Annotated in this window: 45 protein-coding genes and 1 CRISPR repeat array (1 of these 46 running past the window's edge); of the genes, 22 read left to right on the top strand and 23 right to left on the bottom strand. The window is 54.2% G+C overall.

The window, feature by feature from the left end:
* Window positions 1-90 precede the first annotated feature (90 nt).
* Both gcvA and ptsP read right to left on the bottom strand, forming a co-directional pair.
* Complete coding sequence (gene gcvA / locus QKW35_RS03360; protein ID WP_282350757.1) at window positions 91-996, bottom strand: transcriptional regulator GcvA; 906 nt, start codon at window positions 994-996, stop codon at window positions 91-93.
* A gap of 220 nt (window positions 997-1,216) precedes the next feature.
* Complete coding sequence (gene ptsP / locus QKW35_RS03365; protein WP_282350758.1) at window positions 1,217-3,454, bottom strand: phosphoenolpyruvate--protein phosphotransferase; 2,238 nt, start codon at window positions 3,452-3,454, stop codon at window positions 1,217-1,219.
* Between the two features lie 300 nt (window positions 3,455-3,754).
* Here ptsP and QKW35_RS03370 point away from each other — a divergent pair, with 300 nt between their 5' ends.
* Window positions 3,755-4,624 (top strand): ATP adenylyltransferase family protein, encoded by an 870-nt coding sequence (locus QKW35_RS03370; protein ID WP_282350759.1) that lies wholly within the window; start codon window positions 3,755-3,757, stop codon window positions 4,622-4,624.
* A 233-nt stretch (window positions 4,625-4,857) separates the two neighbouring features.
* Here QKW35_RS03370 and QKW35_RS03375 read toward each other — a convergent pair whose 3' ends face one another.
* The 3 genes from QKW35_RS03375 to lhpI form a co-directional block, all read right to left on the bottom strand.
* Window positions 4,858-6,129 (bottom strand): NAD(P)/FAD-dependent oxidoreductase, encoded by a 1,272-nt coding sequence (locus QKW35_RS03375; RefSeq protein ID WP_282350760.1) that lies wholly within the window; start codon window positions 6,127-6,129, stop codon window positions 4,858-4,860.
* Complete coding sequence (nhaC, locus tag QKW35_RS03380) at window positions 6,126-7,604, bottom strand: Na+/H+ antiporter NhaC (RefSeq protein WP_282350761.1); 1,479 nt, start codon at window positions 7,602-7,604, stop codon at window positions 6,126-6,128. Before nhaC ends, QKW35_RS03375 begins: the two co-directional genes overlap by 4 nt.
* An 82-nt stretch (window positions 7,605-7,686) precedes the next feature.
* Window positions 7,687-8,649: a bifunctional Delta(1)-pyrroline-2-carboxylate/Delta(1)-piperideine-2-carboxylate reductase gene (lhpI, locus tag QKW35_RS03385; RefSeq protein ID WP_282350762.1), complete on the bottom strand. Its 963-nt coding sequence runs from the start codon at window positions 8,647-8,649 to the stop codon at window positions 7,687-7,689.
* A gap of 166 nt (window positions 8,650-8,815) precedes the next feature.
* Between lhpI and QKW35_RS03390 the strand changes: the two genes are divergently transcribed.
* On the top strand, window positions 8,816-9,598 hold the full coding sequence (locus tag QKW35_RS03390) for an AraC family transcriptional regulator (RefSeq protein ID WP_282350763.1): 783 nt from the start codon (window positions 8,816-8,818) through the stop codon (window positions 9,596-9,598).
* A 223-nt stretch (window positions 9,599-9,821) separates the two neighbouring features.
* Here QKW35_RS03390 and QKW35_RS03395 read toward each other — a convergent pair whose 3' ends face one another.
* The gene (locus tag QKW35_RS03395; RefSeq protein WP_282350764.1) at window positions 9,822-10,514 is read right to left on the bottom strand and encodes a CBS domain-containing protein; all 693 of its coding nucleotides are present in this window, start codon (window positions 10,512-10,514) and stop codon (window positions 9,822-9,824) included.
* 496 nt (window positions 10,515-11,010) lie between these two features.
* Between QKW35_RS03395 and dctP the strand changes: the two genes are divergently transcribed.
* The 3 genes from dctP (at window position 11,011) to QKW35_RS03410 (ending at window position 13,947) form a co-directional block, all read left to right on the top strand.
* Window positions 11,011-12,027, top strand: coding sequence for a TRAP transporter substrate-binding protein DctP (dctP, locus tag QKW35_RS03400; RefSeq protein WP_282350765.1), 1,017 nt, complete (start codon window positions 11,011-11,013; stop codon window positions 12,025-12,027).
* Window positions 12,027-12,560: a TRAP transporter small permease subunit gene (locus tag QKW35_RS03405; RefSeq protein WP_282350766.1), complete on the top strand. Its 534-nt coding sequence runs from the start codon at window positions 12,027-12,029 to the stop codon at window positions 12,558-12,560. Before dctP ends, QKW35_RS03405 begins: the two co-directional genes overlap by 1 nt.
* A 61-nt stretch (window positions 12,561-12,621) precedes the next feature.
* A complete protein-coding gene (locus QKW35_RS03410; protein WP_282350768.1) occupies window positions 12,622-13,947 on the top strand; it encodes a TRAP transporter large permease in 1,326 nt (441 codons plus the stop codon).
* A gap of 654 nt (window positions 13,948-14,601) precedes the next feature.
* Here the strand turns inward: QKW35_RS03410 and QKW35_RS03415 are convergent.
* Together QKW35_RS03415 and QKW35_RS03420 are read right to left on the bottom strand one after the other, a co-directional pair.
* On the bottom strand, window positions 14,602-15,255 hold the full coding sequence (locus QKW35_RS03415; protein WP_282350770.1) for a glutathione S-transferase family protein: 654 nt from the start codon (window positions 15,253-15,255) through the stop codon (window positions 14,602-14,604).
* A gap of 122 nt (window positions 15,256-15,377) precedes the next feature.
* Window positions 15,378-16,427, bottom strand: a complete 1,050-nt coding sequence (locus QKW35_RS03420; protein WP_282350772.1) for a methyltransferase domain-containing protein — start codon at window positions 16,425-16,427, stop codon at window positions 15,378-15,380.
* Between the two features lie 324 nt (window positions 16,428-16,751).
* Here QKW35_RS03420 and QKW35_RS03425 point away from each other — a divergent pair, with 324 nt between their 5' ends.
* Together QKW35_RS03425 and ald are read left to right on the top strand one after the other, a co-directional pair.
* Window positions 16,752-17,585: a LysR family transcriptional regulator gene (locus QKW35_RS03425; protein WP_282350774.1), complete on the top strand. Its 834-nt coding sequence runs from the start codon at window positions 16,752-16,754 to the stop codon at window positions 17,583-17,585.
* A 322-nt stretch (window positions 17,586-17,907) separates the two neighbouring features.
* Entirely contained in the window at window positions 17,908-19,023 is a 1,116-nt protein-coding gene (gene ald, locus QKW35_RS03430; protein WP_282350776.1) for an alanine dehydrogenase, read from the top strand.
* Window positions 19,024-19,136: 113 nt separating this feature from the next.
* Here ald and QKW35_RS03435 read toward each other — a convergent pair whose 3' ends face one another.
* Window positions 19,137-19,370: a thioredoxin family protein gene (locus QKW35_RS03435; RefSeq protein WP_282350777.1), complete on the bottom strand. Its 234-nt coding sequence runs from the start codon at window positions 19,368-19,370 to the stop codon at window positions 19,137-19,139.
* 121 nt (window positions 19,371-19,491) lie between these two features.
* Between QKW35_RS03435 and QKW35_RS03440 the strand changes: the two genes are divergently transcribed.
* Window positions 19,492-20,013 carry a hypothetical protein gene (locus tag QKW35_RS03440; protein WP_282350779.1) on the top strand — a complete coding sequence of 174 codons (522 nt, stop codon included), beginning with the start codon at window positions 19,492-19,494 and terminating at the stop codon, window positions 20,011-20,013.
* 210 nt (window positions 20,014-20,223) lie between these two features.
* Here QKW35_RS03440 and QKW35_RS03445 read toward each other — a convergent pair whose 3' ends face one another.
* On the bottom strand, window positions 20,224-20,436 hold the full coding sequence (locus QKW35_RS03445) for a hypothetical protein (protein WP_282350780.1): 213 nt from the start codon (window positions 20,434-20,436) through the stop codon (window positions 20,224-20,226).
* A 219-nt stretch (window positions 20,437-20,655) separates the two neighbouring features.
* On the opposite strand from QKW35_RS03445, the gene cas1f reads away from it, so the two are divergent.
* The 6 genes from cas1f to cas6f all read left to right on the top strand — a co-directional run bounded on the left by cas1f (window position 20,656) and on the right by cas6f (window position 29,151).
* Window positions 20,656-21,633 (top strand): type I-F CRISPR-associated endonuclease Cas1f, encoded by a 978-nt coding sequence (cas1f, locus tag QKW35_RS03450; RefSeq protein ID WP_282350781.1) that lies wholly within the window; start codon window positions 20,656-20,658, stop codon window positions 21,631-21,633.
* Complete coding sequence (gene cas3f, locus QKW35_RS03455; RefSeq protein WP_282350782.1) at window positions 21,630-25,004, top strand: type I-F CRISPR-associated helicase Cas3f; 3,375 nt, start codon at window positions 21,630-21,632, stop codon at window positions 25,002-25,004. The genes cas1f and cas3f overlap by 4 nt, the downstream gene beginning before the upstream one ends.
* 253 nt (window positions 25,005-25,257) lie before the next feature.
* Window positions 25,258-26,553 (top strand): type I-F CRISPR-associated protein Csy1, encoded by a 1,296-nt coding sequence (gene csy1 / locus QKW35_RS03460; RefSeq protein ID WP_282350783.1) that lies wholly within the window; start codon window positions 25,258-25,260, stop codon window positions 26,551-26,553.
* Window positions 26,546-27,526 carry a type I-F CRISPR-associated protein Csy2 gene (gene csy2 / locus QKW35_RS03465; RefSeq protein WP_282350784.1) on the top strand — a complete coding sequence of 327 codons (981 nt, stop codon included), beginning with the start codon at window positions 26,546-26,548 and terminating at the stop codon, window positions 27,524-27,526. Before csy1 ends, csy2 begins: the two co-directional genes overlap by 8 nt.
* Window positions 27,527-27,544: 18 nt before the next feature.
* Window positions 27,545-28,585, top strand: coding sequence for a type I-F CRISPR-associated protein Csy3 (gene csy3, locus QKW35_RS03470; RefSeq protein ID WP_282350785.1), 1,041 nt, complete (start codon window positions 27,545-27,547; stop codon window positions 28,583-28,585).
* Window positions 28,585-29,151 (top strand): type I-F CRISPR-associated endoribonuclease Cas6/Csy4, encoded by a 567-nt coding sequence (cas6f, locus tag QKW35_RS03475; RefSeq protein ID WP_282350786.1) that lies wholly within the window; start codon window positions 28,585-28,587, stop codon window positions 29,149-29,151. The genes csy3 and cas6f overlap by 1 nt, the downstream gene beginning before the upstream one ends.
* Window positions 29,152-29,279: 128 nt before the next feature.
* A CRISPR array of direct repeats spans window positions 29,280-32,428; the repeat unit is 28 nt; unit sequence GCTCACTGCCGTATAGGCAGCTCAGAAA.
* 346 nt (window positions 32,429-32,774) lie between these two features.
* Here the strand turns inward: cas6f and QKW35_RS03480 are convergent.
* From QKW35_RS03480 to QKW35_RS03490, 3 genes are all read right to left on the bottom strand, one after another.
* Window positions 32,775-34,064, bottom strand: a complete 1,290-nt coding sequence (locus QKW35_RS03480) for a TRAP transporter large permease (RefSeq protein WP_282350787.1) — start codon at window positions 34,062-34,064, stop codon at window positions 32,775-32,777.
* A gap of 12 nt (window positions 34,065-34,076) precedes the next feature.
* Window positions 34,077-34,613, bottom strand: coding sequence for a TRAP transporter small permease subunit (locus QKW35_RS03485; RefSeq protein WP_282350788.1), 537 nt, complete (start codon window positions 34,611-34,613; stop codon window positions 34,077-34,079).
* A gap of 67 nt (window positions 34,614-34,680) precedes the next feature.
* Complete coding sequence (locus QKW35_RS03490; protein WP_282350789.1) at window positions 34,681-35,760, bottom strand: TRAP transporter substrate-binding protein; 1,080 nt, start codon at window positions 35,758-35,760, stop codon at window positions 34,681-34,683.
* Window positions 35,761-36,109: 349 nt separating this feature from the next.
* Here QKW35_RS03490 and minC point away from each other — a divergent pair, with 349 nt between their 5' ends.
* Genes minC through minE form a run of 3 tightly spaced genes read left to right on the top strand, consistent with a single transcriptional unit; the run spans window position 36,110 to window position 37,946 of the window.
* A complete protein-coding gene (gene minC / locus QKW35_RS03495; RefSeq protein ID WP_282350790.1) occupies window positions 36,110-36,844 on the top strand; it encodes a septum site-determining protein MinC in 735 nt (244 codons plus the stop codon).
* A gap of 41 nt (window positions 36,845-36,885) precedes the next feature.
* Complete coding sequence (gene minD / locus QKW35_RS03500) at window positions 36,886-37,695, top strand: septum site-determining protein MinD (protein WP_282350791.1); 810 nt, start codon at window positions 36,886-36,888, stop codon at window positions 37,693-37,695.
* Window positions 37,695-37,946: a cell division topological specificity factor MinE gene (gene minE, locus QKW35_RS03505; RefSeq protein ID WP_282350792.1), complete on the top strand. Its 252-nt coding sequence runs from the start codon at window positions 37,695-37,697 to the stop codon at window positions 37,944-37,946. Before minD ends, minE begins: the two co-directional genes overlap by 1 nt.
* A gap of 386 nt (window positions 37,947-38,332) precedes the next feature.
* Here minE and QKW35_RS03510 read toward each other — a convergent pair whose 3' ends face one another.
* The 3 genes from QKW35_RS03510 to QKW35_RS03520 form a co-directional block, all read right to left on the bottom strand.
* Window positions 38,333-40,543: a CHASE2 domain-containing protein gene (locus QKW35_RS03510; protein WP_282350793.1), complete on the bottom strand. Its 2,211-nt coding sequence runs from the start codon at window positions 40,541-40,543 to the stop codon at window positions 38,333-38,335.
* Between the two features lie 30 nt (window positions 40,544-40,573).
* Window positions 40,574-42,820: a GspE/PulE family protein gene (locus QKW35_RS03515; protein WP_282350794.1), complete on the bottom strand. Its 2,247-nt coding sequence runs from the start codon at window positions 42,818-42,820 to the stop codon at window positions 40,574-40,576.
* A gap of 133 nt (window positions 42,821-42,953) precedes the next feature.
* On the bottom strand, window positions 42,954-43,820 hold the full coding sequence (locus QKW35_RS03520; protein WP_282350795.1) for a TraB/GumN family protein: 867 nt from the start codon (window positions 43,818-43,820) through the stop codon (window positions 42,954-42,956).
* A 174-nt stretch (window positions 43,821-43,994) separates the two neighbouring features.
* On the opposite strand from QKW35_RS03520, the gene QKW35_RS03525 reads away from it, so the two are divergent.
* The gene (locus tag QKW35_RS03525) at window positions 43,995-44,792 is read left to right on the top strand and encodes a response regulator transcription factor (RefSeq protein WP_282350796.1); all 798 of its coding nucleotides are present in this window, start codon (window positions 43,995-43,997) and stop codon (window positions 44,790-44,792) included.
* A gap of 80 nt (window positions 44,793-44,872) precedes the next feature.
* On the opposite strand, the gene QKW35_RS03530 is transcribed toward QKW35_RS03525, so the two are convergent.
* Window positions 44,873-45,994: a tRNA-queuosine alpha-mannosyltransferase domain-containing protein gene (locus QKW35_RS03530; protein ID WP_282350797.1), complete on the bottom strand. Its 1,122-nt coding sequence runs from the start codon at window positions 45,992-45,994 to the stop codon at window positions 44,873-44,875.
* A 231-nt stretch (window positions 45,995-46,225) separates the two neighbouring features.
* On the opposite strand from QKW35_RS03530, the gene QKW35_RS03535 reads away from it, so the two are divergent.
* Window positions 46,226-48,001 carry a DEAD/DEAH box helicase gene (locus tag QKW35_RS03535; protein ID WP_282350798.1) on the top strand — a complete coding sequence of 592 codons (1,776 nt, stop codon included), beginning with the start codon at window positions 46,226-46,228 and terminating at the stop codon, window positions 47,999-48,001.
* 63 nt (window positions 48,002-48,064) lie between these two features.
* On the opposite strand, the gene QKW35_RS03540 is transcribed toward QKW35_RS03535, so the two are convergent.
* The 6 genes from QKW35_RS03540 to QKW35_RS03565 form a co-directional block, all read right to left on the bottom strand.
* Complete coding sequence (locus QKW35_RS03540; RefSeq protein ID WP_282350799.1) at window positions 48,065-48,688, bottom strand: tetratricopeptide repeat protein; 624 nt, start codon at window positions 48,686-48,688, stop codon at window positions 48,065-48,067.
* On the bottom strand, window positions 48,685-49,485 hold the full coding sequence (locus tag QKW35_RS03545; RefSeq protein ID WP_282350800.1) for an SDR family oxidoreductase: 801 nt from the start codon (window positions 49,483-49,485) through the stop codon (window positions 48,685-48,687). The genes QKW35_RS03540 and QKW35_RS03545 overlap by 4 nt, the downstream gene beginning before the upstream one ends.
* Window positions 49,475-50,158, bottom strand: a complete 684-nt coding sequence (locus QKW35_RS03550) for an iron-containing redox enzyme family protein (RefSeq protein ID WP_282350801.1) — start codon at window positions 50,156-50,158, stop codon at window positions 49,475-49,477. The genes QKW35_RS03545 and QKW35_RS03550 overlap by 11 nt, the downstream gene beginning before the upstream one ends.
* The gene (locus QKW35_RS03555; RefSeq protein WP_282350802.1) at window positions 50,145-51,611 is read right to left on the bottom strand and encodes an AMP-dependent synthetase/ligase; all 1,467 of its coding nucleotides are present in this window, start codon (window positions 51,609-51,611) and stop codon (window positions 50,145-50,147) included. The genes QKW35_RS03550 and QKW35_RS03555 overlap by 14 nt, the downstream gene beginning before the upstream one ends.
* Window positions 51,608-52,225: a thermostable hemolysin gene (locus tag QKW35_RS03560; RefSeq protein ID WP_282350803.1), complete on the bottom strand. Its 618-nt coding sequence runs from the start codon at window positions 52,223-52,225 to the stop codon at window positions 51,608-51,610. The genes QKW35_RS03555 and QKW35_RS03560 overlap by 4 nt, the downstream gene beginning before the upstream one ends.
* Before the next feature lie 149 nt (window positions 52,226-52,374).
* Window positions 52,375-53,445, bottom strand: coding sequence for an AraC family transcriptional regulator (locus QKW35_RS03565; protein ID WP_282350804.1), 1,071 nt, complete (start codon window positions 53,443-53,445; stop codon window positions 52,375-52,377).
* 326 nt (window positions 53,446-53,771) lie between these two features.
* Here QKW35_RS03565 and QKW35_RS03570 point away from each other — a divergent pair, with 326 nt between their 5' ends.
* The 3 genes from QKW35_RS03570 to QKW35_RS03580 form a co-directional block, all read left to right on the top strand.
* A complete protein-coding gene (locus tag QKW35_RS03570) occupies window positions 53,772-55,652 on the top strand; it encodes a DUF1302 domain-containing protein (protein ID WP_282350805.1) in 1,881 nt (626 codons plus the stop codon).
* A 27-nt stretch (window positions 55,653-55,679) separates the two neighbouring features.
* On the top strand, window positions 55,680-57,023 hold the full coding sequence (locus tag QKW35_RS03575; RefSeq protein WP_282350806.1) for a DUF1329 domain-containing protein: 1,344 nt from the start codon (window positions 55,680-55,682) through the stop codon (window positions 57,021-57,023).
* Between the two features lie 232 nt (window positions 57,024-57,255).
* Window positions 57,256-57,671 carry the 5' portion of an EAL domain-containing protein gene (locus tag QKW35_RS03580; protein WP_282350807.1) on the top strand. It continues 2,692 nt past the right edge of the window, so only the first 416 of its 3,108 coding nucleotides appear in the window; the start codon lies at window positions 57,256-57,258; its stop codon lies beyond the right edge, outside the window.

Here is a 57,671-nt window from a genome sequence, read left to right on the forward strand (position 1 = left end):
AATCACCAAAGGCCTCATCAGCACAACAAGGGATTGGCTCCTGCGCGAGCCGAAGAACAGCTTAATTTACTGTCCGGAATTAGTTGACCACTACATATCGAGGTAACGCTGGACCCACTGGATAAACGCCTGCGCTTCGGGCGAAATCTTGCGGTCCTTGTGCCAAATCAGGTAATAACCGTGATCGGTTTCCACACTCTGCCCCAATGGGTTGATCAGTTGGGTATCATCTAACTCCGGACTGATCAGGTGCTTCCAGCCCAAGGCGATGCCCTGCCCGTTCTTGGCCGCATCGATCACCAGAGGGTAGTTATTGAGTGACAACCCCAGCCTCTCCATGGGCAGGTCCACGTTCTTGGCATTCAACCAGCGGCGCCAGTTAAGCGAGTTCCAGTTAACGTCTTCCAGTTCGATCAAGTTGTGGTGCAGCAGGTCTTCAACGTCCTTGATCTTGCCATGTTGCTTCAGATAATCCCGGCTGCAGATCGGATATACGCTCTCCTGGAAGAGGCGGACTGATTCGTAACCGCGCCAATGACCATCCCCAAAGAATAACGCCACATCGACGTTTTTATTGAAGCAGTCATCCACCAAGTCAGAGGAGACCAGCCGCAATTTCACCTCGGGATGCTGCTTTCGAAACTCGTGAAGTTTGGGCATCAGCCAGAGTGTAGCGATCGATTGATCCGCTGCCACAGTCAGGGTGTTATCCCGGTCCACTACGCGGATGTCCAACGTGGCGTTGGCCAACTGGGTCAGCGCCGCCACCACCGTATGTTGGTAATCACGTCCCTGCTGGGTGAGGGACACCGAACGGTGCTCGCGGGTAAACAACTGTACGCCCAGGTAATCCTCCAGCGAACGGATCTGCTGGCTCACCGCGGCCTGTGTCAGATGCAGCTCTTTCGCCGCCTGGGTAAAACTCAGGTAACGGGCGGCTGCTTCAAAAGCGATCAGGGTATCGAGGGGCGGCAGTTTTTGCCGAAAATTACGCATTGTACGGCTCCGTCATCGCGGATTTTTATTCTTGTTGTTGGATAGCGCTGATGCTTCAGGAAGCACCGATCCGGGCTTTTACTGGCAGGTCATAATTTCACCAGCTAATACACCATTGTTACCTCTGCCCGGAATCGAAAGAGACCTGAAACCGACAAAGTTTTGCCCTCTGCTCTGTCCATCGGTCGCATGTGGGTATTTTGTAGGGTGTCAGCGCTAACTATTTGTCGTATTCGATCCCGGCATCGCGCAGCGCCTGCGACGCCAGCTCGCGGATCGCCTTGGAGCTGTCCACACAAAGTGCAGCCTGCAGCAGCTTCTCCAGATCTTTGACCGACAGCGCACGAATCAGCCACTTGATACGCGGCAGCTTTGCCGAACTCATACTGAGTTTGCGCACGCCCATACCCAACAGCAGAATTACGGACACAGGATCGGAGGCCATCTCCCCACATATCGACACCGGCAGCTCACATTGCTCGGCGGTACGGATGATACGCACCAGTTCATGCACGACTGCCGGGTGCAGGGAATCGTAGTACTTGGATACCTTGGCGTTATTGCGATCCACCGCCAGCAGGTACTGGGACAAGTCATTCGTGCCCACCGAAATGAAATCGATCTTCTCCTTCCAGAACGGCAGTAATGAAATCGCCGCCGGAACTTCGATCATCACACCCAACTTGGGACGGCATACGCTGATACCCTCTTCGTGCAACTGCTCAACAACCTCATCCAGCAACTCGATACAGGTATCCAGCTCTTGGGTAGAGCTGACCATCGGCAACAACAGATGCACTTGTTCACCACCGTTTGCAGCGCGCAAGATAGCCCGGAACTGGTGCATCAACAGCTGCAAGTTATCAAGGGTGAAGCGCATGCCACGCATACCCAGTGCGGGGTTTTCCTCTTCATACTGGGGCAGGTAAGGCAGCTGTTTATCCGAGCCCACATCGAGGGTGCGGAAGTAAACCGGTTTATCGCCGTAAGCACTGACTACGTGGCGGTACACCTCTGTCTGCTCATCTTCGGAAGGCAAACTGTCGCGTACCATAAAGGGCACTTCCGTGCGATAAAGCCCGACGCCATCAGCACCATTGCGGATGCCCGGCATAATGTCCGACTGCAAACCGGAGTTGGCCATTACCGCTACACGCACACCGTCTTGGGTAATCGCAGGGTTGGCGCTCTCGGCCAGCAGTTCTCGGTCAAAACTCTGCCGGGCCGTCAGGATTTTCTTGAACTCTTTCAGCAGGGTGCGGGAAGGTTTGAGGATCACCTTGGCACTGTCACCATCCACGATCACCTGCTCACCATCATTGACCTTTAACTCTCCAACACCCATGACAGCGGGGATACCGAGTGCGTTGGCAAAGATCGCAATATGAGAGAGTGCAGCACCGGCGAAGCATACAATGCCGCCAAGTTGATCGGTTGGCAGGCTCACAATGTCGGATACACTGACGTGGTGCCCCATCAATATCAGCGGCCCCTCGTCAGGGGATGGCAAGTCAGTCAGGTGCTGACCTCGCCAGATTTGATAGAGCTTATCACCCAATTGCTCGATATCTTCGTGGCGCGCCTGCAGGTACGGGTCGTCCATCGCCTTAAACTGATCGGAGAAGAAACGCACCGCCTGGCGAATCGCCCACGGCAGCGCCTTACCGGCTTCTATCTCCTGGGTGATCAGCGTCGTGAAATAGGGATCTTCCAGCAGCATTCGATACGCATCCAGCACCGCCGCCAAGCTGTCACCGAGCGCGGCTTGCACCGACTCGCGTTCCTGTACCAGATCCTCCAGCGTCGCCTGCTTCAAGGTCTGCCACTCTTCCAACTCAAAGGCAGGATCATCACAGCTGGATTCGCCGACGGTGGACAATCCGTCTTTATCCAGCAGATGCACCTTACCGATCGCGAGGCCCGGTGCGCCACTGATGCCCACTGAACGTTCGTTGCTTGGTCCGCGAGGCAGCTGAGGTTCAGGCAGGGCAATAATCAGCAGCGCCAGATGCGCGGCCAGGGTGGTGAGCAGTGCTTCCTGTTCTGCTTTCAACAGTTCGGGGCGGCGGCTCTGCACCACCAGTACACCGATAATGTCACCGTGATACACCAGCGGCACGCCGCAAAAGCTGTGATACATCTCCTCGGCGGAACCGGGAACGTAATAGAAATCGGGATGCTCTGTCGGTTCGGTTATATTCACGCTGCGACGCATACGCACTACACGTCCCACCAAACCGCGATCAGAAGGAATCACGACCTTCTCAGCTGCAACCAGACCGTGACTGGCAATCAGCACCATGTCGCCATTACCGCTTTGCCGGTAAAGGCTGCATACATCTAAAGCGATCACATCACTGATCGCATCTACAATCATCTGAACCTGATCTTCCGGTGACGTGGCCAAAACCACGTTCTGGATAATCCGAGTCAGTTCCAGCATGGCGTTGCTGCCCATTCAACACCTCTCCACCCGTAGCGCTATTTTTTATTCTCAGGTCGTCACTGACCTGCGCTCTGTACATACCTTCACGCCATGCGTGATACCCATCCCTGCAGTCAAGGTAATACAAAATCCTTATTACCGTATCGCGTATTAACAAGGATTTACAGAGAGGTATTCCCGTATAGCCGCGTTACGCGAAGATCCGGGCCTGTTTACAGGAACAATTGTTCCAACGAGCCAAAAAATACGCTGACATTAAACATTTTGCGCTTATGATGATGAATCGCCCAACAGGGAAATAAAGGCAGACCGATGACCGAGAAGACGTACACGCTGTTGCAGGACGTAGAACGAGTAACCCGCAGTGCGCTGGAATCAGGCGCACTGCAATCGATCGATACCCGTTACGAACAGATCACGGAGAACGGTATACCGTTTCTGCTGCGTACACTCGACAATCTGACGCGTAAAAATGAAGCAAGCCAACGCCTGAAGAAAGCTGGCGACACCCATCACAACCCGTTCAAACCCTATGACGAAGCCTTGTATGTAGCAGACCTGGGTGAGCATCACGTCTGTCTGCTGAACAAGTTTAATGTTGTGGATAAGCATCTGCTGGTTGTAACCCGCGAACTGGAATCCCAGCAGGACAAGATCAACAGGAAGGACTTCAATGCCCTGGCAAGGGTAATGCAGGACATTGATGCGCTGGCCTTTTATAACGGTGGCAAGATCGCCGGTGCGAGCCAGCCGCACAAACACCTGCAGTTGATCCCAATGCCGATGGAACCGTTTTCCGAACTGCCGTTTTCCGAAGCTCTGAATCAGTTGAAACCCGGCCACCCAAACCGCAGCCCCGACCTCAAGTTCCGCCACGCAGGTATGCAACTGCCGGCGGGTACGTTTGATAATGTGGATCGTGCTAGCGAGGTGCTGCTCACCCTCTACAACCAGTTGCGTGAAGAGCTGGCAATTACCGACGACGGCATCCAGACCACCGCGCCGTACAACCTGCTGATCACCCGCAAGTGGATGCTGATGGTGCCGCGCAGTGAAGAGTCGTTTGAGGGGATCTCATTTAACTCGCTGGCGTTTGTGGGGGCCTTGTTGGTACGCAGCGATGAGGATGGCGAAAAGCTGAAAGCCAATGGTTTGATGAACACGTTGGTGGGTGTTTGCTAACTTCATAACCCAACATCTGTAGCCGCCCGCTCTGAGGGCGACCTTCTACACCATAGTGGTATGTCGCGGTCGGCACCCATAGGGCATAAAAGCCCTCTGCTATAAGCACACATACCCCGTAGGTTAGCCATCGTTACGCGATGCCTAACATGTTGGGCACCGCTTCGCGGTGTCCAACCTACAGGACTATAGCAACGGGCTTTACAGGCACATCCGCGCACGCCCAGACACACTCAAAATCGAGTAACACGATACGGTGCCATATCCACCGGCGCTTTCTCACCGTCCAACGCACACCACAACAGTTCTGAGCTGATAGCTGCCTGAGTCAGACCCAGGTGCTGGTTACCAAAAGCAAACCCTATCTGTGGGTGTTCAGGATGGCGATCGAGCACCGGCAGTGAGTCGGGCAAGGTTGGTCGATGTCCCATCCAGGTTTCACAACGCTCTGAATGAGCTTTCAGGCTCGGAATCAAAGCGCTCGCGTGCTTTTTCAATACCTCGTAGCGTCGCTTGAAAGGCGATAAACTGAGTCCGCCCAGCTCACTCATACCCACCACACGTAAGCCGCTGGCAAGCGGTGTCATCACCAAACGGCGTTCCGCCGACCCCATAGGGTAATTAAGCACGGCTTTCTGTTCCGGGTAGGTAAGATGATAGCCACGTTCTGCTTCCAGAGGTACAGACAAGCCCAGAGGTTTGAGCAATGATCGGCTCCAGGCACCCGCACATATTATCGCCCGATCAAACACCTCAGAACCGTCTTCCGACCGGACCTCAGCCTGTCCGTTACCTGTTGGCAGCACCTTCTCCACAGCTGATTCAAAAAAGCGACCACCCTCCCGAAGAAACGCTGCATACAGAGCTTCAACCAACATATAGGGTTCTTGTACACGCCAGGCATTTGGGAAAAATAAACCGTGACTGAGTTGTGCTCCCATCTCAGGCTCCATCGTCACAAGGTCCGCCTTATCAAGCCACTGGGTTTGAATGTTAAAGCGTGCCAGATAATCAGCATGGGTCTTTGCTTGCTCCTGCTTTGCATCAGATTCCCACACCAGCATGTAACCGGACTTAACCAAATGCTGAGTCAGCCCCAAAGGCTCCAACAGTCTTGTCCAGGCAGGTACCGCATCTTCATTCAATGCCCTGAGCGCCTTTTGAGATTCAGCTAAAGCCTTAGGTCGGGCACTGGCAACAAAGCGCAACAACCATGGAACTAATGCAGGAAGGTGTCGTAGCGGTAACGCCAGTGGGCCATCGGGATCAAGCCAAAGCTTGGGTGCCTGACGCAGGGTTTCCGGCGTCGCGAGCGGATCAATAAGTTCACACGCGAGGTACCCCGCATTGCCGTAAGAGGCCCCCTTTCCAGGTGGCTGTCGATCATACAACGTTACCCGATAACCTTTGCGTTGCGCCTGAATCGCCGAGCATAAACCCAAAACGCCTGCGCCGATAACGGCGCAGGCAGGCATGCCCTTTGACGAGGCATGTCTGTTTTTCATCCTTTTACACCCTCTGCTACAACAGTGTTATTCACTGCAGTTTCTTCCGGCTCCTGATCAGCTTCTGCCGTTTTCGAAAACACCCCTAGCTGGGCATACAGAATACCGATCGCTGGCGACAACCAACAAGCAAATGCCAACGGAGCATACAGCAGTACAGAGTAGTCACCATCCACGACTGTCAACCCCAGCGCGCCGATAACAAATGCCCCACCCGCATTCCACGGAATCAGCGGAGACACTAAGGTCCCCCCCTCCTCAATTGCACGGGACAGATTCAATCGGCTGTACCCCAGCTTACCGTACTCAGGACCGTACATACGGCCTGGCAGAGCAATTGACAGATACACATCACCGGAGACCACGTTGGTTGTCACAGAGGTCAGAATGGCGGAGGTCTGCAGGCCACGGAACCCTTTTGTCAATCGCATCACGGCAGCCACAAGTGCTTCCAGACAACGGGTGCGCTCCAACGCACCACCGAAGGCCAGCGCGAACATCATTAACGTCACCACCCAAGTCATGGAGGTCACACCACCACGGTTCAACAAGCTATCGAGCGCAGCATTTTCTGTACTGATAGAAAAACCACTGTGGGCAAAGGTGAGCGCCTGATTAAAGCTGTAGCCGTACTGGATCATCGCGACACCAGCACCGAGCACGAAACCGGTGAACAATGCCGGAATCGGTGAGACCTTGAAAAACGCCAGCGCCATCACAATCACCAGCGGCAACAGCGGCAGCACGCCCATATCGAAATTAGCAGCCAGACCCGCCTTAAACGTATCGATTTGAGCCAGCTGTTCAATGCCCGCATTATCCTGGCCACCCACAAACAGGTAGATCATGAACGCAATCAGCATCGCAGGTACGGTGGTTGGCATCATGTTCTTGATGTGATCAAACACATTAGTTTCAGTCACTGCCGCCGCCAGATTTGTGGTATCAGACAACGGCGACACCTTATCACCGAAGAAAGAACCGGATACCACCGCACCTGCCGTCCAGTACAGCGGAATCCCAAATGCCGTACCAATCCCCACCAGAGCCAGACCCACAGTGCCTACAGTAGTCCAGCTACTGCCAATACAGAGAGATACAACAGAACAGAGCAGCATTGCCGCCGCCAGGAACCAAGATGGATCGATCAGCTCAAGACCATAGTAGATCAGCATCGGCACAGTACCACTGGATATCCAGGTACTTACCAACATTCCCACCACAATCAGTGTAGCGATAGAGGGCATTGCCACATGGAGTACGTGAAAAGCACCGGATTCAATATCTTTCCAGCGATACCCCTGAGTCCAGCCAACCAGTGCGGTTATAGCAAAACCAATCGCGAGTGGGATATGGGGGGTAAAGTCGTCGTAATGGAATATCTGCAAACCCAGCAGCCCAACCGTCAGCACAATGGGGATCAATGCCAACGATAAGGGTGGGACAGCGATCTGTTTTGCTGTTGTGTTTTGCATAACATCTCCTAAACCGATCAACGCCGGTATTATTTTTATTGTGAATAAAAAAAGCCCAGGATCGCTGGGCTGAAGCAGAGCATTAGCTGCCCTGATAGGTTTTTTGGTACGCCAGTACTGCCGCAGCCAGATCCTCTCGGGAATCGCCTACGGACTTAAAGACGGTAATCGCCTGATCAGGCTGAGGAAGCGCGACACGGCCCTTGTGCTGGCCCGAACACAGCTCACTGAATTCAGCAAGGATGTCGCTCTCGGTAATTGCGCCCTGCTCTATCGGCAGAATGATGTCGCCGGTTTCCACCAGAGTTCCGGCACGGGTATCCACGAAGATGGCCCCACGCTGCATCGCTACGTTGTCGGTTTCGCGCATGTCTGGCACAAAGCTTCCTACCAGATCCAGATGGGTTCCTGGGGCGAGCCATTCACCCAGGATGACCGGTTCCTTAGCCATCGTGGCACAGCTGATAAGGTCAGCATTGCCTGCCACATCAGGAAGCTGGTCGGTGGTGCAGACAACCGCGTCGATATCCTCAGCACGCAGCTCTTCCACCAGTGCTTCACTAGCAGATTCATTGCGGTCCCATACGGAAATCTTTGAAAGTGGACGCACACTCCGGTGTGCAGGAATCAGTCTGCGTCCCATACGACCTGCTCCCACCATCAACATCCGCTGACTGTCAGGACGGGAAAGATAGGATGACGCCAAGGCAGACGCTGCTGCAGTCCGGCGGGCTGTCAGCTCGTTGCCATCAACTTGCAGTAACGGCTGACCGCTTTTACCGCAGCTCAGTATATAGTGGCTACTCAGCCCCGGCAGTTTCCGTGCACTGTTCCCTGGGAATACGTTCACCAGCTTAACGCCGACAAATTCACCCTCCAGCCATGCAGGCATAAGCAATAAGGTGGCATCGGGTTCGCCAGGCACCTGCATCGTGTGATGATGACGGATCGGCGCGTTCACCTCTTTGGTGAAGATAGCGCGCAGAGATTCTATGACATCAGCCCAAGGCAATGCGGCTTGCAGTTGAGAAGCGTTCAATTGCATGGAAAATTCTCTTCTTGTTAATCTTTACTTCATACTAAAGAGAACCAACCCAGCATTTTTGACCGAGACTACGCTGATATTGACCGAGACTATCGAAGTTCACATTCACGCACATCCCAATGTTCGGAAACAGGTAAGCTAAAGCACTACAAATGAGGACAGTTCATTGACCAAAAGCCACGCGCGCAGCAACCGTATTGCATTGCAGAGCGGCACTCACCACCATAGCTTTAGCCAGATACTGCTGGGACGTAAGGGTGCGATGAACTGTGATTTTGATAAGACCGGCGGCCAGATCGGTCGTGGTGTCATGGCCTGGGTACCCCAGGCAAATCAACATGATTTTGAAGGCCTTAATCCCGAGTGCGAACTGCTGGTACTGGATCTGGCCAACAATGATCCCTACTTGAATGCGTTGCTGGACACCTGGTCGGTCTCTTTGAATGATGTTCGCTACCAAAGCCCGGATTTTTGCCGCCTACCGAACCAGATGGTGCCGATGATCGATTTCATCGCGGAAGAACTGGCACAAGACACCAGTCCCACCCGCGCACAGCGTTTATCCACAATGTTGTTGCCTTGGCTGGGAGAGGTCTTCAGTAGCGAGATTGCTACACAAACCGGTTTATCGCGTTTTGACGTGGCTCGCCTCAATAGCTTTATTGATCGCCAGATCAGCCAACCTATAAGTAACGATATGCTGGCCATTGCACTGCACTGCAGCCCAAGCCACTTGTATGTACTGTGCCAACAACACCTTGGCTGCTCGCCCCAGGCGTATATCACCCAACGCCGTTTAGCGCTTGCTCAAAAGATGCTGGTTCAAACGCGACTGCCATTGGATGCAATCGCTCAGGAGACGGGATTCTCTGACGCATCAAGCCTCTCCCGCGCCTGTAAGCGCAACTTTCAAAAAACGCCGGGGCAGATCAGAAAACAGGGCGCATAAAGATTGCTAAGCAGACCCGGATTCAAGCCGTTTTATGTATATTGGGTCGAGCGTAACGACACCCAAAGTACACTCCTGAAGGTTGGGCACCGCGTTGCGGTGGCCAATCTACGGTAAAATGGTGTACTTGTAGCAGCGGTCTCCGACCGCGACATGCCCCCATGGAGAAAGTGTCGCCCTCGGAGCGGGCTGCTCCAAAGCTGCGTGAATACGCTCTACTAGATCAGGCTTCCGCCAACCAAGGCGGGATACTGCCAAGGAAGTTTTCCACTGACCGGACTCCGGGTGTATTGACGGCCGCCAATTCTGCGGCCTGTTTCTCTTTCTCGCTGTAAACGATTCCCCAGAGCTGAACCACGCCGTCATGGACGGTGACATTAATCCGTCCGCTAACCAATCCCACCTCTTCCGACAGTTCATGCATCAGGCTGTCGCGGATGGTGCGGTCATCCACAGACCGGGTTTGTTCAGGCACCGGGCCGGCAGTCAGGCCATGCAGCAGGTTGGCGCGACTCACAATCCCCACCAGTCGATTGTTGTCCGTCACGGGTACACGCTTGATATGGTTACGCTCCAGCGTAGTTGCAATCTCATGTAACGGCATATCCACACTGACGGTAATCACATCGCGGGTCATCACTTCAGATGCGGTGCGGCCATGGGCTTTTATATAGTGTTCAGCATCATGACTCTGGGAAAACAGGTTTTCGATCCACCAGGAATGACGCTCTTCGCTATCGCTTTCCAACCTTCGCATCAGGTCCCCTTCGCTGACAATACCGAGCACCCGCTGCTCATCGTCAATCACCGGGACGGCGCTGATCCGTTTCGCCAGCAACAGTTCTGCAATCTCCCTGACCCCGGTATCGGGTCCCACTGTAATCACGGAGGTGGTCATAATATCTGCGGCGTTCATTGTTTAGTCTCCCAAAAATCACCGTTCTGAACCTCAGTATAGTCCGGTAATCTGTTGCGACTTGTTGCCTACTGATCAACGAACAAACAGGACTTTTGCCTATTAACCTTTTGCGACCTCAAATGTCGCAAAAAGACTTAATAAACGACGTTAACGGTCAAGTTACTGGAATTTCAACTATGTTATCTGTATGAATCAGTGGGGAAGCTTTGATTACGAAGCGACTGGAGTGGAAGGTGCAATTAGAAACGATTACACCGGATAAAGAGAGAATCGTTTTACCAGATACGCTCAAACTTTATCCAACATGATCAAATACCCTCCATTTTATGCTAAATAAGAGTTTTTGACCCATGAAATGCAGGCTTATAGGACAAAAGACCACTCCTTACGCCCTACACTGTAAGTTCCATTCCGCTAAACCGGCGGTAAGTCAGTAGCCGCCCCTTAGGGAATATCAAAAATAACAGCAGCGAATCTGATCTTAGGAAGAACCATGAAAAGAAGAAATATTCTGAAGGCAGCAGCAGCGGGCCTGGCAGCAGCACCGCTGGCAATCAGCTCTACCAATGCACAAGCAGCTTCTACAGTACGTCTGCGTATGCAAACATACTGGGGTACGGAGTCTGATGAGATCCACGATCAGTTCCTTGACGACGTTAAGGTTGCTTCCAACAAATCCCTTCGTATCAAACGCTTCCGCGGCAGTGAGCTGGTACCGAATGCCGACATGTTCCAGGCAGTATCCAAAGGTACCATCGACATGTGTCAGGGCTACGCGGGTTACTGGCCGGGTCAGCTGGACATTGCATCCATCGAAGCGGGTCTGCCAGGTGCATGGACCAACTACGACGAAGCACAGTACATCATGGAATCCAAAGGTCTGATCGATCTGATCCGTGAAGGGTACGCTGAACAGGGCGTTCACTACTTGGGCCCAATCATGGGCGGCCCATTCGACCTGCTGACCACCAAGCCGGTTAAGAGCCTGGAAGATCTGAAAAACATGAAGATCCGCGCTACGCCAAGCGTCGCGAAGATCCTGGAAAAATTCGATATTCCAACCGTATACCTGCCAGGCGGTGAACTGTATCTGGCGCTGTCCACCGGTACCATCGACGGCGTAATCTACGCAGGTACCAACGAGTACAAAGCGATGAAGCTGTACGAATCTGCTAAGTACTACACCTTCCTGAACATGGTAAACCCGGGCTACACCGATCAAATGCTGATCAACAAAGCCAAGTGGGATTCCATGTCTGACGAGCACCGTCGCATCATCGAGATGGCTTACGCTAAGCACGCACGTAAGATGCACACCTGGATGGTGAGCGGCTCCATCGACGCGGGTACCTCTGGTCTGTTTGAATTCGCGACCCTGCCTGCTGAAGATTCCGCACGTCTGCGTAAAGCAGCCCGTGTACTGTGGGAAGAGGAAGCAGCTAAATCTCCACGCAACGCGAAAGCGATCGAAATCATCGCTGCAGCGGCTAAAGCGACCGGGAGAGGCTAATGACACGGATATCTCGCTTCCTTGACCTACAAGACGAGATATCCGACTTCATAGGCAAGGCCATCTCATGGATGAGCCTTGCTATGATGGCTGTTCTCAGTTTCGAGATCGCTGCCCGATATCTTTTCAACAGCCCAACCTCCTGGGCACATGAAACCACGACCATGATCTATGGTACGTTCTGTATCCTGGCGGGCGTGTACACCCACCGTCATCATGGTCATGTCCGCAGTGAAGCGGTCTATCATCTGTTCTCGCCCCGCGGTCGCGCCTGGCTGGATGTGATTACCGGTGGTATCGGCCTCGTGGTGTTTGCCGTATTTTTCTACGTGGTTTTCGATTTTGCCGCAGATTCCTGGGCAAAAAACGAACACTCTTCGAAGAGCACCTGGGCTCCCCCAATTTATCCGTTTAAATCCGTATTGCCACTGGCGGTTGGTCTGATGTGGCTGCAGAGCTTGTCTCACTTCATCAGGGATGTGATGGTCGCACTTGGCATTACCGAGCCGCGCGAAGAAGTAACCGAACAATAACTTGCAGTGTTTGTTCAATAAGAAATAAGCAGTTCAACAATAAAAACGAAGGACACTAAGAGTGTTAGAACTTGATCCGTTGCTCGTCACAGGCGGTATGTTTGGTTGCATGCTGCTGATGCTGATCCTGGGTGCCCCGCTGACCTGGGCACTGCTAACCGTAGGCGTTGGCTCAGCATATTTCCTCTGGGGTCCTGCCGGCCTTGAACTGCTGGCGATCAGTACGTTCTCCTCCATGGATAACTTCCTGTTGGTTGCCCTGCCCATGTTTATCTTCATGGGCCTGATGCTGCAGCGTTCCGGCATAACCGATGATCTGTTCGACATGATCAACAAGTTGATGGGTGGCACGCCGGGCGGTCTGGGTATGGGTACCGTCATCGTCTGTGCCTTGATTGCAGCAATGGCCGGTGTCTCCGGTGCAGCAACCGTAAGTCTGGGTATTATCGCCCTGCCAGCGATGCTCGAACGTGGTTATGACAAAAAGCTGGCAACCGGCACCATTATGGCCGGTGGCGCACTGGGCTTCCTGATTCCACCTAGTGTCCTGATGGTTATCTACGCCTTCCTGGCGCGTGAATCCGTCGGTAAACTGTTTGCCGCAGGCTTGATGCCGGGCCTGATGCTGGCCGGCATCTACATCCTGTATGTATTTATCCGCGCCAAAATGAATCCGCAACTGGCTCCACCGATCAGTGAAGAAGAGCGCGTTGATTTCCGTGGCAAGTTGGCTGCGCTGAAAGCGTTGATCCTGCCGGGTGCTCTGATCGCCACCGTACTCTCTTTCATTATCGTGGGTATCACCTCACCCTCTGAGGCGTCTGCCGTAGGTGCGGTTGGCTCGATTATCTGTGCCGCCATCTACCGCACGCTGAACTGGCAGGTGCTGAAGGAAGTAATGATCGGCACCACCAAACTGATGGGGATGCTGCTATGGATTACCCTGGCCGCGGTATTCTTCAGTAAGGTATATATCGGCCTGGGTGCGGGTATGGTGCTGGAAGAGTTTATCGAAGACACCGCCATGTCGCCGTACTGGGTGATCATCGCGATGCTGGCCTGCTACTTCATTCTGGGTATGTTCCTGGACGACTTTGCCATTGTGTTTATCACCGTGCCGCTGTTCGTACCAATCGTGGATACCCTGGGGTTTGATACCATCTGGTTCGCTGTGTTGTTCATCATCAGCATGCAGTCCGCGTACCTGACACCACCCTTTGGCTATAACCTCTTTTACATGCGATCGGTGGCGCCACCTAGCGTCTCGATTTACGACCTGTATAAAGCGGCAATTCCGTTTGTCTGCTTGCAGATTATCGGCCTGGCCCTGGTGGTTATCTTCCCAGAAATCGCCCTGTGGCTGCCTGAGTTGATCTTCGGTAAGTAACGCTAATGAGAAACAAAAAACCTCCCTTCGGGGAGGTTTTTTTGTTTCTAGCCATCTCATGTAGAAGCGGTCTCCGACCGCTACTTACCCCCGTGATTTAACCCGTCGCCCTCTCAGTGTGCTGCTACAAGGCAATGTACGAAGCATTTAAGCTCCGCGTAGGCTAGTCATCGCAACGCGATACCTAACGTGTTGGGCACCGCTTCGCGGTGGCCAATCTACGACGCTTAATCGTTACCTGTAGCAGCGGTCTCCGACCGCGACATACCACGGTGGTTTAAAAAGTCGTGCTCGGAGCGGGCTGCTACAAAGCAATGTACGAAGCATTTAAGCTCCGTGTAGGTTAGTCATCGCTACGCGATGCCTAACGTGTTGGGCACCGCTTTGCGGTGGCCAACCTACGACGCTTAATCGTTACCTGTAGCAGCGGTCTCCGACCGCGACATACCACGGTGGTTTAAAAAGTCGCCCTCAGCGCGGGCTGCTACAAGGCAATGTATGAAGCATTAAAACTCCGTGTAGGTTAGTCGTCGCAACGCGATGCCTAACGTGTTGGGCACCGCTTCGCGGTGGCCAACCTGCTGGATTCGTTGTAGGGCACCCTTTAGGGTGCCGGCAGCATGAATGCTGCCCTACGAGATTTTTTACGAAGGATTAAACCTCCACTCCCGCTTCATCCGCTTCAACGATTTCCGTTTCCTGCTTACCGGCTTCAATCCACTCCTGCATCTTCGGATGGTCCAACACGGATTGCATGTAGGCGTGGCTCGCTTCGGATACCGCTACACCGTAGGTTTCAAAGCGGGATACCACTGGCGCATACATCACATCGGCAATACTGAACTCACCAAACAGCCAAGGACCTTGGTCGGCGATGCGCTCACGGCAGCTGGACCAGATCTCGTCGATACGGGCTACGTCTTTCATTGCCGCTTCCGACGCTTCGATACGGCGCTTGGCGCGGCAGTTCATTGGCATCTCGTTACGAACACCAAAGAAACCGGAGTGCATCTCGGCAGCAATCGCACGGGCTTCAGCACGGGCAGCGCGGTTTTCTGGCCAGCCGCGTCCGTCGAGGTAGGTTTCGCTGACGTATTCGCAGATCGCCAGGGAGTCCCACACGGTGATCTCCCCATCCACCAGCACCGGCACTTTGTCGGCGCAATCTACGTTTTTCAACGCGGAATAGAAGGATTCGGTATCCAGCTGTAAGCGGGTTTCTTTGAATTTGATATCAAAGGCGGCCAGCATCAGCCAGCCGCGCAGTGACCAGGAGGAGTAGTTTTTGTTGCCTATGATCAGTTCCATCAGTGTGTACCTGCTTCCGTTAAAAACTGCAGTTATTGTTACCGCACGCTCGTCCGAAAACTAACGAATAGTATTGATGGCACCTATTCGCAACGCTGATGGATCAGATCAGGAGAGGCTGATTAGCAGCAACCGCCGCCCGCTGCACCGCTCTCGGCTTCGCTTTCGAACGGTAGCAAGGTGCCACAACCGTCGAAAATACCGTAGTGGTTGTCCCAGGTACCGACAAAGTCGAAGTGTTCTTTAAAGCGGGTGTCGTGCAGCATGCGCCAGGTATTGCCACACACCGGGAAGACCTTGCCCTTCTCGATACGGTGATGCGCATCCAGCTCAAACACTTCCGGCATATGCTCGATGGTGCCTTTGTAGATCACCGCCTGGCCGTAGTCTTCACAGGCATCTTCCAGCGCTTCAATCTTGAACAGGCGGTACGTGGCAGAGTAGAAACTGATATGGCCGATTTTCTGCTCGATGCGTTCGTTGTCGATGGTAATCGGACGGTCGTTCACCAAACGTGGATCGGTAAAGCCCGCTTTCTTCGCCAGACGCAGGAAGTCATTCCAGTACAGCGCACCGGACAGGCACTCGCCGTACAACTCAGGATCGGTTTTGAGTGATGCAGGGATACGGCGATCGGCATACACATCGGAGAAGTACAGCTCACCACCCGGCTTAAGCAGACGATAGGCCTCGCGGAATACCGCGTCCTTGTCCGGGCTCAGGTTGATGACACAGTTGGAGACAATCACGTCAAAGCTGTTATCCGGCAGGTCCAGCTCATCCAGCTTTTCGATGTAACCCTTGCGGAACTCCACGTTGCCCTGTGCATAACCAAAGGCCTTCTGATGGTAGTCCAGATGACGGTTAGCCACTTCCAGCTGGGCGTCGGTCATATCCACACCGACCACACGGCCAGACTCGCCCACAAACTGCGACAGCACGTAACAGTCACGGCCACTGCCGCTCCCCAAGTCCAGAATCGCACAACCGTTCAGTTGCTCAGGTGCCACCAGACCACAGCCGTAGTAACGGGCCATCACCTCATCATGCACCTTGGACAGTGCATCTTTTACATAACGTGGGATCGCGTCGTCTGTGCAGCAAGCATTTGTCTGCAGATCTTCACTCCCCTGCAGTACCTCACCGTAATATTCCTGAACCTGTTCGTGCATCACTCTACCTTTTACTCAAAACAGCGTATCGAGACCGGCTACTATAGCCCGTTACACCCGCCCACCACCACCGCAATCAAGCAACCGGAGGGGGTGTGGCAACACAGCACCCGGATTGCTCCCCTGCCCCGATTCGGCTATTTATCAGCGCACACCTCCGGCCCCCTTCAGAGGGTGTCGTAAAACTACTGCGCTGGCTGATCCGGCGTTAAAAATCTGCTCAAAATGCTCATTTACTTCGAGTAAACTGCGCTTTTTCGCAGCTTTTTGCCTTGTCTCAGCTGCGCTCGCTACATTTTACAACACCCTCTTCTGGAACAGACGATGGATATCGAAGCCCTGCGCAGCTTTATCGCTTTTGTGGACACCGGCAGCTTTACCCGTGCGGCAAAGCAGATCCACCGTACCCAAAGCGCGATCAGCATGCAGATGAAGAAGCTGGAGGAAGCGACCGGCAAACCGCTCTTTATTAAGGAGGGCCGTAACCTGGGGCTAACCGAACACGGTCGCAAACTCGCCAGTTATGCCCGCCGCTTGCTGGCGATCCACGACCAGGCCCTGAGCGATCTGAAACGCCGCAGTGACCATCCCCCCCTGATGCTTGGCTGCCCGGACGACTATGCCGATTCGGTGTTACCGCAGCTGATCGCCCTGATTCTGGACGCGCACCCACAACAGGAGATCAGCATCCTCTGCGCCAGCAGCACCCGGTTACGCGCCCTCCTGGACCGTGGCGAACTGCACGCGGCTATCCTCACCCGCGCACCGGAAAAGGATGAGGGTTATCTGCTGGTGCATGATAAAGGCGTGTGGGCCCACGGCGGTTTTCCAGAGCTGCTGGAGCGCGATGTGCTGCCACTGGTGCTCTACGATGCCGACTGCAAATTTCACAGCACCGCCATCGACTCACTGGAGAAGCAGAACCGTCCGTACCAGCTGATCGCCACCTCCTCCAGCGCCACCGCCCTGAAGGGGATGCTCAACAAAGGGATCGCCGTCAGTGCGCTGGCCAGCTCCACCGTCTCCGATAACCTGACCATACTGGAAGACACGGACCTGCCGGAACTGCCTGCGGTGGATATCGTACTGGCATTGGCCCCGCATCCACATCCAACCCTGACCGCGATTGACGCTGCCAACATCTCTGCCAAGTTCTAATCCATCCCTCGCCTCAGGGCCGTATCCAAACTGCAACAATTCGGCCCTATAATGTTGCTCTGCAGCATTCCCCCACACACTTCTGACCCGGTTTTCAGACCTCCCCCAATAAGTGGTAGCAACCACATACCACTTTAGAGTGGGTTATTTATTAACCAATCGGGCACACTTTTTGCGCCTTTAACTTTTCTGGAAAAACCACAACAAATCCGGATTTTTTCCCGCCAAAACCAAATCTTCAAAAAAACACTCCGCACAACTGGTGCTAGCCTAGAAATACTTCCTAAAAACAAAAGCAATAAAAGATCCGGAGATTTCGTAAATGTTGATTGGTGTACCTAAAGAGATTAAGAACCACGAATACCGTATCGGTATGACTCCTGCTGGTGTACGTGAGCTGGTTGCAGCTGGCCACGAAGTAATCGTACAGCGCGATGGCGGCACGGCTATCGGTCTGACCAACGAACAGTACGAAGCAGCAGGCGCTAAGATCATCGATACCCCAGAAGAGATCTTTGCAGCAGCAGACATGATCGTGAAGGTAAAGGAGCCGCAGCCAAACGAATGCCGCATGCTGCGCCCTGGCCAGATCCTGTTCACCTACCTGCACCTGGCTCCGGACCCAGAGCAGACCAAGCTGCTGGTTGAATCCGACGCTGTTGCAATCGCATACGAAACCGTAACTGACGCTAACCGTGGTCTGCCACTGCTGGCCCCAATGAGTGAAGTAGCTGGCCGTATGGCTATCCAGGCCGGTGCACACTGTCTTGAGAAAGCACAGGCGGGTCTGGGTACTCTGCTGGGTGGTGTACCGGGCGTAGCACCAGCGAAAGTGGTTGTCATCGGTGGTGGTGTTGTAGGTGTTAACGCTGCACGCATGGCAATGGGTATGGGCGCCGACGTGACTATCCTGGATCGCTCCCTGCCGCGTCTGAAAGAACTGGACGCATTGTACGGCCCACAGCTGAAAACCCTGTACTCCAGCGCAGAAAGCGTAGAGCAGGAAGTAGTGGCAGCGGATCTGGTCATCGGCGCAGTGCTGATCCCAGGCGCAGCAGCACCTAAGCTGGTAACCCGTGAAATGCTGAAGAAGATGAAAGACGGTGCTGTACTGGTAGACGTTGCGATCGACCAGGGTGGCTGCTTCGAAACCTCTCGTGCAACCACGCACCAGGAACCAACCTACATCGAAGAAGGCGTGGTTCACTACTGTGTTGCTAACATGCCAGGCGGCGTAGCACGTACCTCTACTTTCGCTCTGACCAACGCAACGCTGCCATTCGCACTGGCTCTGGCGAACAAAGGCTACAAACAGGCACTGCGCGATGACGCACACCTGCTGAACGGTCTGAACGTTCACCGCGGCACCATCAACTACGAAGCAGTCGCGAAAGATCTGGGCTACGACTACGTTCCAGCTGAAGACGCAATCGCTTAATCGATTGATTAACGCAACGCGCTGAAACTAAAAATCCGGTATGCCGTGAGGGATACCGGATTTTTGGTGCCTGAAGACCTGCGAAATTAAAAAACGCCTGTGCGGCTAAGGCCTCAGTGCTTCAGTCCGTCGAAATACTGCCGCAGTTCCTGTTCTGAGGGCTGATGACGGAACGCCAGTTTGCCGTCGACCACGATATTAGGGGAATGGCGGATATTGTAGGTCTTTACCATCTCCGGGTGGTTCTCCAGATAGGCAATCTCGTAATGTATCCCCAGGTCCTTAAATTCCTGTTCGAGGTTGGGCACCGAAAAGTCCGTTCTGGTCACCAGTAACTGAACGCGCATAAGAGCACTCCTCATCGGTTCACTGGCTTCAGTATAGCAAGCGGGTTTATGCAGCTAATTACCGCTGTTTCTATACTCATAAGGAGACATAACTTCGTTCTTCGGAACGGGGAGTATTCCTATGAAACAGCACTATTACCTAACAGATGACATCAACAGTGTTGAGAAGATTGCCGAAGACCTTCACGCAATGGATATCGACGATGACCATATCCATGTGGTGGGTTTAGACACCGACGCCATTGAAGAGCACCACCTCCATGCGGCGCGCGAGATAGACGAAACCGATATCGTACGTTCCTCTGAACGCGGCCTGCTGGTTGGCTTGGTGATGGGCGTAGCTTTCGCGGTGCTAGGTTCCATGTTCACCCCATTCGGGATCGAGTTGAGCGGGCCTTCACTCGTCATGATCACCGTGTTGATCGTGGGCATTTGCACCTACTGGGGAGGTGTATTCGGTACTTATTTCGACAACTACCGGATCTCCTCTTTTCACCAGGCGATCCGACAGGGCAAATACCTGTTGATGGTAGACACAAGAACGGGGCAGGAGAATCCACTCAAATCAATGATGCGTAAGCTGCACCCCGAAGCAAAATGGATGGGTAAAGACTCCACCATCGCCAATCCATTCCACGCCTAGATGCCGCAGCCGGCCACCACGAGTATTTCCCGGCGTTCCCGCCGGGATAGATGTTCACTGGCAGGCGTTAGAGGGTGTTGTAAAACGTAACGAGCGCAGCTGAGACAAGGCAAAAACTGCGAAAACGCGCAATTTACTGAGTGTAAATGAGCATTTTGAACAGATTTTTAACGCCGTATCAGCCAGAGCAGTAGTTTTGCGACACCTTCTTTACTCTTTCGCGGTGAGTAGATGCACCCCTAACCACCCAATCGGACCAAGGAAGAACACACAGGCCTGCACCTCAGCGATAGCAAGTCCATGACGTTCGCAGAACTGTTCGCCCTGCTGACGGTAGTATCGATTCAGCAACCGAACGGCATGAACACCCACGACACACCACGCAGCAACTAACGCAATAATGAACAGTCCAAGGGGACTCATTGCTTAACTCCCAGCCGCTCTTTGTTGGAAGCAGAGCGACTTTGTTCGAGCCTCAGGCTGAGACCCGTTCTCAGTTGAGTATAGCGTGTACTGGCATTCCGAGGTTTTGGCTGTCGTGGCAGGCGCTTTCGCTAAAATTCCACCCGAATGCTAGATCCCCTTGACGCTCCGCCGAACAATCATTCATATTGGCATTCATATCAAGGAAACAAGCAAGCTATGGATGAGCTATCCCCTTCGGATCTGAAAACGATCCTGCACTCTAAACGTGCGAATCTTTACTACCTCCAGTATTGCCGTGTACTCGTGAATGGCGGCCGTGTTGAGTATGTCACCGATGAGGGCAATCGATCCCGCTACTGGAATATTCCGATCGCCAATACCACCTGTATTTTGTTGGGTACGGGAACATCCGTCACTCAGGCAGCGATGCGCGAGTTAGCTAAGGCTGGTGTACTTGTAGGCTTCTGCGGTGGGGGAGGCACACCATTATTCAGTGCAAACGAAGTGGATGTGGAGGCAGCATGGTTTTCCCCACAAAGCGAATACCGCCCTACCGAGTACCTGCAGCATTGGGTGCGTTTCTGGTTTGACGATGAGAAACGTCTACTCGCTGCAAAACGTATTCAAGTAGCACGCTTGAAACGTATCTCGAAGCTCTGGCTAAATAATCGCCAATTAGCAGATAGTGGGTTTACACCTGCCCCCGATCAACTACTTTCACTTCTGGAAAATAACCAGCGTGCTGTAGAAAATGCCAACAGCACCAACGAACTGCTAACGCTCGAAGCACGCCTTACCAAAGCACTGTTTAAGACCGCAGCACAGACCGTTTCCTATGGGGAATTCATCAGAGCTAAACGAGGTTCCGGCACCGATCCCGCCAACCGTTTTCTGGATCACGGCAACTACCTCGCCTACGGACTAGGGGCGACCGCCACTTGGGTGTTGGGCCTACCGCATGGTTTAGCAGTGCTGCACGGCAAAACACGACGCGGTGGACTGGTCTTTGATACCGCCGACTTGGTGAAAGATGCCACTATACTGCCTCAGGCGTTTATCTCTGCTATGCGTGGAGACGAGGAACAGACTTTTCGCCAGGCTTGTATTGAAAGCCTGACGCGCACAGAAGCCCTCGATTTTATGATCGACACCTTGCAGGATATTGCCACAGCGCTGGGAGCACCAACTCAGTGAATATCCTACTGATCTCCCAATGCAATAAAAACGCACTCAAAGAAACCCGTCGTATTCTCGATCAGTTTGCCGAACGAAGGGGAGCTCGAACCTGGCAGACGCCGATCACCAAAGCGGGATTGGATACCCTGCGTAAACTGCTACGCAAGAAAGCACGCAAGAATACCGCTGTTGCCTGCCACTGGATTCGAGGAAAAGATCACAGCGAACTGCTATGGATCGTAGGTGATGCCAAGCGCTTCAACCCCATGGGGGCCTCCCCCACAAATAGCACACGACGCAATATCCTGCGTACACAGAATGAAAACGACTGGCACTGCGGTGAAGAGATAAAGTTGCTCGCTTCCCTGGCAGCATTGCTGCATGACCTAGGAAAGGCTTGTGATCAGTTTCAGGAAAAACTCAAACCCAACTCCCCCTTAGAGCGAAACCTCTACCGTCATGAATGGATCTCGCTACGCCTGTTCCAGGCCTTCGTCGGGCAGAGCAGCGACGATCAATGGTTGCAACGCCTGATCGATCACGCGGGTGATGAGCACATGTGGAAAGACAGGCTTGAGCGGGATGGCATCACGCCAAACACCACACGCCCCTTCGCACCAGAACAATTACCGCCTTTGGCACAGGCTGTAGCCTGGCTGGTGCTCAGCCATCACCGACTGCCAATAAAACCAAACGACGGGAATAACAAACCAGTGATTCGCGCTGAGCACCTGAGTACTCTTCTTACGGATATTAACGCCAGTTGGAATGAACGCTGTGACTCTAACGACCATCAGGAGATATCCCCTTACTGGACCTTCAGCGGTCCTCTGCCAGTTATATCCCCCAAGTGGCAGGAAGCGGCTAAACGAATTGCGACCCAGCTACAGAAACGTCGTAATAGTGCACTGCTCACCATAGACAACAGCTATGTGATGCATCTTGCACGCCTATGCCTGATGCTGGCAGACCATAACTACTCTAGCCTGACTGATCCCAGACACCGCGACTGGGTTTGCGGTACCGCTGATTACCCACTATATGCCAACACCCTGCGTAGTACTGGCAAATACAATCAGAAGTTGGATGCCCACCTGCTGGGTGTCGCCCGTATGGCCAACCAGATCAGCCGCAGCCTGCCGTCAATGGCCGATCACCTGCCGCGCCTTGGCCACCATCCAGGCCTCCGAAAACGTACCCGAGAGAAACGCTTTCAGTGGCAGAACAAAGCTTTTGAACTGACCGAGTCCTTGCGGAAACGTAGCGAGCAAAGCGGTTTTTTCGGGATCAACATGGCTTCCACCGGCTGCGGCAAAACCATCGCCAACGGCCGAATCATGTATGCATTGGCAAATCCACAAAAAGGTGCCCGATTCTCTATAGCATTAGGATTGCGTACGCTAACCCTGCAAACCGGTCGAGCCTTCCAGCAGATGCTCAACCTCAACGACAGCGATCTGGCTATCCGCGTAGGGGGCAGCGCGACTCGCGCTTTGTTCGAACATTACGAAGCGGAAGCCGAAGCCTCCGGCTCAGCATCCAGCGTTGATCTGTTAGCGGACAGCTCCCATGTTCACTTTGAGGGGAATTTTGACAACCACGGTGTTCTGAAGCGTCTGGAACATAACCCGATGGTAAAGAAACTGATTGCAGCTCCTATCCTCACGTGCACCGTTGATCACCTGATCCCCGCCACGGAGAGCACACGGGGTGGTCGCCAGATTGCACCGATGCTGCGCCTGATGAGCAGCGATCTGGTGCTGGATGAGATCGATGATTTTGATATACAGGACCTTCCCGCTCTCACTCGCCTGGTTCACTGGGCCGCAATGCTGGGCGCCCGGGTGTTACTTTCATCCGCGACGCTCCCTCCAGCACTTGTGGCAGGATTATTCGAATCTTATCGGGAAGGTCGTCAGGTTTATCAACGCAACCGGGGAGAGCCAAACACACCTGTTGATATATGCTGCGCCTGGTTCGACGAACATCAGAGTGTGCATAGCGATTGCGCCAATCGGGAACAACTGACCGATGCTCATATTAAATTCGTGAAAAAACGTTTTGGCCGCCTTGAACGGGAGCAGGTGCGCCGCTTGGCGCAGCTGGTAACATTCGCGCCACCGTTTAAAAAACGGGCGGAGATTAGGGCTGACCTGGCCGAAGTAATCCGACACAACGCTCTGCACCTGCACCAGGCACACCACACTGTTGATCCTACCAGCCAGAAGCGTATCTCATTCGGCCTGGTACGCATGGCCAACATCGAACCGTTGGTTGATGTTGCCATCGAATTATTCAAGCTGGGAGCCTCCACCGGACATCATATCCATCTCTGTGTCTACCACTCACAGTTTCCACTCCTATTGCGTTCCAATATAGAGCAACAGCTTGATACCACGCTAAATAGACGAGAAGAGATGGCGGTATTTTCACTGCCGCAGGTACGCCATTTAATCGATCAGACCGAAGCACAGGACCAACTATTTATAGTGCTTGGCTCCCCAGTCACAGAAGTAGGCAGAGACCACGACTACGACTGGTCAGTTGTCGAACCCTCATCAATGAGGTCACTGATACAACTAGCTGGCCGCATAAAGCGCCACCGCCTCCGGGCCTGCGAAGAGCCTAACCTCTATATTCTCAGCACCAACCTGCGCGCCCTCGAAAACCAAAACGAACCGGCCTTCTGCCGCCCCGGCTTTGAAGACAGAGAGAACCGCCTCAATAGTCATAACCTTAATAACCTTCTACAACCAGAACAGTGGCGCGTTATTGACGCCCGACCACGTATTCAGCCCAGAGAAAAACTGCAACCCACAGCCAATTTAGTGGACTTGGAGCACCACCAAATGCAGGACAAAATGGTCGCCACTCCAACAGATGAAACGCAATCAGCCTTATCCGACGAGGAAATACGTAAACTCAGCCCCAAAGCCCGCAGACGCCTGAAACGAACGCCTGCATCGCCGCCCTTAGGTGCGTACAGCTGGTATATGCAACCACAAGCACAGCTTTGCGGTGTGCTGACTCAACGGCAATCCTTCCGCGATGACCCGATAAAGAAAGTAGATTTGGCCCTGTTGCCCGATGAAGACGAAGTCACAGCCGAATTGCATTACGTCTATCAAAAGAATAGAAAGGAACCTGCGACATACAGCAAAAATGATCGGCTACTCAAACGAATCGAACTCGAAAGCCTTACGTCACCGGGGATCTCTGTCTGGGGCAGCAACAACTATATGGATTCCCTGATCGAGCTTGCTGAGGAATTAGATATGGACCTTGAACGCTGCGCAAAACGTTTTGGCACGCTGAGCCTGCCAGAACCGAAGGATGATGGCCTGGGCTGGAGGTTTCATCCTGCTTTGGGGTTTTCGAATGGAAAGTAAAATGAAATGGGCCAGATCCTTCCAGCCCGCTGCCTGTTCGGCAGTTGAAGAACTATCAATTAAAACAGATGTTGATATTTCTAAGCTGCTTTCTCAGCAGAATCCGAAGACTATCACTTCGAGTAATCTAATTGAAACTCGAAAAAGCAGAAGCCCTATCAACATCTTTTTTAAAAACATTTTTATTTGATCTTCTAAAAAACTAGAACTAGCCTTTTTAGACCTTTACAACCCAACTCATTCGAGAGTTTATATGTCTTATTCTCCTAAAGGATCAGGAGAGCTTCGCCAGCTTATGGAGGGCTTTATTCAGGAGCGCCTACAAAGCAAGCTTGAGAAGCTAACACCCGACGATCCCAAGTATCAGAAACTTCAGGAACAATATCAGTACGATAACTGGCTCGCAGATGCCGCGCGACGCATTTCACAGTTGCAGGTAGTAACGCATTCGCTGAAAGCCATCCACCCGGATGCTAAAGGCACCAATCTGTATGCTCCACCAGAACAGCTACACAATCACCCTTTCGTGGGCAGTCATATCCTACAGCGTGACTTTAACGGCGATGTCGTCGGAAATGCCGCAGCACTGGATGTGTATAAATTTCTGCGTCAGGAATACAACGATGCGACATTGCTGAATCTCGCGCTCAACGGAGACGCTGCGTTCAAAGCCGCCCTATCAGATGATACGGGCACCGCTGAATCCTTAGTCCACGCGTTTTCATCGATCACCGAGGAGAAGGGAGAGACTGCATCCCATACCCGAGCTAAGCAACTCTATTGGCTTAGTGGCGATGACTGTACTGATGATAGCCACTATCACCTTTTGGCTCCTCTCTATGCTACGTCACTGGCGCATAAGGTATTTCAGACCATAAACCACGCCCGCTTTAGCGACGAGAGTAAATCGGCACGTGCGGCCTACAGAGATAAAATGGCGTCAGATAGTCCGGTACACGTCTACCCTGAACTTGCCACACAAAAGCTGGGGGGCACCAAACCTCAGAATATCTCACAGCTAAACAGTGAACGTGGGGGTAACAACTACCTGCTCGCATCATTGCCTCCGCTGTGGGAAAGCCGTGAGATCCGGCCTCCCCTCAATACCAGTTCTGCCTTCTTTCGTTTCAGCAGCCGCCCTGCGGTACGTACAGGACTGAAAGAACTGATCGGATTATTGTCGGCAGACACCAAAAGTACGATGCAGGTACGGGAGCACCGGGACAAACTGCTAGATCAACTGATCGGTGAACTCATTCTGTATACGCACGAAACGAGGCAACTTGAACCTGGTTGGAGCAGTGCCAGTGAATGCCATTTGCCTGATGTTCAAAAACAATGGCTGGATTCCCACCACTATCAACCTGAACTTCCCTCTTCTGAGTCCGCAGTCGATACGTGGCCGAAAGAGATTGCCGACACCTTTGCTCGCTGGCTGAACCAGAAACTCAAGAAAGCACTTCAAACTGGCGACCCCGAACACCAGTATTGGCAAACACAGCTACAGAAAACTCTGAATCTGCTACAGGAGGATCTGAGTTATGTCTGATACCACCAACCTGCTGATTCTTCCCCGGCTACGTATTCAAAATGCCAACGCTATCTCCAGCCCTATGACCTGGGGCTTTCCGGCGATGAGTGCATTTATCGGCTTCATTCACGCGCTGGAACGAAAGCTACCGGAAGAGATCGATCTTGAATTCAAGTCGATCGGTGTGATCTGTCACCAGTACCAGGCACAAACAACCCAAGATTTTGTTCACCGATTTAACCTCACTCGTAATCCAGTCGACAAAGCAGGTAAATCCGCTGCGATTGTCGAGGAAGGGCGGATCCATCTGGAGGTTACACTGGTACTTTCAGTGGAAGGAGAGGCCTGCCTGGGTGAAAGAGCTGACCGCGATCAGGTTGCGAACGAGGTCGCAAAGATAGCCTCCGGTATGCGGATTGCCGGCGGCTGCTTGATTCCAGAGTCTAGTGGTAAGTCTCGAAGTAAGCCGGAACTTATCCCACTCAGCGAAGATTCTGAGGAGAAGCACAAGCAATTTCGTCGCCTCAAGATGCGCTGGCTTCCAGGTTTTGCACTGGTATTGCGCGATGACCTGCTTCACGCTCACCATGAGAAACTCGCCGCAGATAATTCTGAAAGCACACTGCTTGATGCCTGGCTGGACCTCTCACGACTGAACATCGAATGTCGTCAGACAGAGGTGACCGATGAGAAAGGCAACACCCAGCAGGAAGTGAATTGGCAAACCAGACGCGCGCCCGGATGGATCGTCCCGATCCCGGTTGGATACGGTGCCCTGTCACGGCTTTACGAAGCGGGCAGCGTCGCCAATACCCGAGACAACACCACACCTTTCCGTTTTGTAGAGAGTCTCTACTCTGTAGGCCAGTGGGTCAGCCCTCACCGCTTGCAGTCCATCGACGATATGCTCTGGTATGTCGACAACGATCTTGATGCAGGACTCTACCGACTCAATAACGATTTCCGCACCGCAGCTGCGATAACTGATTAAATAAAAAGGAATTTGAGAATGTCTAAATCTACCACACTGAAAACCGCTTCTGTTCTGGCATTTGAACGTAAACTGGACCCATCCGACGCCCTGATGTACTCAGGCCGCTGGGAACAACGCAACCAACATCCAGATTGGAAGCCAATCACGGTAAACGAAAAATCTGTGCGCGGTACCATCTCCAACCGCCTGAAAGCCAAAGATCAGGACCCGGCCAAATTGGACGCGCAGATCGATAAACCTAACCTGCAAACCGTTGATGTTGCTTCACTCCCAGCTAACGCCGATACCCTGAAAACTCGTTTCACGCTTCGAGTACTGGGCGGCGCAGGCACACCGTCTGCATGCAACGACTCCGCATACCAGGAACGCCTGCTCTCGGTTGTACGTGAATACGTCAGCAATTACGGCTTTAAGACATTGGCTTACCGCTATGCCTATAACCTCGCTAATGCCCGTTTCCTCTGGCGTAACCGTATCGGTGCTGAGCAGGTTGAAGTGCAGGTAAATTTACTGGAAGACGGCAATGTGGCCCAAAGCTGGACCTTTGATGCTCTCAACCAATCACTGCGGGGCTTTGAAGTCGACAGCGAGGCTGCATCAGCTCTGGAGGCATTGGCAGCACACATCGAACAAGGGTTGTGTAATGAGCGCCATATCCTGCTTGAGGTGGTCGCCTTTTCGCGCCTCGGTGACGGACAAGAGGTATTTCCATCCCAGGAACTGGTTCTCGAACGTGGACGCGGAGATAAGAGTAAAACCCTCTATGCGGTAAACCACGTAGCCGGCATCCACTCGCAGAAACTCGGCAACGCCATCCGTACCATTGACACGTGGTATCCACAGTCTGAAGCCACTGTAGACTTAGGCCCAATAGCTGTAGAGCCTTACGGTTCAGTCACAACCCGTGGCGCGGCGTACCGTCAGCCGAAACAGAAATCAGACTTCTATAACCTGTTGGACAACTGGCTACTTAAAGACCAGGCTCCTTCCGAGGAGAACCAGCACTTTGTAATGGCAATCCTTATTCGCGGTGGTGTATTCGGGGAGGCCAACTGATGCTAACCCACTACATTGAGATCCGGGTCCGACCCGATCCTGAGTTCAGTGAGTCCATGTTGCTCGGCGCGTTGTTTAGCAAGCTTCACCGTGCGTTAGCCGATCTTCAGTCCAACAGTATAGGCGTCAGCTTTCCTCAGTATTCGCTAAAACCAAAAACGCTGGGCAATACGCTACGCATTCACGCTGATCCCGCAATGCTGGACAAGCTAAGCAATACAGGTTGGTTACGCGGGATGCGTGATCATGTGCAGATCAATGAGATGATGCATATTCCTGAGACTGCTGAATATCGCACCTTGAGTCGCAAACAATTCAAAACCAATGTGGAACGCCTGCGCCGACGACGGATGAAGCGAAAGGGTGAGAGTTACGAGGAAGCTTGCGCCTATATTCCCGATACTGTCGAACGTAGGTCCGACCTGCCTTTTATCTGCCTGCGCAGCCAAAGCAATGGCAATACGTTTCTTCAGTTTATCGAACTTGGGACGCCGCAAGCAGAACCAATTCCAGGCCAATTCAACACTTATGGCCTGAGTACCACCGCTACAGTCCCCTGGTTTTAACCCTATTTTTTAGCCCTAATCCCAAGGCTTAAAAATCAACAAGTTAGCCGACACCCTAAAAAAGGGTTAGTCGGCTAACTTTCCCCCCCGCTCTTTAAAAATCAGGTAATTATAGGAAAATCGTTCTTGCTCACTGCCGTATAGGCAGCTCAGAAAACATCCCTATGCCGCCAGATACTGTCTACCCAGCTCACTGCCGTATAGGCAGCTCAGAAAGTAAACGACATCACCGCGCGAGGTGGCGACACGCTCACTGCCGTATAGGCAGCTCAGAAAACTATGTGTATGACCGTGATCAATACAACAAAGCTCACTGCCGTATAGGCAGCTCAGAAAAGACAATCGGCCATGAAGCGATCATCGGCGGTGCTCACTGCCGTATAGGCAGCTCAGAAAAGAATTGCAACGGCTCCAGTTCCTCAATCTGGGCTCACTGCCGTATAGGCAGCTCAGAAAGTACTCGCGGTGGACGGGGATGAATTCGTGGTGCTCACTGCCGTATAGGCAGCTCAGAAAGATGAAGAAGGACGATTTCTCATCGATACTCGGCTCACTGCCGTATAGGCAGCTCAGAAAAAACACCGTTATCACCCCATCCACAGAGCAGCGCTCACTGCCGTATAGGCAGCTCAGAAATGAAAAAATCAAAGGCGCGCAGTTATCCATACGCTCACTGCCGTATAGGCAGCTCAGAAATGATCGATCCTTCGCTGCTTTAAAAACAGATAGCTCACTGCCGTATAGGCAGCTCAGAAAAACCCGTGACGTGGTGACCGCTAACGCAGTCAGCTCACTGCCGTATAGGCAGCTCAGAAATTTTCACCGTCAAGGAACAGGGTCTTCTTCCGGCTCACTGCCGTATAGGCAGCTCAGAAAATCAGGGACAGGACGTAACAATCACCGCAACCGCTCACTGCCGTATAGGCAGCTCAGAAACCACAGATCGATGCCCGCCGCGCGGATATACAGCTCACTGCCGTATAGGCAGCTCAGAAAAGCACTACGATGCTAAAGGTCGATGTATAAGCGCTCACTGCCGTATAGGCAGCTCAGAAATGGAACAACAAGTTAACACCAATATCGATAAGGCTCACTGCCGTATAGGCAGCTCAGAAATGTCGCCTGAATGCGCTGGCGAGGTTGAAGCGGCTCACTGCCGTATAGGCAGCTCAGAAAACGCTTAAACCGTGGTCGTCTATATCATCCGGGCTCACTGCCGTATAGGCAGCTCAGAAATCTTATCGGGTAGCGCGCATGATGCGCTGTACGCTCACTGCCGTATAGGCAGCTCAGAAACTATGCCGTACCACTTCGATGATGCCGGTTTTGCTCACTGCCGTATAGGCAGCTCAGAAATGGATCGTGGTTTGGTTGGCTCAACTGCTGCCGCTCACTGCCGTATAGGCAGCTCAGAAACGACGAAAAGGAGGGACTAAAACGAGCTTGTTGCTCACTGCCGTATAGGCAGCTCAGAAAAGACGGTACGCAGAATACAGACGCAGTTTGTTGCTCACTGCCGTATAGGCAGCTCAGAAATCAAGTTTAGCCGTAACGGACGCTACCCAATCGCTCACTGCCGTATAGGCAGCTCAGAAATCTTCGGTGAAGACGCCATGCTGGTAACACAGGCTCACTGCCGTATAGGCAGCTCAGAAAAAACTCAGCCATCATTGCTCTAATTCGCTTCCGCTCACTGCCGTATAGGCAGCTCAGAAAAGTGATTGCCGGTTTTATTGGCGCGATCCTGTGCTCACTGCCGTATAGGCAGCTCAGAAAAGGACGCGATCCTGACGCCGAACGCGGACTCGGCTCACTGCCGTATAGGCAGCTCAGAAAATGAAACAATGTGGGGGTGGTGTGATGAACAGGCTCACTGCCGTATAGGCAGCTCAGAAAGTATATGTGCGAGCGTAAACCGATAACCGCGAGCTCACTGCCGTATAGGCAGCTCAGAAAGAACGCATCTACTATGGCTGCGTCGGCGTCTCACTCACTGCCGTATAGGCAGCTCAGAAAGAATATACCGCCCGCGACTAAGCCCGCATAAGGCTCACTGCCGTATAGGCAGCTCAGAAAGCAGTACAAAACCCACCCGGGCGTGTTGGTGGGCTCACTGCCGTATAGGCAGCTCAGAAATGCAAACGAAACAGACGAAATATTCGACGCGAGCTCACTGCCGTATAGGCAGCTCAGAAATGACTCAAGGCGGCACGACGATTGAGGAATCAAGCTCACTGCCGTATAGGCAGCTCAGAAAAGATGGGATGGGCGGTTCGTTATCCGTATAAAGCTCACTGCCGTATAGGCAGCTCAGAAAAGTCCATCAGGCGCCCCATTGGGCTTTCACCCGCTCACTGCCGTATAGGCAGCTCAGAAAGATTTCACAAAGATGGTCAGGAAGGAACTGACGCTCACTGCCGTATAGGCAGCTCAGAAATGAAAAAGCCAGTGCCTAAAGACAAGTCCTAAGCCCACTGCCGTATAGGCAGCTCAGAAACCTAGTCGTTGCTCAATGTCCGGCGACCAGTTGCTCACTGCCGTATAGGCAGCTCAGAAAAGTAGGTGTACCAGTATCGCGCGATCAGTCATGCTCACTGCCGTAAAGGCAGCTCAGAAAGTGTGATCGAATCCCCCTGTTTGTGCGTCCAGGCTCACTGCCGTATAGGCAGCTCAGAAATAATTTGAGGTGATGAGATGAAATTGATTGGTGCTCACTGCCGTATGGGCAGCTCAGAAATAGCGCGATAAACTCAGACACGCGCATATTCAGCTCACTGCCTTGTGGGCAGCTCAGAAATGGATGAATAAACGTCTTGAGAAGCAGTATCAGCTCACTGCCGTATAGGCAGCTCAGAAAGCGTTCAGTATCACCTCTTCAAACATATACGTGCTCACTGCCGTATAGGCAGCTCAGAAATGGTCACGCTCGTTAAATTCCCAGACCTGGGTGCTCACTGCCGCATAGGCAGCTCAGAAATTTCAGCAATGCCCTGAATCTGCTCGTCGTAGGCTCACTGCCGTGTAGGCAGCTCAGAAATCGACTAGCCTATTGCGCTCAGCTTCGCTGATGTTAACTGCCGCGTAGGCAGCTCAGAAAATATACCGGGGTTTAAATGCCATACCCGCAGTGCTCACTGCCGTATAGGCAGCTCAGAAATCCACCGCATCACAGTCGATATCGAAAGCACCGCTCACTGCCGTGTAGGCAGCTCAGAAATGATGATCGCCGCTATGCTGAAGGCTAACCCGGCTCACTGCCGTATAGGCAGCTCTGACAAGGCGATCTGTGTCCACGGTCCTTGCGGCGATACGATGGGTAAGAACGAGAAGGACGGAACGCCCGGTGGGCGTTTGGCAGGGTGATCACATTCGATGACGACGCCCCGGCCCTACAAAAGAAGCGGGCGCCACTTCAAAGCCAAAAAAATCCCCCGATGCGGTAAACCACACCGAGGGCAACCCTCATTCCTAGATGAGGACAGAAGGAATCGACAACACGTAAAGTCCAGTGTCCGTGTTGCCGAGGGGTGGAACATTAACCCTGTAGCAGCGGGCTCCGACCGCGACCAAACCACCGAAGGTTAAACAGGTCGCCCTCGGAGCGGGCTGCTACAGAAGGATGGTCAGGTCAGTCCATAGAAATCCGGGAACAGCAGGATGGACGCTACCACCGCTACCTGCATCAGGATGAACGGCATTACACCCCGATAGATATCCACAGTCTTCACTTCAGGGGGTGCCACGCCTTTCAGGTAGAACAGACTGAAGCCAAACGGTGGGGTCAGGAAGCTGGTCTGCAGGTTCATGGCGATCAGGATCGCAAACCACAATGGGGCGATGCCCAGCGCATCGGCCACCGGTGCCAGAATCGGCACGATGATGAAGCTGATCTCTACGAAATCGATAAAGAAACCCAGCACCAGAATCGCCAGCATGGAGAGCAGCAGGAAGCCGGTTGCGCCACCTGGCAGGTCAGACAGCACTTCTTCCACGATGTAGTCACCGCCGGTGTAGGTAAACGCCATGGAGAAGGCCGTTGCACCCAGCAGGATCGCAAATACCATCGCGGTCACTTTTACGGTTTCAGACGCTGAGTCGAACACCATCTTCCAGCTGAACTGTCGGTACATTGCCGCCAGTGCCAGCGCACCGATACCACCCAATGCGGAGGATTCGGTTGGGGTGGCGATGCCGGCGAAGATAGAGCCCAGTACGATCAGGATCAGCGCCAGCGGCGGGATGATCGCTTTCAGCGCTTTGGCGTACTGCTCACGCTTGCTGTTCACGTCCTCATCCATCGGCAGCGCCGGTGCGGATTCCGGTTTCAGCCAGGTGTAGATCAAGATGTAGACGATATACACGCCGATCAGCACAAAGCCCGGACCGACTGCAGCCTGAAACAGGTCACCCACCGGGATACCCAGCACGTCCCCCAGAATGATCAGGATGATCGATGGCGGGATGATCTGGCCCAGGGTACCGGAGGCACAGATGGTGCCGCAGGCGAGGGATTTGTCGTATTTATATTTGAGCATCACTGGCAGGGAGATCAGACCCATTGCCACCACGGAGGCACCCACAACACCGGTGGAGGCTGCCAGCAGCGCACCCACCAATACGGTGGAGATCGCCAGACCGCCACGCACGCTGCCAAACAGTTTACCCATGGATTCCAGCAGCTGCTCGGCCAGACGGGTTTTCTGCAGCACGATGCCCATAAAGATAAACAGCGGTACGGCCATCAGCACCGTGTTTTCCATAATGCTCTGGATACGGAACGGCATGAAGGCAAACATATCCGGGCCTTCCGCCAGTACACCAAACAGCAGCGCCACGCCGCCAAAGGTAAAGGCTACCGGGAAGCCAAACAGCAACATCCCCAGCGCCACAAAAAACATCACTATTCCGATCATAACTCTTACCTGTTAGTGCGACGGTGGCTGGTAGCTGGCAACCTTGTGGTGACCCAGCAGTGTGTTGATAGAGCGCAGCGCCAATCCGACACCACTGATGGCGATGGCAAAGAAGGTGAACGGGATCACAGCCTTGATAATCCAGCGGTACGGCAGACCACCCGGATCGCCGGAGGTTTCGCCCAGCTCGTAGGATTCGCGGGCAAAATCGACGCCGTACCAGGCCACCAGCAGCGCAAACGGCAGCAGCAACAGCAGGGCGCCAAGCAGGTCGATCCAGGCTTTTTTATTGCCGGACAGACCTTCGTAAATCAGGTCGACACGCACATGGCCACCGGTACGCAGGGTGTAGGGCACACCCAGCATGAACATGGCCGCAAACAGGTGCCATTCCAGCTCCTGCATACCGATGGACACATCGTTAAACAGGTAGCGCATGATCACGTCGTAGAAGACGTTAAACAGCATCAGCACAAATAACAGGGCAGCGATCTTCCCCAGCAGGTCGGAGAAGGCATCAATCGCCCGTTCCAGACGGAGCAGAAACATAACAGCGCCTCGTAAAGAGAGAAGCCGACAGGCTGCGAAGCCTGTCAGCGGGGAGGGTTAGAGCAGATCAATTAGAGGACAGGCTGTTCAGATACGCCTTGTCGGAGATATCGGTCCACACGCGGGATTTCTGCATGTAGAACAGCTGGGATTTGATGATCTCGTTCGCCAGCGGGTCAGCCTTGGCTTTCTCTGCCAGCAGTTCGTTGTTTGCAGCCTTCATCGCTTCGATCACGTCAGACGGGAAGGACTTCACCTGGATCTCCGGGTAGGCCATTTTCATCTGCTCCCAGTTCTCAGCAGATGCATGGTAAGACTGGATGTACATGTCGTACGCCGCCGTGCGCATCGCGACACGCAGGATCTCCTGCAGGTCTGCCGGCAGTTTTTTCCAGGTACGCTCGTTCACCAGGAACTGCAGTTCGGTCGCAGGCTCATGCCAGCCGGTGTAGTAGTACGGCGCGATCTTGTGGAAACCCATACGCAGGTCGAGGGATGGACCGACCCACTCCAGTGCGTCGATCGTGCGGCGTTCCAGTGCGGTGTACAGCTCACCCGCCGGGATGTTGGTCGGCTTGGCCCCCAGCTTCGCCAGCACTTCACCGGCAAAGCCCGGAATACGCATCTTCAGACCCTGCAGGTCATCCAGCGAGTTGATCTCTTTCTGGAACCAACCGCCCATCTGGTTACCCGTGTTACCACCCGGGAAGCTGAGCAAACCGTACTTGCTGTATACCTTCTCCATCAATTCCATACCACCGCCGTGATAGAACCAGCCGTACTGCTCCGGCGCAGTCATGCCAAATGGCATGGTGGTGAAGTACAGGGTGTTAGGCACCTTGCCCTTCCAGTAGTAAGACGCGGAGTGCCCCATGTCGTACTGACCGGAACGCACCATATCGAAGATACCCAACGGCGCCTTGTGCTTGTTCTTGGAGTCGATGGTGATCTTCAGACGGCCGTTGGACATCTTCTCGGCCATGGCGGCCATGTTGCGTGGCGCATCGCCAAAGATCGGGAAGTTGCTTGGCCAGGTTTCCGCCATCTTCAGACGGTAGACTTTATCGGCCGCCTGGGCAGGCGCCGCCAGCGCGGCAACACAAGCGGCTGCAGCGATCAGTTTCTTGGTGAAGTTGAGCTTTAGCATTGTTCTTATATTCCTTGGTTTGGACTCAAATTCTGAGGTGAGCTTGACCCTTACAGAGTGCCTTCCTCTTTAATGAACAAACATTCGGAATAGTTCGCACAACGAACACAAATACTACGTAGGCGACTGCGTAAAAACGCGCCCTACCCTTACGTAAAACTACGCAATAAACCGGGATTTACGCCTTCTGAGACGCTTCTGTTTGAATAATACTCATATTGTTCAAAACACAACCAACTGATTTGAAACAGCTTTTGCCAAACCGGGTTGAGTACGGTTTAATGCTAAACCCGCTGAGCCAAGGCTTGGCATGTGTAGTTCCCGCATATATTCCGCTAAGGATAAACCTATGAACGATGCCTGCTTCCAGCTGAAAGGAAGCGCTGTCAGCACGGTTGTACTCGAGCTTTACCACTACGATTCTGCCGCCGACTTCGCCGACTTACTGGGCGATAAAGTGCGTCAGGCGCCACAGTTCTTTCAGCAGTCTCCGGTTGTGATCAGCCTGGAGAAACTGGCGGAAGACCAGACTCCCGATTTCGGTGCCATTGTGGATATCTGTCGCGAGTTTCATCTGCAACCGATGGCGCTGCGTGGCGTGCCGGAGCCATTGATTCCGGCGGCCCGTGAGACAGGTCTGGCGCTGGTACCCAGCAATACCCGTAACACCGAGCTGGACATGAGCCCCCCCGCCGAACCAACCGATGCACAGGCAGCGGTTGTGGTGAAGAAGGTGGTGGAAGAGCGTCTGGTGAGCCACCCCACCAAGATAATCACCCGTCCGGTGCGTTCCGGTCAGCAAGTGTACTCTGAAGGCGATCTGGTGGTGCTGTCACAGGTGAGTGCCGGGGCCGAGGTGCTGGCCGGTGGTGATATCCACATCTACGGCGCCCTGCGCGGGCGTGCGCTGGCCGGTGTTAACGGCGACACCGGGGCAAAGATCTTTTGCCAGAATCTGTCGGCCGAGCTGGTCGCCATCGCCGGTAACTTTATCCTCAGCGACTCACTGCAGAAGAAGTGCTGGCAGGAATCCGCCTATGTCTGTTTGGAAGGCGAGAACCTGCAGGTACACAAACTGCCGTAAAACCTATTTGCCAATAACAAGCGACACCCAGGAGATATAGATTGGCCAAGATTATTGTTGTGACATCCGGTAAAGGCGGTGTCGGTAAAACCACCTCCAGTGCAGCGATCAGTACAGGTCTTGCCCTGAACGGCTTTAAAACGGTTGTGATCGATTTTGACGTGGGCCTGCGTAACCTGGACCTGATCATGGGTTGCGAGCGCCGCGTGGTGTACGACTTCGTCAACGTGATCAAGCAGGAAGCGACCCTGAACCAGGCGCTGATCAAAGATAAGCGCACCGACAACCTGTACGTGCTGCCGGCCTCCCAGACCCGCGACAAAGACGCACTGACCCAGGAAGGTGTGGAAGCGGTGCTGAACGAGCTGTCTGAAAGCTTTGATTACATCATTTGCGACTCCCCGGCCGGTATCGAGAAAGGCGCGCAGATGGCGCTGTACTTCGCCGATATGGCGATCGTGACCACCAACCCGGAAGTCTCTTCCGTGCGTGACTCCGACCGTATCCTGGGCATCCTGCAGAGCAAATCCCGCCGCGCCGAGCGTGGCGAAGCGGTAGACGAGTTCCTGCTGCTGACCCGTTACAACCCATCCCGTGTGGAAGCCGGCGAGATGCTGAGCGTGTCTGACGTAGAAGAGATTCTGGCGATCCCGCTGCTGGGTGTCATCCCGGAATCCGAAGCGGTGCTGAAAGCCTCCAACGCCGGTGTACCGGTCATTCTGGATTCTGACGCGGATGCCGGTCAGGCATACGACGACGCAGTACAGCGTCTGCTGGGTAAAGAGCTGGAACACCGCTTCCTGCAGGCACCTAAGAAAGGCTTCTTCCAGCGAATTCTGGGAGGCCGTTAATGAGCTTCTTTGATTACTTCCGCAGCAAAAAGGAGCCAACCTCCGCGGCATTGGCCAAGGAACGCCTGCAGATCATCGTCGCGCACGAACGCGGTAAGCGTAACAATCCGGATTACCTGCCGCAGATGCAGCAGGAGATCATCGACGTGATTAAGAAATACGTATCGATCGATCAGGATCAGGTGAGCGTGCAGCTGGATAGCAATGATGATTGCTCTGTTCTGGAAGTGAATGTAACGCTTCCGGATTGATCGGTATTTCCGACATCCGTTGTAGGGCAGCCCTTCAGGCTGCCGGCACCCTAAAGGGGTGCCCTACATATACAATACCTGGTTCCCATGGTCCTCCGTGGGAACCCATACTGCTTTCGGGAAGGTAGGACGTGTTCTGTAACGTATGCATTCCCACGCAGAGCGTGGGAACGAGTTCTACCTGGTTCCCTGCTCCTCCGTGGGAACCCATACCGCTTTCGGGAAGGTAGGACGTGTGCTGTAACGTATGCGATCCCACGCAGAGCGTGGGAACGAGTCCGATGAATTGGCACATTGCCAACCTATGCATACTGTAGGGCAGGCTTTAGTCTGCCGGCAGCCTAAAGGCTGTCCTGCGCAGCTTGATAACGGGTCGCGCAGGTTAATCACTTCGAATCATGATTATGCACCCCATCCCAACCTTCGGATGGCACATGCATCTGCTGCTCAATCCGGTCTCGATACAAACGAATCAACGTCTCACTGATCACCTCAGCATTCAGGGCGCCCAACGCCTCCAACGCCTCGTCCCAGCGCTGCGCACGGTAATCGGTAAGCATCGCTTCAAACTGTTCAGCCTGAGCCAGCACAGCGGCATCTAACTCGGCGGCCACGCCCAACGGCTGATACAACACGACAGGTTCAGCACGCCCCTTCACCCGTGCACGGTCCAGCTCCATAAAGCGGTATTCCGTTATCCGCTCAACCAATTCGCCGCTCACCAGCACCGATACACCGTAGAACTTGGTCAGGCTTTCCAGACGGGAAGCGAGGTTTACCACATCGCCCATCACTGTATAGGCCATACGGAAGCTGGAGCCCATGTTGCCCACGTTCATCTCGCCGGTGTTGAGGCCCATACCGACTTCGATCTCCGGCAGGCCTTCGCGGCGCAGCAAGTTGTTCACGTTGTGGATCTCCGCCTGCATCTGCATGGCGGCATCCAGCGCGTGGCGCGGGTGTTCAGGATCAGCCAACGGTGCGCCCCAGAACGCCATGATCGCATCGCCGATGTACTTATCCACCGTGCCGCGATGACCGTGAATCACCTGGGTCATCGGTGTCAGGTAAACGTTCATCATGCGCGTGAGCTGTTGTGGGGAGAGAGACTCCGACAAGCCCGTGAATCCCCGGACATCGGAGAAAAACACGGTCATATCGCGGCTTTCACCCTGCAGTTGGGCTTCGGCGCCTTCGGTGTTCAACTCGTCCACAATCTCCGGCGGGATATACTGCCCAAACACGTTGGCCAGCTGCATACGGTTGCGGGTTTCGAAGAAGTAACCGGTAGTTTGCTGGAAGATAAACAGCAACACTACCAGAGCCAGGGTGTAACCGAGTGGGATCACCCACATCAGCTCGGTCCAGGCGTAGAAGTTGAGCACCACCAGCATACTCGCCCAGATCGCGGTGAGGATCGCGCCGCGGGTCACAGAGAGGCGAGGGATCAGCATCGACATCAGCAAACCACTGATCAGCAGCTGCACCAGTTCGACCGCCACGGTGTAGTCAGGCTGATGGCGGATACGTTCATCCAGCATGCCGGATAGGATATTGGCGTGCACTTCGACACCCGGATAGCGATTGCTCATCGGTGTTACACGCAGATCAAACAATCCCGCGGCGGTGGTCCCCACCAGCACAATGGCACCGTCCAACGTGGCCGGATCAGCTGTGCCGCGCAGTACATCGGTGGCGGAAACATAAGGGAAACTGCCCTGCTCACCACGGTATGGCACCAACACGTTGCTGCGCTCATCCACCGGAATTGGGATACCCGCCACATCTACAGCGGTGATCGCGTATAGCTCGCCGGAGGCATCCGCTTCCAGCACGGATGTGACTTCGGTTTCACCAAACAGCGCCATCATCATCGCCAAAGCCAAAGAGGGGTAGTACTGATCCTGGTAACGCTGCAGCAACGGTACCCGCCGATACACACCATCGGCATCCACCGACGGGTTATCAAAGAATCCACTCCAGAGGGTACGGGCCTGCAATAGAGGCAGGTTGCCAATCACCCCCTGCGCGGTGGGGATCGGCAGCTCCTGCATCTGTTCCATGGCAGGTACAACCGGCGCGGCAATGGCGCCTAGCTGTTGGGTATGAGACTTCACCAGGGTGCCATGATCAAACGGGAAGCCCAACACCACCGGCCGCGAGTCAATCGCGCTCGCAAAACGTTGATCGGGATAGAGGTAGGTGGAAAGGTTAAGCAGCTCCTTCAGGCTCAGATCCGCTTTGCCTTCCGAGATCTGTTGCAGGGTATACTGGCTCAGCTGGGTATCGGGCTCAGAAAACACCACGTCAAACCCCACGATGGCTGCGCCGTATTGCTCAAACAATTGATCAACCAGTGCGCCCACCTTGTCGCGGCTCCAGGGCCAGCGTCCCTCCTTTACCAGGGTTTTTTCATCCACGTCGACGATTACGATACGCGGGTCGGGTTCGTTCACCAGGGTCTGTTGCAGGCGCAGGTCGTAGAGGTCCAGTTCGAAGCGTTCGAGCAACAACGGACGGTTGCCGGTGAGGACCGGGATCAACACCAGCAGAGTGACAACCAGGCCAAACAGTATGCGGATCTTGCGCTGGTTCATCCCTGCGTCTCCCTGTGATGATGATCGGACTTAGTCCGCCGCGACACGCTTCAGCTGATGGTAATCCAGTTCACCGGCAAGGATCTTATCCACACCGTCCGCCAGCAAGGTGGTCATCCCCTCCTCCATCGCCTGACGGCTGATCTGCCCCACATCGGCGTTGAGGTTGATCAGTTCGCGGATCTTGTCGCTGGACACTAGCAACTCATGGATCGCCATACGCCCACGGTAACCGGTGTTGCCACACTCGGAGCAGCCTTTCGGTTTGTAGAGCGTGGACTGGGGGGTGAGCAGCAGGTTGGAGTCGCCGGACTTGCGCACCAGCAGCTCCACCTCTTCAACACTTGGCTGGTACGGTTGCTTACAGCTGCTGCACAGTTTACGCACCAGACGCTGTGCCACCACGCCCACCAGCGCTTCGGAAAAGTTATCCGGATCAAGCCCCAGCCCCAGCAGGCGGGTGATGGTTTCCGGTGCGGAGTTGGTGTGCAGAGTCGACAGCACCAGGTGACCGGTCAGTGCTGCATCAATGGCTGCTTTGGCCGTTTCACGGTCACGCATCTCACCGATCAGGATCACGTCCGGATCGGCACGCAGGAAGGAGCGCAGTGCAGCGGCGAAGTCGAGGCCGATCTTCGGTCGCACCTGTACCTGCATCAGGCCGGACTGGGTGATCTCCACCGGGTCTTCGGCGGTCCAGATCTTGCGATCCGGCGTGTTCAGTTCAGAGAGAAGCGCGTGCAGCGTGGTGGTTTTACCGGAACCGGTCGGCCCTACCACCAGCAACAGTCCGTGTGGACGGGTGAGTAGCTGTCGCAGTTCACGTGCATTGCGGGCGTTAAAGTTAAGGCGACTAAACGGAATTGGCTCGCCGCTTTGCAGCAGTCGCAACACCATCGCTTCACCGTTAACCGTTGGCAGCGTGGCCACACGAAACTCAAGCTCGCGCCCCTGAATCCGAACGCTGAATTTACCATCCTGTGGGATGCGGCGCTCGGAGATATCCATGTTCGCCATGATCTTGATACGTGAGATGATGGCGCGGGTGTGGTTGGCCGGGATCTGAATACTTTCCTGGCAGTCACCGTCGATACGCAAGCGTACGCGGGTAGGCTCGCGTCCTTTGCCCGGCTCGATATGCACATCGGAGGCTTCCCAGCGCTTGGCATCCAGCAACAGCTGGTTCACCAGTTGCACAACGTCGGAGCCCTGACCGTCCAGCTCGTCAATCTCTTCGATCTCACCCAGCCGATCACCGCTGCTGGCCAACAGCTCGACCTCATCGGTCTCTTCGTTGCTGTCCTGGAATCCCAATGCAGCCAAACCCAGGTACTGGTGAATATCATCCACCAGCCCGACACAGATACGGACCTTACGCGTTCCCAGCAGATGAGAGACAGCCAGCACGCGGGCGGTATCGTTCGGGTCATCGATCAGAATAATGACCTGATCGTCGCTGTGACCGTCGGTAAGCAGCGCCAGGTTATTGCTCTTCAGGTAACTAAGCTTGATGTTTTCGCACACCGGATGGATGCGGTAATGATCGGGCTCGTAAGGGACAAACGGCACCTGGTAATAACTTTCCAGCGAACGTCCGATCTGTTGCGAGGTCAGCTTGGCGTTGTTGCGCAGCAGACGGGTAAGCGGATACGCGCTGCTCGACTGCTTGATAAAGTGTTGCAGCTGATAGGGTTCCAGCAGCTGCTCGTTGAGCAGGTATTCGTAGGGGCCGTTGGTACAGCCAAAATCGGTACGAAACTTCTGCGCCAGACGCTGGGCAAACGCTTCCGCTTTTTGCAGATCGTTTTTGTCGAAGCTACCGCCTTCCACGCGGTTAATGATCTGCAACACCCCCAGAAGCACCTGCTTGTGCTCAATCGGCACCACCACCATCGATTTCGACTGGAACGCGATGTTGGCAGTAATGCTGTTGTTGTAGCGCAGGTTGGGATGGATCTTTTTCAGCTCCTGATCGTCTTCCACCTCTTTGATCAGCAGCGGCTTACGGGAAAACGCCACATAGCCGGCGATTGAGGTGGTGCTCACCGGTACTCGAATCTCGGTGAGGTCATCACCGCTTTTACAGCGGGAGAAAATATCGGTGCTGGCCAGGTTACGTTGGTAAACGGTGATACGTTCCGCTTTAAACAGACGTAGGATTGCATGCTCAACCAACGGGAAGGCATCGGTAAAACTGCTGGACTGATTGATCAGGCTCAGGACTTCGCTCAGGCTGGCATAAAACTGCGGCGCATCCGGCAAGACATCTTGGCTCATATATAACCTGGCACTTCTAAAATTCCGACAGTCCAGATTCTAAAGAGCGGTGGGCACGGTGAAAAGTATAAGTTATTAGCTTATAGGGGTGACCCGAGCGGGCACCCGGGTCAGGCAGGTGAACTCGATCTGACTACTGCAACTGCTGAATTTGGTAACCACGATCGGCCAGCTGCTTGAGCAATCCCTCAGGCCCCAACAGGTGAGCCGCTCCGACCAGCACAAACTCCTGTTCTGGTGTATCGAACATCTGCAGAATCTGTGGCATCCAGTTATTGTTACGCTCCACCAGTAGTTTTTCATACAACTGTGGATAATCCTTGGGCGTGGTACTGATCACCGCCTGTTCCAGCGCTTCCACGTTACCTGTTTTCCAGGCATCGATTATGGTGCGCAGCCCCTCACGGGTTTTGTCGGCGTCAGCCAGGGTCTGAGTGATAAACTGGTCTTCAACTCCGTCCCCCATGCCTGCCACATAGGTCAGGTGCTCATCGACCGTCTCCAAGCCAACCACGGGCTTTCCACCGGCCAGGGCGCGGGCATAGAAAATCTTGTCCACCCCCTCGTTTTGGATCTTCGCCTTAGCCAGTTCAAGGCTTAAAACGGTCAGCGCCACACCTGCCGGTGTAAGGCGGTCAAACGTCTGTACCGGAATCCGCTCCTTAGCCGCGTACTCTTCCAGCATTTTGTAGGTTTCAGGCTTGATCACATCTTTCAGCACACGCCCATCGGTATAACTGAGCATCGTCAGTAAACGCATGGCGTTTTCCGGATGTGTCAGTTTTTCAATATCCGTTTCCAGCACCAGCACATCGGTGTTGTCGTAGATGTTATGGAAGGCAGCCGGCAGCGGTAGATCGCTTGCCGACAGCACGTGAATTGTCCCACCCAGGTACAACCGGTCGCCATCCTTGTCGACCTGCCAAATGGAGGTATCTGCCTGAGCAACACTGCATGCCAGCATCGCCCCGGAAAACCAGGCTAACAACAGCTTTTTCATTCCTTTTTCTCCTGTCGTAGGAAATCTACGCTTCAGCATAGCAGTCCTGAGCCGATAACAGCATACGCAACACAAATGTCACGGATCGCGGTGATCATCCGCATTCTAATACACGCCGTTTTAGGCTATGTTTATGATTCCCAAGCGAATAGCACACTTTTTGAGGTTGTATTAATGGAGCGTCTGTCGCAGAGTGACCTGAATATTCTGCTGGTTGAGCCTTCGGCCATGCAACGCAAGGTCATTGAAAATGAGCTGAAGCACGAACAAGTGACAGCGATTGATCAGGCTGCCACGATTGCCGAGGCCCTGCAGAGTATCAGCGCGATCCAGCCCGATCTGATCGCCAGCGCGCTCTATTTTGAAGACGGCACAGCGCTCGATCTGCTGCGCGAGGTCCGTGGTCTTTCCGAGTGCGCAGGCACCCCGTTTATGCTGGTAACCAGCGAAACCCGCCTGGCACAGCTGGAAGTATTCAAGCAATCCGGCGTCATTGCCATCCTGCCAAAACCGTTTAGCCGCCAGCACCTGAATAGCGCCTTGAGCGCCACCGTTGAGCTGCTCTCTCCGGAAGAACTGGAGCTGGAAAACTATGACATTACATCGTTAAAAGCACTGGTTGTGGATGACAGCAAGATGGCCCGCAAGATGATCACCCGCGTACTGGGCAACCTGGGCGTGAACGATATTATCGAGGCGGAAGACGGTGCGGAAGCAATCGCAACCCTGACGGAAACCGATGTGGATTTCGTGGTAACCGATTTCAACATGCCGAACATCGACGGTGCCGAGCTGACCGCCTATATCCGTAACAGCGACCGACTGTCGTCGCTGCCGGTGTTAATGGTGACCTCCGAGCAGGACGAAACCAAGCTCAGCCACATCAACCACTGCGGTATCGATGCGCTGATCGACAAGCCGTTTTCACCAACCGAGGTGAAGTGCCTGCTGCATCGGTTGTTGGATAATTGATCGGATAGCTGCCCTGTTTTGTTCATTGGATTGGGATTCTGTAGGGCAGCCTTTAGGCTGCTGGCAGCGTGAACGCTGCCCTACAACGTGGCTTCTATGGCCTTCTGGTAATCCGCCCGTAGCGCACTCCAGCTCAATCCACTGATATCAGGTGCGGTAACCTTTCCATCCTTCAACTGCCCCACCAAGCCAACAATCCGATCCAGCGCCGCTTTCGCTTCGGCCTCCAGATCATCGCCACAATCCCGGTAGATGAACTGCTGTTCAAACAGCTCTGGATACACCTCGCGACCTGGCAATACCGGCATACAACCCAGCGCGACTGCTTCCAGCACCGACAGCCCCTGAAACTCATGGGTTGCGGTCGACAGAAACAGATCCCCGGCCCGTAACCAGCTCAGGTACTCGTCCCGGCTTTCAGCATAACCAAACTGGTCCAGCCGGTGAGCAAACTCCGACTCGATAAGGTCAAAATCCCGCGGGCTATGGCGGAAACGCTCACCCAATACACAGAGACGATAATCGACACCTTGCTGCTCCAACATGCGTAGAATGGCTAATAACCGATCCGGCCCCTTATCAAACTCCCAGCGTGCCGCCCAGACCAAACGCAATGGACGACCGGCCAACGGTGAGTCATCCCAGGCAATGTCCGCAGGCTTAACCACTGGCTCAAACAGATTGTCCGCCAAAGGCACCGGCAACACGGAAGATCGCGCTTCCAAGCGGTCGATCACCCCGGCAGGCACCTGATCCGGTATCTTTTTCAGCAGTTTCCGGGCCCCCGTCAGGAAGGTATCGCGGTTGTAGTGGGTGTTGAACAGCACCCGATCTGCGGCCAGTGCTGTGTAGATGTTGAGGATCTTGGGTTCGACCGAGCCAAACTCTCGCCCAGACTCGGGGTAGGCAAACTGGTTTTCGTGGAAATACACCAGTGTGGGGATAGAGGCCAGTTTGGGCACCAGCCCTTTCAGCGCAGACAGGTCGGTCATGGAGGTGGCGATAATCAGATCGAAGTCCCGGGTCAGGAGCTCCTGCTCGCCGAACGCCCAGCTCAGACTGTTACCACGAATGCGCCAGGCGAAGTAGCGTGGCGGCAACGTCAGTACCTGCCAGTCGTGCTCGGGAAACTGTTCCACCAGCCCTTTGCGCCAGTAGATATGGCTGGCCGCGTCATACGCGGAAAACAGCAGAATCTTCACTGAAACCGATTCCTGTTGGATTATTTTCAGGCGCCATCATACCCCATCGGTTTACAAAAACCGGCTGAACATGGCTCACTTTCCGTTAAAAGTCCCACAAAATGGGTGTTTTCACGGTCTCAACTGGACATTTACAGAACTCTTACTGTAGAATTCGCGCCTTTACACCACTCCTGACAGGCTCCCTCTGCGAGCAATTGTCTCTTTTATTGCATAACAGGTATCCATTTAATGTCCGAATCTGGCACCCAGCCGACTTTTACCTCTCTTGGGGTTGCAGAGCCTATTCTGCGTGCACTTAACGAGATTGGTTACGAAACACCTTCCCCAATTCAGGCGGAGAGTATCCCACCGCTGCTGGAAGGTTCTGATCTGCTGGGTATGGCACAGACCGGTACCGGTAAAACCGCAGCCTTCGCCCTGCCTCTGCTGACCCGTCTAGACTTCAGCCGTCGCGAGCCACAGCTGCTGGTGCTGGCTCCAACCCGTGAGCTGGCAATCCAGGTTGCGGAAGCATTACAGAGCTATGCGAAATACATCCCGGACTTCCATGTTCTGCCGATCTACGGTGGCCAGAGCTACGAAACACAGCTGCGTCAGCTGCGTCGTGGAGTACAGGTAATCGTGGGTACGCCAGGCCGTGTTATGGACCACATCCGTCGTGGCTCCCTGAACCTGGACAAGCTGGAATCCCTGGTGCTGGATGAAGCGGATGAGATGCTGCGCATGGGCTTCATCGACGACGTGGAGTGGATTCTGGATCACACCCCGGAAACACGTCAGATCGCCCTGTTCTCTGCAACCATGCCACCACAGATCAAGCGTGTGGCGCAGAAGTACCTGAATGACGCTAAAGAGGTGAAGATCGCCGCGAAAACCGCGACTGCGACCACCATCACTCAGAAATACTGGCGCGTTAGCGGCCTGCACAAGATGGATGCACTGACCCGTATCCTGGAGCTGCAGCAGTTTGACGCAATGCTGATCTTCGTACGCACCAAGTCTGCGACCGAAGAGCTGGCTGAAAAACTGTCCGCCCGCGGTTACGCGGCAGAAGCCCTGAACGGCGACATGTCTCAGCAGCAGCGTGAGCGCACCGTTGAGCGACTGAAAAGCGGTAAAACCGACATTCTGATCGGTACCGACGTAGTTGCCCGTGGTCTGGACGTTGAGCGTATCAGCCACGTACTGAACTACGACATCCCGTACGATGCCGAGTCTTACGTACACCGTATCGGTCGTACCGGCCGTGCAGGTCGTACCGGTGAAGCGATCCTGTTCGTTGCACCACGCGAGACCCGTATGCTGCGCACCATCGAACGTGCGACCAAGCAGCCGATCGAGCGCATGGACCTACCGTCCGTAGGTGACGTTAACGAGAAACGTGTAGAGCGTTTCATGCAGCGTATCAGCGATACCCTGGACAACCAGGACATCGCACCATACCTGGATCTGCTGGCTGACTACCAGAAAGAGCACGATACCGATCCGATGAACATCGCTGCGGCGCTGGCAGTGCTGGCACAGGGTGACCAGCCTCTACTGATGGAAGAGCCACCGGCGCGTCCTGAACGCGAGCGTCGTGATCGCGATGATCGGGGGGACCGAGGTGATCGGGGAGACCGAGGAGACCGTCGTGGCCGCCGTCGTGACTTCGATAAGAACGCGAAGCCGCTGAAAGGCCGTCCTGACATGGATATGGAACGTTACCAGATCGCTGTAGGTCACCAGCACAACGTTCAGCCTAAGAACATCGTAGGCGCGATTGCCAACGAAGGTAACATCACTGCATCCCTGATCGGTCAGATTGAAATCTACGATGATTTCTCTACCGTTGATCTGCCATCCGGTATGCCAAAGACGACCTTCCAGAAGCTGAAGCGCACCTTCGTATGTGGCCAGCGCCTGAACATTCGTCACGCTGACGAGCAGGACGACCGTCCTAAGGGCCGTGGTCCTCGAAAACGTCCACAGGGTGGCAAGCGTCCACCACGTGTTGACGACTGATCACAAACAGCAAAAAAACGGGCTCAGGTTTTAACCTCAGCCCGTTTTTTTTTATCCATTTGATCAGGCGTTGTTGAGCTTCGCCAGCGCAGCCCGTATCTCATCCCGGCGACCGCTGTCTGCGACCGGACGTCCCGGACGATCAGGTGCTTGCAGTGCCTTGGTCAGATAGGTGCGCGCTTCTTCCGTTTTGCCCTCTTCAATCAGAAACTCGCCATAGAAGAAGTTGGCATCAATCCCTGTCGGATTGATCTCAAGCGCCTTTTGCAGATGCTGTGCTGCCTTCTTGCTGCTACCGAAGCCAATTGGCCAACCCGGCACTTTGTAATACAGCGTACCCAAACTGGTATGCGCCGATCCTTGCAAAGTGTCAGGCGCACGATCTATCACTTGCTGAAAGATATCACGGGCCTGTTTTGCCAGTGACAACCCACCTAAGCCTCCGGTCGCCCCGGCCAACGAACTTTTACTGATACCCAGCCATACCTGCAGATCCGCGCGTCCCGGCTGCGCAGCAACGGCTTGCTCCAGCACGGTAACCACGTCGGTAAAACAGGTTTCACGGCTATCTTCCGCGGTCTGGTACTGACACTGTGCCCATGTATGTTGCACATCGGACAGGGTGTCATCGGCCACAGCCGGTACCGAAGCCAGCAGCACCAACGAGGCACATACGGATCTGATCATGAAAGAGTCTCCTTATACTTACGTGCATATTGGGAAATTACAGCGTATTGCTTGCGGATAGAGGCGGTGACCAGCGCAGGCAACAGGGCGTTGATGCGTACGAAGAGTTTTTCCGGCCACCCCAACCAGCGTTCGGTCTGGTCACGCTGGATACCTTCGATGATCTGCCTGGCAACCCACTGCGGTGAATCGCAGCCATTGCCCAGCACCTGATTCATCTCCCGCACGCGACTGTCGTTCAGCGGTGTATCCGTTGCACGCGGTGCGACATAGAGCACGCGGGTGCGCTCCGTGTCCAGTTCACGGTTTAACGCCTCACTGTAACGTTGTAACCCGGCTTTCGATGCACAGTACACGCTGTAGCCGGGATAACCGATCGCCCCCAGCGTGGAACCAACGTTCACAATCATGCTAGGTGGCGTAGCCCAGTTAAGTGCTCGCTGGCTCAAACGAATCGGAGCCAGTAAATTGAGTTGGACCTGGTTCTCGATATCGTCCGGCTGCAGATCCGTTATCAGAGCAAAGCGGTTGCTACCTGCCAGGTTAACCAACAGGTCAACGGACCCGTTTGCCTTGCAATGACTATCAATCGCTGCGACACCTTCCAAGGTCGCAATATCCGCCACCAGCACGCGGTGGCCTTCACCCGGCAAACGCGCCACCAGTTCCTGCAGCACCGGTTGATTGCGGCCGCACAGAATCAACCGAGCACCGGCACTGGCAAGCTGCAGAGCCAACTCCTTGCCAATACCGCCGCTGGCACCTGTCAGCAGTACCGATTTGTTCTCAAGCTGCATCGTTCAGCCCCTCCTCAGATTCCTGCGGCAGCGGCAGCATGCGCAGCATATCGCCGTAGAGTCGATAACAGGTGTTCGCGGCACGAATAATCGCCTGCTGGTCCTGTTCCCGCTCGATACGGTTCATCAGACCTGCAAACAGTTTGATGTGATCCTGATCCAGCACGCTGTGTGAGGTCAGGTAGGTCATTGCGGAGTCCGGCAGCTGCAGGTGCTGTTGCGCCAGCTTTGCCATCTGCCCGCCCAACTCGACACTGGTTCCTTCCAGCACCTGTACCATACCGAAGAAAGCGATCGGGTTTTCGCGGTCGATCTGGTGGTAGAGATAACTCACCATCAGGTCTATCGGCATACCTGCACGCCCTTGCTCAACCGCCTGGGCATCGGCGTCACAGTCACGGATATCGTTCAGAATCCACTCATGGTGTCCCTTCTCTTCCTCGATATATTCGCCAATTGCCTGCCGCAACCATTCGTACTCCATCCCCAGACGTCCCCCGCACGCCATCAGCAGCGGCACAGTATGTTTAACGTGATGGTAAGCTTCGCTCAGAAATGCGATGTAGGTTTCGCGGGAAATCCGGCCTTGCAGGCAAGCAGTGACGACCGGGGCTGTAAAGAGGTGCTGACGTTGCACTGCGGTTTCTTGCTGCAAACGTTCAAAGAATGACATGGAACTCCTCCTCATTGTCATACAGGTCTGACAGCGACTCGGCAAAGAGATCGGCGATCCTCTCCCGTCGCGGACGACCATTAGCAGTCATTAAATCTGGAATCTGAAACAGGGATTGTTCGCTCAGGACAAAGCCGCCAATACGGGCATAATCGGGCAGTTGGGCATTCAGCGCCGCTATAGCCTCGGGTACCCGCTCCGGGGTCTCGCTGAATACCACCGCACTCAGGTATGGACGGGCATCACCAAACACAACAAACTGCCGCAATGCAGGCTGCAGCTGAGCAAAGGCCTCTACCCATTCAGGTGATATGTTGCGACCGTAACTGGTGATCAGCTGATTCTTTTTGCGCCCCGCAATGTGAAGAAAACCCTCTGCATCAAGGTAGCCAAGGTCACCGGTTGCAATCTCGTCCGCGGCCGGTTCGGCGCCCAGATAACCAAGCATCGATGCACCAGCGACAATGATCTCTCCGTCCTCTGCAATACGGACCTGGCAGTGAGGCAATATTCGCCCGACACTCCCCGGCTTATGGGCCGACATGCTGTTGAAACTCACAACCGAACCACACTCTGACAGGCCGTAGCCTTCGAACACAGGCACACCGGCACTATGGGCATGTTGCAGCAAGGCGGGCGAAACTTTGCTACCACCGACGGCGACAAACCGGACCGGCTCAAGCAACTCAGGCTGATGCTGCCCAAGCATCAGAAGGGCCTGCAGCAATGCCGGGGTCAACACCAGAGAGCCTGGGGTTGTCATCGCAAGTGCGCGCGCGAACATTGCAGGATCAAACTGGCTCGAGCCGCTCAGGCCCACAGCCGCCGATGGCAGTATCACGCTGGTAACCCCCGCCAGCAGCGGAAGATATAGCCCGGTGATGTTCTCGAGTAGCGTCGAAAGCGGCAATACCATAAGGTGGCGGTCAATCTGCGCAACCGGGACCGTCTCCAGCAAACTCACTGCCACGGATTCCAACAACGCCACACTCAGGCACACGCCTTTCGGCTGCCCGGTGGAGCCGGACGTATAGGTAACTTTTACCGTGCCCTCATGCAGCACAGCCGGATTTTCAACGCTGCGACGCCACAACGGAAAACCTGCCAGACGGGTGTCAAGCTGCTCGCCGTGCGCGCCGGGCCAGTCGCCCAGTAGAAAATCGGCACCACTGTCGTTCAACAGGTGAGCGACCTGTTCGGCATTAAAAAACGAAGGCACAGGGATCAGCGTGCAACCGCTGGCCAGCGCCGCCAGATCGATCACCGCCCATTCAATGCGGTTATCCGCACGCAGCGCCAGACGACGAATACCCAACTGTAAAATCTGCGCCGCCACAGCGTCAACCTGCTCGGCCAACGCCTGCCACGTGACGCAGCAATCTTCACCCTGCAGAGCCAGATGCTCTGGTTTAGTTTCCGACCAGTGCTGCAAACGCTCAAGGAGCAGGCTCATTCGGTGACCTCCAATTTAATGGAGTTCAGCACTGACACCAGCCGTCTGGCACCCAAGCGCAACGAGCCACCACACACCTGTGGACGGTGTTGATAGTACTGCCCCCACAAACGCCGATCCTGTCCCACCGCTTCAGCCCGTGCATCGCACAGCACCAGAGGGTCTATCCCCTGCCGTTTGAACAGCGCGTAAAGAGGTCCAGTGACCGTACTGACACACCAGTGGAAACCCTGTTCTGTCAGGTACTTTGCCAGGGCAGCAAAAAACACCCGGGCGACCGAGCGGGAAAACGAGGCCAGGTGACCAATCTCCACGATCTGCGTGCGCTGGATCTGGCATCCGCTTTTGCGGCTCATCACCTTGTCAGCACTTTCTTCAAGATACTGTTCAAGATAAGCCGGCTGCGTTGCCAGTGATTGATAGCCGCAGGCCGCTAAAAGCTCGCCCCCTGTTCCATAGAAACCGATCAGGTGGTCCATAAAGTGGGGAATAACTGCGCCGAATGCCTCGCGGTAACGGCCGCTAACCGCCTCCTCCAGCGCACGTCGCTGGGGATGATCACGGTCCAGAATCTTAAGATGGTAGGTAGAATCGGCATCAACTTGCGGCAACATCGCTGTGTCCTCTTTAAACTCTGGATTAAGTCTAAGAGGCAATACTTAAGACAAACTTAAAGATGTGCCGAAATACGATTGCCGGTCAGGCAGGTAGCGCAGGAGCCCCACGGGCGTGATCCCGGCCGGCTCCGCGTAATCTCTAACGGTTAGGAGGCATGTTGGCTGACCGCCAGGTTCCGCTGGTAGTCTTCGCTGCGCCGGTATTCACCTGGCGTCATGCCGGTCCACTTCTTAAACGAACGGAAAAACGCCGAGGGTTCATCAAAGCCCATCAGACTCGCCACGTCGTTGATCGACAACTGCGGCGAGTTGATATACCCCAGCGCAGCATGCTTGCGGCATTCGTCTTTGATTTTCTGGTAGGACGTGTCCTCCTCCAGCAAACGACGCCGCAACGTAGACACCGACATATTGAGCCGATTTGCTACCTCTTCTGCACTTGGCGCCTCGCGGGTGAAATCATTTCCGAGCAACGCCACCACCTGAGACTTCAGCGAACTGTCGTCACTCACACTGGCGATCAGCTGGTACGGTGCCGTTTTCAGGAATACGCGCAACGACTCATCGTTGTGCACCAGAGGATAATCAAGATAGTACGCAGGAAAGACAAACGCGTTGTCGTGCTGTGAGAAGCGCACCTCGGACTGGAACAGCCTTTGATAGTGCTCCGCATCCTCCGGCTCGGGAAACGCAAAATAGACTGCTTTCAGATCCACACGTGTCCCCACCAGCCAACAGATAAAGTTATGCCACATGGAGAGCGAGGTGCGGATACGGGCCGGGGTTTCATTTTTCAGTACCGCTTCGATATCCAACCCGGACGCCCGGGTTGTCGCAATGGAAACCTTGGCATAGCGGCCCTTGCGCACCAGCAGGGGTTTTACGTTGGAGCCGCGACAGATCTCGTGGAAGTCACTGGCACGATAGATCGCCTTCTCCAGCGACTTGGCGTGAATGATACTGTGACACATCATGCGGAATGTGCCGTTGGGCACCTTGCCGCCGCCCAGCATGCCGAAGTATTCATCCTGAGCCACATACATCATCCGCTGATACATAACCCCCAGCGTCTCGGCGGGAAACTCGGCGACTGCATCAATATCGGTGGCATTAACACCCACCTCTTCCAACAGCCCAATAACGTCATACCCCTGCGACTCCGCCTGGCTCAGCAGGTGCCGCACATAGTTAGCAGGAACTGTCTTTTTATTCTTCATTGCTCCCTCATTAATTCGTTTCAGGCATAAACAAAGATGTTCTTCTATAGTGTTCCACGCACTATCAACGTGCACAGACCGATCAACCGAAACTATTTATGGCCCGAATTGGTGCGCAGTGCAAGTTTCGCGCGAATCATTTTGTCACTAAATCTGGAGCCAATTGTTATTGTTAGGAAGACTACCTAGCCGCCAGTATTAGACGCTACCTGTTTACGGTAATTCAGAGCAGAAGGCGGCTGTAAGGGAAAGCTGGCTCTACGAGACCTATCCACCCCGCTCTAGCTCATTCACCCAATCAAAAAATAACAACTTAGGTGAACGAAATGGCAATAAATTTGCGGCGCTCACGCAACGGGTGTTTTCCGTTGTCGGCAAAACAGCAGTTACTGCTACCGGCAATCCTTGGAACATCCATCATCAGCACTTCGGCCTCAGCAGTTGAGTTTCAACTGGGTGAGATCGAAGGTCGCTTTGACTCCCAACTCTCCATCGGTGCCAGCTGGCGCGCTACAGATCGTGATCCGGACTTAATTGCCACCGCAAATGGCGGCAGTGCCACCAGTCTCAACTCCGGCAGCTACGACGACGGTGACCTGAACTTCGACGAGGGTGACGCGTTTACCCAAACGCTGAAAGGAGTGCATGACCTGGAACTACGCTACGACAACGTAGGGGCGTTTGTGCGTGGTAAGTACTGGTACGATTTCGAACTGGAAGACAACGAACAGAACCACGGCAACACCAACGACTACGGTTCAAGCACCACGTTAAGTGACAAGGGCTTCAATGATTACGCCAAGTTTTCCGGCGCCGAGCTACTGGATGCTTACGTATTCGCTGAACTGGAACTAAACGATCAGCCGCTGGATGTGCGCGTTGGCCGCCAGGTGGTGAACTGGGGCGAAAGCACCTTCATTCAGGGTGGTATCAACGCCATTAATCCGATTGATGTGAACGCATTTCGTCGCCCTGGTGCAGAGATCAAAGAGGGCTTATTGCCAGTCAACATGGCATTTGCCTCCCTCGGTCTGACCGATAGCCTGACGGTAGAAGGTTTTTACCAGCTCGAGTGGGAGCCTACCGCTGTGGACGGGTGTGGCACGTACTTCTCTACCAACGATTTTGCCGCTGAGGGATGTAACGGTATCCGCCTGCCGCTTCCTCTAAGCGATGAAAACTACTTCAATTCGACGGTTGCGACCGCTGCACTGGGTTACGATCCCGTGATCTATCGAAACGCGGATGGACGCCGTGAAGCAGATGACGACGGCCAGTTTGGTCTCGCATTCCGTTACCTCGCCGAAGATCTCAATTACACCGAATTCGGCCTTTATGCGATGAATTACCACAGTCGGGTTCCGGTCATCAGCGCGGTGAATACCTCCTCAACCTCTGCGGACTTCACAGCCGCCTATGTGGCAGCATTGGGCGGCGGTGCCACAGCCCAGCAAGCCGGTGTTGCCGCTATTGGCACACTGGTGGATACAACCTATTTCATCAGTTATCCGGAAGACACCCAGCTTGTTGGCCTGAGCTTCAGCACCAATATCGGTGACATCGCCTGGTCCGGTGAAATCAGCCACAGACGGGACGTACCGGTACAAATTAACGGTCCGTTGCTGGTGTCCGCCATCGTCAACCAATACAGCACGGGATCGGGTAACGCCGCAGCCGATTCACTGGTATCCAACGCAGGCACAGGTGGAACAATCTCTGGTTTCTCCCAGTTTGACATCACCCAGCTGCAGAGTACTTTTATCAAGTTCTACGATCAGGTATTGGGCGCCAGCCGTCTGGCTCTGATCGGTGAAGTAGCCTGGACACACGTGCACTCCCTGGATGAAGGCGCCAACGCGCTGAAATATGGTCGCCCGGGTGCCTTTGGCTACACCGCCGGTGACACCGAAGGCTTTGTAACTCAGGACTCCTGGGGTTACGTGGCACGTGCCAACCTGAGCTACAGCGACGTCTTTGCCGGAGTGAACCTGTCGCCACAGATTAGCTTCAAACACGGCGTGGACGGTTACGGCCCACAGCCGGGCGCCGCCTTCAATGAAGGTGAGAAATCAGTCAGTCTGAGCCTGACTGCCGATTACCTGAACCAGTACAGCGTACAGCTGTCCTATACAGACTTCTTCGGCGGTAACTTCAACGCACTGGATGATCGCGACTTCGTCTCGCTCAGCGCCACGGTTTCATTCTGATTCAGCCGATACTCAGGAGACTTACACATGCAATTCAAACCTACCTCTCTGATTCTGGGTATGGCTCTGGCTTTGAGCAGCTCAGCACTCTACGCCGCCGTTTCCGCCGAAGAGGCGGCGAAACTGGGCGACTCACTGACACCGATGGGTGGCGAAGTGGCTGGTAACACAGCCGGCACCATTCCGGCCTGGACCGGTGGCCTGTCCACCAGCGATGACCGGTACACCAACCCGTATGCCAACGAAAAACCGCTGTTTACCATCACTGCGGACAACATGGCCCAGTATCAGGCGAACCTGACACCCGGCCAGCAAGCATTGATGCAGAAGTATCCGGATAGCTACAAGATCCAGGTCTACCCAACCCACCGCAGCGCATCGATCCCGGACAGCGTCGTCGCCTCCACCAAGGAGAACGCACTCAACGCCGCCCTCACATCCGACGGCAACGGTGTTAGCAACCTGAACGAAGGCGTGGCATTCCCGATCCCGGCCAACGGCTTGGAAGCGATCTGGAACCATATGACCCGCTTCCGCGGCGGCGCCCTGGAACGTACCTTTGTACAGGTGCCGGTGCAGGCCAACGGTAGCTTCACACCGGTGAAGATAAACGAAAAGATGTCCTGGCCAACATACCTCAACGGCGAAACAGCCGATCAGGACAACATCCTGTTCTACTTCGTACAGCAGGTGCAGGCACCGGCCCGCCTGACCGGCAACGTACTGCTTGTGCATGAAACCGTTAACCAGATCACGCAGCCACGCCAGGCCTGGACCTACAACGCCGGCCAGCGCCGTGTGCGCCGTGCACCACAGATCGCCTACGATGCTCCGGGCACCGCAACCGACGGACAACGCACCACCGATAACCTGGATATGTTTAACGGTGCACCGGATCGTTACGACTGGAAACTGGTGGGTAAACAGGAGCTGTATATCCCTTACAACAACTTCAAACTTGCGGATCGCTCGCTGAAGTACAAAGAGATTTTGCAGCCAGGCCACATCAATCCGGAGCTGACCCGTTACGAGCTGCACCGGGTGTGGAAAGTGGAAGCCACCCTGAAAGAAAGTGCCCGCCATATTTACGCCAAACGTACCTTCTATATCGATGAAGATACCTGGCAGATTGCGGTAGTTGATCACTATGACGGCCGCGGTGAGCTGTGGCGCGTGGGCGAAGCCTATCATCTGCAATACCGCGATGTGAACGTACCGTGGATCGCGGCTGAATCGCTGTATGACCTGCAGTCCGGACGTTACCTGGTCGGCAGCCTGACCAACGAAGAAGGGATCGGATTCGACTTCACCCAGCGCTTTAAGTACAAAGACTTTACCCCGCAGGCGATCCGTCGCTTGGGTAAACGTTAATCGTCAGACTCAACAACTCTCACAACCGCAAAGCAGAGCTCAGGCTCTGCTTTTTTTTATTTGGGAAAGGGCATTGGAAGATGCCGTTTTTTAGAACTATTATGATCTAACGCAGCACATTCAAACTGTTGATTTCGCTAATATACTCCACCGATTATGGACAAGATCGCGGAATGTCAGGGCAGATAATCAGACCACCTTCAGTCTGTAGCACCGACCATCGGAGTATGCCATGGGCATAACGCAGTCTCGACAGATCATCATCCTCTTCCTGCTGCCAGCACTGCTGGCTGTTGCGATGCTTTCGTTATTTTTGCGTAACGAGCTGGAAGGGTGGGCGATCGAGCGCTGGTCCAAAAACCAGTATGAGTTTTCCAACCTGCTCGGCGACAAGATCAGCGATGACCTGAAAGAAGCTGCAAACCTGCTCCAATACACCGCCGCACTCCCTGAGTTCACCCAACCTCTCGATCAAAGCAAAATCGATCGTAGCCTGAACGGTATTCCCCCGGGAGTAGATGAGCCTAAACGCCTCATCCTTAATCAGCTCAGTGAACGTGGCAACTTCTCAGTCCTGTTTCTACTGACCCCCGAAGGCGACCACTACCTTTCGCACCCCTATGCGGTGCAACGGGTGCTGAAAAAATA

This window comes from Pontibacterium granulatum (assembly GCF_029961155.1).
GTDB classification, from domain to species: Bacteria; Pseudomonadota; Gammaproteobacteria; order Pseudomonadales; family Balneatricaceae; genus Pontibacterium; species Pontibacterium granulatum.

Excerpts from the sequence above, each read along its gene's own strand:
- QKW35_RS03490 (WP_282350789.1), bottom strand. The coding sequence starts at position 35,760 with ATGCTAAAGCTCAACTTCACCAAGAAACTGATCGCTGCAGCCGCTTGT.
- minE (WP_282350792.1), top strand. The coding sequence starts at position 37,695 with ATGAGCTTCTTTGATTACTTCCGCAGCAAAAAGGAGCCAACCTCCGCG.
- minC (WP_282350790.1), top strand. The coding sequence starts at position 36,110 with ATGAACGATGCCTGCTTCCAGCTGAAAGGAAGCGCTGTCAGCACGGTT.
- cas1f (WP_282350781.1), top strand. The coding sequence starts at position 20,656 with ATGGATGAGCTATCCCCTTCGGATCTGAAAACGATCCTGCACTCTAAA.
- QKW35_RS03520 (WP_282350795.1), bottom strand. The coding sequence starts at position 43,820 with ATGAAAAAGCTGTTGTTAGCCTGGTTTTCCGGGGCGATGCTGGCATGC.
- dctP (WP_282350765.1), top strand. The coding sequence starts at position 11,011 with ATGAAAAGAAGAAATATTCTGAAGGCAGCAGCAGCGGGCCTGGCAGCA.
- QKW35_RS03435 (WP_282350777.1), bottom strand. The coding sequence starts at position 19,370 with ATGCGCGTTCAGTTACTGGTGACCAGAACGGACTTTTCGGTGCCCAAC.
- QKW35_RS03425 (WP_282350774.1), top strand. The coding sequence starts at position 16,752 with ATGGATATCGAAGCCCTGCGCAGCTTTATCGCTTTTGTGGACACCGGC.
- ald (WP_282350776.1), top strand. The coding sequence starts at position 17,908 with ATGTTGATTGGTGTACCTAAAGAGATTAAGAACCACGAATACCGTATC.
- QKW35_RS03480 (WP_282350787.1), bottom strand. The coding sequence starts at position 34,064 with ATGATCGGAATAGTGATGTTTTTTGTGGCGCTGGGGATGTTGCTGTTT.
- csy1 (WP_282350783.1), top strand. The coding sequence starts at position 25,258 with ATGTCTTATTCTCCTAAAGGATCAGGAGAGCTTCGCCAGCTTATGGAG.
- csy3 (WP_282350785.1), top strand. The coding sequence starts at position 27,545 with ATGTCTAAATCTACCACACTGAAAACCGCTTCTGTTCTGGCATTTGAA.
- QKW35_RS03545 (WP_282350800.1), bottom strand. The coding sequence starts at position 49,485 with ATGCAGCTTGAGAACAAATCGGTACTGCTGACAGGTGCCAGCGGCGGT.
- QKW35_RS03535 (WP_282350798.1), top strand. The coding sequence starts at position 46,226 with ATGTCCGAATCTGGCACCCAGCCGACTTTTACCTCTCTTGGGGTTGCA.
- ptsP (WP_282350758.1), bottom strand. The coding sequence starts at position 3,454 with ATGGGCAGCAACGCCATGCTGGAACTGACTCGGATTATCCAGAACGTG.
- QKW35_RS03395 (WP_282350764.1), bottom strand. The coding sequence starts at position 10,514 with ATGAACGCCGCAGATATTATGACCACCTCCGTGATTACAGTGGGACCC.
- QKW35_RS03440 (WP_282350779.1), top strand. The coding sequence starts at position 19,492 with ATGAAACAGCACTATTACCTAACAGATGACATCAACAGTGTTGAGAAG.
- QKW35_RS03555 (WP_282350802.1), bottom strand. The coding sequence starts at position 51,611 with ATGAGCCTGCTCCTTGAGCGTTTGCAGCACTGGTCGGAAACTAAACCA.
- QKW35_RS03560 (WP_282350803.1), bottom strand. The coding sequence starts at position 52,225 with ATGTTGCCGCAAGTTGATGCCGATTCTACCTACCATCTTAAGATTCTG.
- lhpI (WP_282350762.1), bottom strand. The coding sequence starts at position 8,649 with ATGCAATTGAACGCTTCTCAACTGCAAGCCGCATTGCCTTGGGCTGAT.
- csy2 (WP_282350784.1), top strand. The coding sequence starts at position 26,546 with ATGTCTGATACCACCAACCTGCTGATTCTTCCCCGGCTACGTATTCAA.
- QKW35_RS03515 (WP_282350794.1), bottom strand. The coding sequence starts at position 42,820 with ATGAGCCAAGATGTCTTGCCGGATGCGCCGCAGTTTTATGCCAGCCTG.
- cas6f (WP_282350786.1), top strand. The coding sequence starts at position 28,585 with ATGCTAACCCACTACATTGAGATCCGGGTCCGACCCGATCCTGAGTTC.
- QKW35_RS03405 (WP_282350766.1), top strand. The coding sequence starts at position 12,027 with ATGACACGGATATCTCGCTTCCTTGACCTACAAGACGAGATATCCGAC.
- gcvA (WP_282350757.1), bottom strand. The coding sequence starts at position 996 with ATGCGTAATTTTCGGCAAAAACTGCCGCCCCTCGATACCCTGATCGCT.
- QKW35_RS03485 (WP_282350788.1), bottom strand. The coding sequence starts at position 34,613 with ATGTTTCTGCTCCGTCTGGAACGGGCGATTGATGCCTTCTCCGACCTG.
- QKW35_RS03540 (WP_282350799.1), bottom strand. The coding sequence starts at position 48,688 with ATGATCAGATCCGTATGTGCCTCGTTGGTGCTGCTGGCTTCGGTACCG.
- QKW35_RS03445 (WP_282350780.1), bottom strand. The coding sequence starts at position 20,436 with ATGAGTCCCCTTGGACTGTTCATTATTGCGTTAGTTGCTGCGTGGTGT.
- QKW35_RS03375 (WP_282350760.1), bottom strand. The coding sequence starts at position 6,129 with ATGAAAAACAGACATGCCTCGTCAAAGGGCATGCCTGCCTGCGCCGTT.
- nhaC (WP_282350761.1), bottom strand. The coding sequence starts at position 7,604 with ATGCAAAACACAACAGCAAAACAGATCGCTGTCCCACCCTTATCGTTG.
- QKW35_RS03570 (WP_282350805.1), top strand. The coding sequence starts at position 53,772 with ATGGCAATAAATTTGCGGCGCTCACGCAACGGGTGTTTTCCGTTGTCG.
- QKW35_RS03510 (WP_282350793.1), bottom strand. The coding sequence starts at position 40,543 with ATGAACCAGCGCAAGATCCGCATACTGTTTGGCCTGGTTGTCACTCTG.
- QKW35_RS03420 (WP_282350772.1), bottom strand. The coding sequence starts at position 16,427 with ATGCACGAACAGGTTCAGGAATATTACGGTGAGGTACTGCAGGGGAGT.
- QKW35_RS03525 (WP_282350796.1), top strand. The coding sequence starts at position 43,995 with ATGGAGCGTCTGTCGCAGAGTGACCTGAATATTCTGCTGGTTGAGCCT.
- QKW35_RS03415 (WP_282350770.1), bottom strand. The coding sequence starts at position 15,255 with ATGGAACTGATCATAGGCAACAAAAACTACTCCTCCTGGTCACTGCGC.
- QKW35_RS03370 (WP_282350759.1), top strand. The coding sequence starts at position 3,755 with ATGACCGAGAAGACGTACACGCTGTTGCAGGACGTAGAACGAGTAACC.
- QKW35_RS03575 (WP_282350806.1), top strand. The coding sequence starts at position 55,680 with ATGCAATTCAAACCTACCTCTCTGATTCTGGGTATGGCTCTGGCTTTG.
- QKW35_RS03550 (WP_282350801.1), bottom strand. The coding sequence starts at position 50,158 with ATGTCATTCTTTGAACGTTTGCAGCAAGAAACCGCAGTGCAACGTCAG.
- QKW35_RS03565 (WP_282350804.1), bottom strand. The coding sequence starts at position 53,445 with ATGAAGAATAAAAAGACAGTTCCTGCTAACTATGTGCGGCACCTGCTG.